Source organism: Amycolatopsis sp. NPDC034160 (assembly GCF_055575355.1).
The window spans coordinates 166,912-224,196 of the sequence record NZ_JBVISU010000006.1 but is presented as its reverse complement, the minus strand read 5'-3'; the positions used below and the strand labels follow the sequence as shown (position 1 = coordinate 224,196).

General features: G+C 68.8%; 51 protein-coding genes and 1 pseudogene (2 of these 52 cut by a window edge). 24 read left to right on the top strand and 28 right to left on the bottom strand.

Going from position 1 to position 57,285, the window contains the following annotated elements:
- Positions 1-249: the final stretch of a hypothetical protein gene (locus ACZ54P_RS16140; RefSeq protein WP_465462305.1), read on the top strand. It extends 780 nt beyond the left edge of the window; 249 of the gene's 1,029 nt are visible here — the last part of the coding sequence; the start codon falls outside the window, past its left edge; its stop codon occupies positions 247-249.
- Positions 250-467: 218 nt separating this feature from the next.
- Here ACZ54P_RS16140 and ACZ54P_RS16135 read toward each other — a convergent pair whose 3' ends face one another.
- Positions 468-1,253 carry a S1 family peptidase gene (locus ACZ54P_RS16135; protein WP_465462304.1) on the bottom strand — a complete coding sequence of 262 codons (786 nt, stop codon included), beginning with the start codon at positions 1,251-1,253 and terminating at the stop codon, positions 468-470.
- 351 nt (positions 1,254-1,604) lie between these two features.
- Here ACZ54P_RS16135 and ACZ54P_RS16130 point away from each other — a divergent pair, with 351 nt between their 5' ends.
- On the top strand, positions 1,605-3,062 hold the full coding sequence (locus ACZ54P_RS16130) for a cellulase family glycosylhydrolase (protein WP_465462303.1): 1,458 nt from the start codon (positions 1,605-1,607) through the stop codon (positions 3,060-3,062).
- 115 nt (positions 3,063-3,177) lie between these two features.
- Here ACZ54P_RS16130 and ACZ54P_RS16125 read toward each other — a convergent pair whose 3' ends face one another.
- The 3 genes from ACZ54P_RS16125 to ACZ54P_RS16115 are packed head-to-tail and all read right to left on the bottom strand — an operon-like array spanning position 3,178 to position 6,644.
- The gene (locus ACZ54P_RS16125; protein WP_465462302.1) at positions 3,178-5,115 is read right to left on the bottom strand and encodes an FtsX-like permease family protein; all 1,938 of its coding nucleotides are present in this window, start codon (positions 5,113-5,115) and stop codon (positions 3,178-3,180) included.
- Positions 5,116-5,118: 3 nt separating this feature from the next.
- Positions 5,119-5,847: an ABC transporter ATP-binding protein gene (locus tag ACZ54P_RS16120; RefSeq protein WP_465462301.1), complete on the bottom strand. Its 729-nt coding sequence runs from the start codon at positions 5,845-5,847 to the stop codon at positions 5,119-5,121.
- Complete coding sequence (locus tag ACZ54P_RS16115) at positions 5,844-6,644, bottom strand: CPBP family intramembrane glutamic endopeptidase (protein WP_465462300.1); 801 nt, start codon at positions 6,642-6,644, stop codon at positions 5,844-5,846. The genes ACZ54P_RS16120 and ACZ54P_RS16115 overlap by 4 nt, the downstream gene beginning before the upstream one ends.
- A 157-nt stretch (positions 6,645-6,801) precedes the next feature.
- Here ACZ54P_RS16115 and ACZ54P_RS16110 point away from each other — a divergent pair, with 157 nt between their 5' ends.
- From ACZ54P_RS16110 to ACZ54P_RS16090, 5 genes are all read left to right on the top strand, one after another.
- Positions 6,802-8,061, top strand: coding sequence for a sensor histidine kinase (locus ACZ54P_RS16110; protein ID WP_465462299.1), 1,260 nt, complete (start codon positions 6,802-6,804; stop codon positions 8,059-8,061).
- Positions 8,061-8,711, top strand: coding sequence for a response regulator (locus ACZ54P_RS16105; protein WP_465462353.1), 651 nt, complete (start codon positions 8,061-8,063; stop codon positions 8,709-8,711). The genes ACZ54P_RS16110 and ACZ54P_RS16105 overlap by 1 nt, the downstream gene beginning before the upstream one ends.
- A gap of 303 nt (positions 8,712-9,014) precedes the next feature.
- A complete protein-coding gene (locus ACZ54P_RS16100; protein ID WP_465462298.1) occupies positions 9,015-9,911 on the top strand; it encodes an SDR family oxidoreductase in 897 nt (298 codons plus the stop codon).
- A 133-nt stretch (positions 9,912-10,044) separates the two neighbouring features.
- Positions 10,045-14,151, top strand: coding sequence for a SpoIIE family protein phosphatase (locus ACZ54P_RS16095; protein ID WP_465462297.1), 4,107 nt, complete (start codon positions 10,045-10,047; stop codon positions 14,149-14,151).
- Positions 14,148-14,438, top strand: coding sequence for an STAS domain-containing protein (locus ACZ54P_RS16090; protein ID WP_465462296.1), 291 nt, complete (start codon positions 14,148-14,150; stop codon positions 14,436-14,438). Before ACZ54P_RS16095 ends, ACZ54P_RS16090 begins: the two co-directional genes overlap by 4 nt.
- 27 nt (positions 14,439-14,465) lie before the next feature.
- On the opposite strand, the gene ACZ54P_RS16085 is transcribed toward ACZ54P_RS16090, so the two are convergent.
- From ACZ54P_RS16085 to ligD, 3 genes are all read right to left on the bottom strand, one after another.
- Complete coding sequence (locus tag ACZ54P_RS16085) at positions 14,466-14,726, bottom strand: hypothetical protein (RefSeq protein ID WP_465462295.1); 261 nt, start codon at positions 14,724-14,726, stop codon at positions 14,466-14,468.
- Positions 14,727-14,908: 182 nt separating this feature from the next.
- Positions 14,909-15,652 (bottom strand): AraC family transcriptional regulator, encoded by a 744-nt coding sequence (locus ACZ54P_RS16080; protein ID WP_465462294.1) that lies wholly within the window; start codon positions 15,650-15,652, stop codon positions 14,909-14,911.
- A gap of 90 nt (positions 15,653-15,742) precedes the next feature.
- Positions 15,743-17,329, bottom strand: coding sequence for a non-homologous end-joining DNA ligase (ligD, locus tag ACZ54P_RS16075; RefSeq protein ID WP_465462352.1), 1,587 nt, complete (start codon positions 17,327-17,329; stop codon positions 15,743-15,745).
- Between the two features lie 396 nt (positions 17,330-17,725).
- On the opposite strand from ligD, the gene ACZ54P_RS16070 reads away from it, so the two are divergent.
- The 5 genes and pseudogenes from ACZ54P_RS16070 to ACZ54P_RS16050 all read left to right on the top strand — a co-directional run bounded on the left by ACZ54P_RS16070 (position 17,726) and on the right by ACZ54P_RS16050 (position 22,495).
- Positions 17,726-19,384 (top strand): RecQ family ATP-dependent DNA helicase, encoded by a 1,659-nt coding sequence (locus ACZ54P_RS16070; protein ID WP_465462293.1) that lies wholly within the window; start codon positions 17,726-17,728, stop codon positions 19,382-19,384.
- Between the two features lie 570 nt (positions 19,385-19,954).
- Positions 19,955-20,092, top strand: a pseudogene (locus ACZ54P_RS16065) (SGNH/GDSL hydrolase family protein); the annotation flags it as partial.
- Between the two features lie 143 nt (positions 20,093-20,235).
- On the top strand, positions 20,236-21,339 hold the full coding sequence (locus ACZ54P_RS16060) for an acyl-CoA dehydrogenase family protein (protein WP_465462292.1): 1,104 nt from the start codon (positions 20,236-20,238) through the stop codon (positions 21,337-21,339).
- The gene (locus ACZ54P_RS16055) at positions 21,327-21,740 is read left to right on the top strand and encodes a 2Fe-2S iron-sulfur cluster-binding protein (RefSeq protein ID WP_465462291.1); all 414 of its coding nucleotides are present in this window, start codon (positions 21,327-21,329) and stop codon (positions 21,738-21,740) included. Before ACZ54P_RS16060 ends, ACZ54P_RS16055 begins: the two co-directional genes overlap by 13 nt.
- Positions 21,737-22,495 carry an SGNH/GDSL hydrolase family protein gene (locus tag ACZ54P_RS16050; protein WP_465462290.1) on the top strand — a complete coding sequence of 253 codons (759 nt, stop codon included), beginning with the start codon at positions 21,737-21,739 and terminating at the stop codon, positions 22,493-22,495. The genes ACZ54P_RS16055 and ACZ54P_RS16050 overlap by 4 nt, the downstream gene beginning before the upstream one ends.
- Here ACZ54P_RS16050 and ACZ54P_RS16045 read toward each other — a convergent pair.
- The 3 genes from ACZ54P_RS16045 to ACZ54P_RS16035 form a co-directional block, all read right to left on the bottom strand.
- On the bottom strand, positions 22,486-23,058 hold the full coding sequence (locus ACZ54P_RS16045) for a TetR/AcrR family transcriptional regulator (protein WP_465462289.1): 573 nt from the start codon (positions 23,056-23,058) through the stop codon (positions 22,486-22,488). The two genes, ACZ54P_RS16050 and ACZ54P_RS16045, sit on opposite strands and share 10 nt — an antisense overlap.
- 118 nt (positions 23,059-23,176) lie before the next feature.
- On the bottom strand, positions 23,177-23,494 hold the full coding sequence (locus tag ACZ54P_RS16040) for a metalloregulator ArsR/SmtB family transcription factor (RefSeq protein WP_465462288.1): 318 nt from the start codon (positions 23,492-23,494) through the stop codon (positions 23,177-23,179).
- A 145-nt stretch (positions 23,495-23,639) separates the two neighbouring features.
- Entirely contained in the window at positions 23,640-28,007 is a 4,368-nt protein-coding gene (locus tag ACZ54P_RS16035) for an HAD-IC family P-type ATPase (protein WP_465462287.1), read from the bottom strand.
- A gap of 109 nt (positions 28,008-28,116) precedes the next feature.
- Between ACZ54P_RS16035 and ACZ54P_RS16030 the strand changes: the two genes are divergently transcribed.
- Entirely contained in the window at positions 28,117-28,614 is a 498-nt protein-coding gene (locus ACZ54P_RS16030) for a hypothetical protein (RefSeq protein ID WP_465462286.1), read from the top strand.
- Positions 28,615-28,717: 103 nt separating this feature from the next.
- On the opposite strand, the gene ACZ54P_RS16025 is transcribed toward ACZ54P_RS16030, so the two are convergent.
- The 6 genes from ACZ54P_RS16025 to ACZ54P_RS16000 form a co-directional block, all read right to left on the bottom strand.
- Positions 28,718-30,061 (bottom strand): SPFH domain-containing protein, encoded by a 1,344-nt coding sequence (locus tag ACZ54P_RS16025; RefSeq protein ID WP_465462351.1) that lies wholly within the window; start codon positions 30,059-30,061, stop codon positions 28,718-28,720.
- A 58-nt stretch (positions 30,062-30,119) separates the two neighbouring features.
- Positions 30,120-30,551 carry an NfeD family protein gene (locus tag ACZ54P_RS16020; RefSeq protein ID WP_465462285.1) on the bottom strand — a complete coding sequence of 144 codons (432 nt, stop codon included), beginning with the start codon at positions 30,549-30,551 and terminating at the stop codon, positions 30,120-30,122.
- Positions 30,552-30,646: 95 nt separating this feature from the next.
- Positions 30,647-31,462, bottom strand: a complete 816-nt coding sequence (locus ACZ54P_RS16015; protein WP_465462284.1) for a DUF3097 domain-containing protein — start codon at positions 31,460-31,462, stop codon at positions 30,647-30,649.
- Positions 31,463-31,559: 97 nt separating this feature from the next.
- A complete protein-coding gene (locus ACZ54P_RS16010) occupies positions 31,560-32,453 on the bottom strand; it encodes an aminoglycoside phosphotransferase family protein (RefSeq protein WP_465462283.1) in 894 nt (297 codons plus the stop codon).
- On the bottom strand, positions 32,438-33,241 hold the full coding sequence (locus ACZ54P_RS16005; protein WP_465462282.1) for an SCO1664 family protein: 804 nt from the start codon (positions 33,239-33,241) through the stop codon (positions 32,438-32,440). The genes ACZ54P_RS16010 and ACZ54P_RS16005 overlap by 16 nt, the downstream gene beginning before the upstream one ends.
- Complete coding sequence (locus ACZ54P_RS16000) at positions 33,225-33,800, bottom strand: DUF3090 domain-containing protein (protein ID WP_465462281.1); 576 nt, start codon at positions 33,798-33,800, stop codon at positions 33,225-33,227. The genes ACZ54P_RS16005 and ACZ54P_RS16000 overlap by 17 nt, the downstream gene beginning before the upstream one ends.
- Before the next feature lie 143 nt (positions 33,801-33,943).
- Between ACZ54P_RS16000 and ACZ54P_RS15995 the strand changes: the two genes are divergently transcribed.
- The 4 genes from ACZ54P_RS15995 to ACZ54P_RS15980 are packed head-to-tail and all read left to right on the top strand — an operon-like array spanning position 33,944 to position 37,863.
- On the top strand, positions 33,944-35,884 hold the full coding sequence (locus ACZ54P_RS15995) for a S9 family peptidase (protein ID WP_465462280.1): 1,941 nt from the start codon (positions 33,944-33,946) through the stop codon (positions 35,882-35,884).
- Positions 35,881-36,768, top strand: a complete 888-nt coding sequence (locus ACZ54P_RS15990; protein ID WP_465462279.1) for a S66 peptidase family protein — start codon at positions 35,881-35,883, stop codon at positions 36,766-36,768. The genes ACZ54P_RS15995 and ACZ54P_RS15990 overlap by 4 nt, the downstream gene beginning before the upstream one ends.
- Before the next feature lie 49 nt (positions 36,769-36,817).
- The gene (locus ACZ54P_RS15985; RefSeq protein WP_465462278.1) at positions 36,818-37,444 is read left to right on the top strand and encodes a class I SAM-dependent methyltransferase; all 627 of its coding nucleotides are present in this window, start codon (positions 36,818-36,820) and stop codon (positions 37,442-37,444) included.
- Positions 37,445-37,446: 2 nt separating this feature from the next.
- On the top strand, positions 37,447-37,863 hold the full coding sequence (locus ACZ54P_RS15980; protein WP_465462277.1) for a TIGR03668 family PPOX class F420-dependent oxidoreductase: 417 nt from the start codon (positions 37,447-37,449) through the stop codon (positions 37,861-37,863).
- A 339-nt stretch (positions 37,864-38,202) separates the two neighbouring features.
- Here the strand turns inward: ACZ54P_RS15980 and mptB are convergent, their stop codons facing one another.
- The 6 genes from mptB to ACZ54P_RS15950 form a co-directional block, all read right to left on the bottom strand.
- Positions 38,203-39,765: a polyprenol phosphomannose-dependent alpha 1,6 mannosyltransferase MptB gene (gene mptB / locus ACZ54P_RS15975; RefSeq protein WP_465462276.1), complete on the bottom strand. Its 1,563-nt coding sequence runs from the start codon at positions 39,763-39,765 to the stop codon at positions 38,203-38,205.
- A gap of 83 nt (positions 39,766-39,848) precedes the next feature.
- Complete coding sequence (nikE, locus tag ACZ54P_RS15970) at positions 39,849-41,498, bottom strand: nickel ABC transporter ATP-binding protein NikE (protein ID WP_465462275.1); 1,650 nt, start codon at positions 41,496-41,498, stop codon at positions 39,849-39,851.
- A complete protein-coding gene (locus ACZ54P_RS15965; protein WP_465462274.1) occupies positions 41,495-42,400 on the bottom strand; it encodes an ABC transporter permease in 906 nt (301 codons plus the stop codon). The genes nikE and ACZ54P_RS15965 overlap by 4 nt, the downstream gene beginning before the upstream one ends.
- Positions 42,397-43,428, bottom strand: a complete 1,032-nt coding sequence (locus ACZ54P_RS15960; protein ID WP_465462273.1) for an ABC transporter permease — start codon at positions 43,426-43,428, stop codon at positions 42,397-42,399. The genes ACZ54P_RS15965 and ACZ54P_RS15960 overlap by 4 nt, the downstream gene beginning before the upstream one ends.
- 9 nt (positions 43,429-43,437) lie before the next feature.
- Complete coding sequence (locus ACZ54P_RS15955; RefSeq protein WP_465462350.1) at positions 43,438-45,225, bottom strand: ABC transporter substrate-binding protein; 1,788 nt, start codon at positions 45,223-45,225, stop codon at positions 43,438-43,440.
- Between the two features lie 394 nt (positions 45,226-45,619).
- Complete coding sequence (locus tag ACZ54P_RS15950) at positions 45,620-47,410, bottom strand: hypothetical protein (RefSeq protein ID WP_465462272.1); 1,791 nt, start codon at positions 47,408-47,410, stop codon at positions 45,620-45,622.
- A 111-nt stretch (positions 47,411-47,521) separates the two neighbouring features.
- On the opposite strand from ACZ54P_RS15950, the gene ACZ54P_RS15945 reads away from it, so the two are divergent.
- Genes ACZ54P_RS15945 through ACZ54P_RS15935 form a run of 3 tightly spaced genes read left to right on the top strand, consistent with a single transcriptional unit; the run spans position 47,522 to position 49,247 of the window.
- Positions 47,522-47,884: a cupredoxin domain-containing protein gene (locus tag ACZ54P_RS15945; RefSeq protein WP_465462271.1), complete on the top strand. Its 363-nt coding sequence runs from the start codon at positions 47,522-47,524 to the stop codon at positions 47,882-47,884.
- Positions 47,881-49,104, top strand: coding sequence for a hypothetical protein (locus tag ACZ54P_RS15940; RefSeq protein WP_465462270.1), 1,224 nt, complete (start codon positions 47,881-47,883; stop codon positions 49,102-49,104). The genes ACZ54P_RS15945 and ACZ54P_RS15940 overlap by 4 nt, the downstream gene beginning before the upstream one ends.
- Positions 49,101-49,247, top strand: coding sequence for a hypothetical protein (locus ACZ54P_RS15935; RefSeq protein ID WP_465462269.1), 147 nt, complete (start codon positions 49,101-49,103; stop codon positions 49,245-49,247). The genes ACZ54P_RS15940 and ACZ54P_RS15935 overlap by 4 nt, the downstream gene beginning before the upstream one ends.
- Before the next feature lie 4 nt (positions 49,248-49,251).
- Here the strand turns inward: ACZ54P_RS15935 and ACZ54P_RS15930 are convergent, their stop codons facing one another.
- Both ACZ54P_RS15930 and ACZ54P_RS15925 read right to left on the bottom strand, forming a co-directional pair.
- Positions 49,252-49,686: a VOC family protein gene (locus ACZ54P_RS15930; RefSeq protein ID WP_465462268.1), complete on the bottom strand. Its 435-nt coding sequence runs from the start codon at positions 49,684-49,686 to the stop codon at positions 49,252-49,254.
- A gap of 24 nt (positions 49,687-49,710) precedes the next feature.
- Complete coding sequence (locus tag ACZ54P_RS15925; RefSeq protein ID WP_465462267.1) at positions 49,711-50,259, bottom strand: TetR/AcrR family transcriptional regulator; 549 nt, start codon at positions 50,257-50,259, stop codon at positions 49,711-49,713.
- 92 nt (positions 50,260-50,351) lie between these two features.
- Here ACZ54P_RS15925 and ACZ54P_RS15920 point away from each other — a divergent pair, with 92 nt between their 5' ends.
- Both ACZ54P_RS15920 and ACZ54P_RS15915 read left to right on the top strand, forming a co-directional pair.
- A complete protein-coding gene (locus ACZ54P_RS15920; protein ID WP_465462266.1) occupies positions 50,352-50,636 on the top strand; it encodes an antibiotic biosynthesis monooxygenase in 285 nt (94 codons plus the stop codon).
- Positions 50,633-51,211: a DUF2867 domain-containing protein gene (locus tag ACZ54P_RS15915; RefSeq protein WP_465462265.1), complete on the top strand. Its 579-nt coding sequence runs from the start codon at positions 50,633-50,635 to the stop codon at positions 51,209-51,211. The genes ACZ54P_RS15920 and ACZ54P_RS15915 overlap by 4 nt, the downstream gene beginning before the upstream one ends.
- Before the next feature lie 42 nt (positions 51,212-51,253).
- Here ACZ54P_RS15915 and ACZ54P_RS15910 read toward each other — a convergent pair whose 3' ends face one another.
- Positions 51,254-51,700, bottom strand: coding sequence for a winged helix-turn-helix transcriptional regulator (locus ACZ54P_RS15910; protein ID WP_465462264.1), 447 nt, complete (start codon positions 51,698-51,700; stop codon positions 51,254-51,256).
- An 88-nt stretch (positions 51,701-51,788) separates the two neighbouring features.
- Between ACZ54P_RS15910 and ACZ54P_RS15905 the strand changes: the two genes are divergently transcribed.
- Complete coding sequence (locus ACZ54P_RS15905) at positions 51,789-52,970, top strand: thiolase family protein (RefSeq protein WP_465462263.1); 1,182 nt, start codon at positions 51,789-51,791, stop codon at positions 52,968-52,970.
- Positions 52,971-53,079: 109 nt separating this feature from the next.
- The gene (locus ACZ54P_RS15900; protein WP_465462262.1) at positions 53,080-53,967 is read left to right on the top strand and encodes a sigma-70 family RNA polymerase sigma factor; all 888 of its coding nucleotides are present in this window, start codon (positions 53,080-53,082) and stop codon (positions 53,965-53,967) included.
- A 72-nt stretch (positions 53,968-54,039) separates the two neighbouring features.
- Here ACZ54P_RS15900 and ACZ54P_RS15895 read toward each other — a convergent pair whose 3' ends face one another.
- The 3 genes from ACZ54P_RS15895 to abc-f all read right to left on the bottom strand — a co-directional run.
- A complete protein-coding gene (locus ACZ54P_RS15895; RefSeq protein ID WP_465462261.1) occupies positions 54,040-55,119 on the bottom strand; it encodes a glycoside hydrolase family 5 protein in 1,080 nt (359 codons plus the stop codon).
- Positions 55,120-55,332: 213 nt separating this feature from the next.
- Positions 55,333-56,178: an LLM class flavin-dependent oxidoreductase gene (locus ACZ54P_RS15890; RefSeq protein ID WP_465462260.1), complete on the bottom strand. Its 846-nt coding sequence runs from the start codon at positions 56,176-56,178 to the stop codon at positions 55,333-55,335.
- 90 nt (positions 56,179-56,268) lie between these two features.
- Positions 56,269-57,285: the 3' portion of a ribosomal protection-like ABC-F family protein gene (gene abc-f, locus ACZ54P_RS15885; protein WP_465462259.1), read on the bottom strand. The gene runs 612 nt beyond the window's last position; only the last 1,017 of its 1,629 coding nucleotides appear in the window; its start codon lies off the right edge, out of view; its stop codon occupies positions 56,269-56,271.

Below are 57,285 nucleotides of genomic sequence, written 5' to 3'. Positions count from 1 at the left end.
TCGCTGATCAACGGATCGGGACTGATCGCCGGGGCGCTGACCTCCGAGCCGGGAGTGTCCTATGGCCACCCCGCGGTCTGGCAAGGCCCCGGCTCGGTAGCCAAACTCCCGCTGCCCGACGGTTTCAGGGTGGGAGCGGCCTACGCCATCGGTGACGACGGCGCGGTCGCCGGAATCGCCGCGAACGGGCCGCTCGACGAAGGCGGCGCGCCGGTCGTCTGGCACCGGACCGAGATCGGCCACGGCTGACCTGATGACGGAACGCCGCCGTGGGACTGAATCAGCACCCATGGCAGCGTTCCGTCGTCAGCCCGTCCAGGTGACACTGCGGAGGCGCCGCTACAACGCGCGACATGAGCAACAGCGGCCGCAGCTTCGACAGAACGCACCGCAGAGGTGTCGGCCACGACAACTTTGCCTTACCCCTCGATAACAGTCGTCGATCCGCTTTCGCGACACGCTCGACATCACGCCACGGTTGACGGGCGGCTCGTCTGCTCGGCGATCCAACCCCGGTAGACCGTCACATCGGTCCAGATGCCCAGGCCGCTGGCGCACTTCGGGTCCGCGTCACCATCGCGGCTGGTGGTACCGACCAGTTCCCACTCGCCCGGCCTGCCCTTGATCTGCGGCCCACCAGAGTCGCCGTAGCAGCCCATCGCGTCCGGCGTGTCGGTCCCGGTGCAGATTTCCTTACCTGTCGCCACATTGCGGCAATCCTCGGCCGGCATGACCTTGGTGTCCAACTCCTGGAGGATCTCCGGCGCGCCGCAGTTCTGCTCGACGCAGTGCTCGCCCCAGCCGAGGATCCGGGTCGCCGTTCCCGCACCGCCCAAGGCTTCGGCGATCTTGATCGGCTGCTCGGTCACCGGTTTGTCCAACCGCACCAGCGCGATGTCGCCGCCTGGCGGCTTCTGCCTGGCGAAGTCCGGGTGCACGATGATCCGGCTGACCCCGGTCTCGGTGCCTCCGCTGTTGTGCTGACGCGCCCCGATCCTCGTCCTGACCTGTTCCGGCCGCGAACCCTGTACGCAATGCGCCGCGGTCACCACCCAGTTCTCACTGATCAGCGAGCCGCCGCAGAAATGCTTCCCGTCCTGCTGCAACGAGACCATGAACGAGTAGTCCTCGGTGGCGTCGTGCCCGCCGATGACATAGGGCGTCGGCCCGTCAGCCGCCGCGGCGATCCCTGGCGCCAGCACCGCTCCCGCCACGGCCAATCCCACCATTAGTACGCCTGTTTTGCGAAGCATTATCGTGAACTCCCTGTGGACGACGAATTGCTGACAGTCGTCACGCTATGGGGTGATGATCACAGCTGGATCGGCTTATCGGCCGGGTGCATATCGGCCAAATGGCCGACCCAGCGTGATATCGCGCCACGAGAAGTGACCCTATGGGTGACTGGCCGTCCGCGGCCGGTCCGGCATCGTCCGCCCGCGCCGTGAACCGATTGACCCGCCCGGCTCAATCGCGGGTCGGCGGGTGGGTGAATTCCCGCCTGGAGCCGCGTCCGGAATTGACAGGGCATCCCCGATCGGTCAACGTCGTCACCCTGGGAGCGCTCCCAGGGTGATCGGCTTTACCGAGCACAAGGAGTGTCCATGCGTGTGAGAGCAAGAAAACTCCTCGTCGTGGCGAGCGCCTGCGCCGCCGTGGCGCTGTCGGCGGCGCCGGTCTCCGGAGCGAGTACCGAGGCCGCGACGTTCGCCTGCCGTGTGGACTACACCGCGAAGGACTGGGGCTCGGGCTTCGGCGTCTCCGTGACCATCGCGAACCTCGGCACCACGGTCGTCGACGGCTGGGCACTGACGTATTCCTACACCGGCAACCAGACTCTTCAGCAGGGCTGGCACGGCCTTTGGTCCCAGTCCGGCAAGCAGGTCACTGTGCGGAACGAGACGTGGAACGGCACCATCGCGGCCGGCGGCAGTGTCCGACCAGGCGCGAACTTCTCCTATAGCGGCAGCAACGGCACGCCGGCGGAGTTCGCGGTCAACGGCGCTGCCTGCACCGGTGTCCCGCCGACCGAGCCGCCGGCGGGCGGGCCCGCACCGGCGTTGAAGGTGTCCGGGAACCAGTTGACCGCCGACGGCAAGGCCTACCGGCTGCTGGGCGTCAACCGCGCCGGGGGCGAGTTCGCCTGTGTGCAGGGCAAGGGCATGTGGGACAGCGGCCCGGTCGACCAGGCGTCGGTCGACGCGATGAAGACCTGGCACATCCGCGCCGTGCGCATTCCGCTGAACGAGGACTGCTGGCTGGGCTTGTCCGGCTCGCCGAGCGGCCCCGCCTATCAGCAGGCGGTCAAGGACTACGTGAACCTGTTGGTGGCCAACGGCATCAACCCGATCCTCGACCTGCACTGGACACACGGGCAGTACACCGGGAACGTGTCGGCGTGTGCGGACGTCAACGCCACCTGCCAGAAACCGATGCCGAGCATGCAGCACACGCCGGCGTTCTGGGCTCAGGTCGCCACCGCGTTCAAGGGCAACGACGCCGTCGTGTTCGACCTGTTCAACGAGCCCTACCCGGACGCGGCCGACAACTGGGCGAACGCGGCCGACGAGTGGCGCTGCCTGCGCGACGGCGGCCGGTGCACCGGCATCGGCTATGAGGTGGCGGGGATGCAGGACCTGCTCGACGCGGTCCGCGCGACCGGCGCGACGAACGTCGTCATGTCCGCCGGGCTCACCTGGACCAACGACCTCTCCCAGTGGCTGACGTACCGGCCGATCGACCCGCTGAACAACGTGGTCGCGTCGTGGCACTCGTACAACTTCAACGCCTGCAAGACCTCCGCCTGCTGGGACGGCCAGATCGGCGCGGTCGCCGCGCAGGTCCCGGTGCACGCCGGGGAGATCGGCCAGGATTCGTGCGCGCACGACTACCTGGACCAGGTGACGGCGTGGCTGGACGCGCACCGCCTCGGCTACACGGCGTGGACGTGGAACCCGTGGGGCTGCGGCGGCGGCAACGTCCTCATCCAGGACTACGCCGGCACTCCGACCAGCACCTATGGCGAGGGTTTCAAGGCGCACCTGCTGAGCGTGACACCTTGATCCGTACAGTCGGGTGACCGCGGCTGGGCCGTCACCCGACGAAGCCGTCCGCGTCCAGTTGATCCATCACCACATCGACCACCACGACACCACCGACTGCCACCGCAGAACTTCGTCATTCGTGGGCCGCGATCAGTGACACAGGCCCTTCCCTGGTCGCCATGGTGGCGGTGATCCCACTCGTCAAGGCGACGACGACCACCGATCCGAAGGTCACGAAGGCCAGCAGGGTCCACGGGACGGACACCACCACCGTGCCCACCGCCTTGTTCGTGGCGCCACCGATTCCGGCGAGCGCGGCTCCTGCCACCAGGCAACCCAGCGTCAGGCCGATGATCGCCACGGCCACTGATTCGATCACCGCAGCCCGGACCACCTGCGGCCGGGTCAGGCCGGCCACCCGGGCCACCGCGAACTCCCTGCGCCGTTCGGCACCGGCGATGACCACCGAGTTGATCACGGCCATCAGGGCGTACAGACAGGCGAGACCCATCAGCACGGTGAGGACCTTGACGTTGCCGTCCTGCGCGTTCTCGGCCCTCGTCGTAGCCCAGTCGGACACTGTTCGGACCTGGGTGAAACCAGCGTCCTCGATACGGCGGGCCACCACAGCCGGGTCCTGCCCTTCCGCGACCCGCACCACCGTCTCGGTCGTCCCCTTCTCCAGGACCGCCGTGGGCAAGGTCTGCCGAGGGATGAGGAAGCTGTCGCCCGTCTCCAGGGTCTCCGGCATCCGGCTGACCACTGTGAGGAAGAGCGGCTGTCCGGCCGCGTCCACCACCATGACCGTGCCCACCGGGATCCGGTCGGCATGGCGGGCAGGACCGGTGACGATCGTGTCGCCGGAGAGTCCACTGAGGTCGACCTCCGCTGGCAGGTTGTGCGTGCGGGCGTAGGCGTCCGGGTCCACCGCGACGATGCCCGAGTGGACGTTCGTTTTGATGACCCGCTTGTTCTGGGTCTTCTCCACGGTGACGGTGATGTCCACAGTGGTCTGCGTCGAGGCCACCGCCACCCCGTCGATTTTCGCGATGCGGTCCGCGTCGGTCCCGGTGGAGATCACTACGAGCTGGGCGTTCACCGAACGCTTGGCCTCCTCGCCGCCCGCCGCGGCCAATGAGGCGAAGGTACCCGCCAACCCGAGCAGCAGCGAGACAAGCACGATCAGCGGTGCCGCGGTGGCCGCGCTGCGCCGCACCGCGTCCCGCAGGTTGGCCCGCACCAGCCCGGCGAGGGTGTTGCCGCGCAACACCGCGCCGAAGAGCCAAGCCATGAACGGGACCGCCAACGGGCTGAGCATGCTCATCGCCACCGCGCCGAACATGGAGATTCCGAGCGCCGCCAGCATGGCGCCGATGAGGTTTGCCCCCTGGGCCCACACCACCATGGCGACGGTGCAGGCCGCGAAGGCCAGCCCGATCAGCCAGCGGGAGCCGGTCATCACGGTGGACGCCGCGCCGGTCTCCCGCAGTGCTTCGAGGGGCTGGATCTTCGCCGCCCGCAGCGAAGCGACGAAAACGCCGGCCAGTGCCACGCCGGCACCCACCACACCGGCCACCAGCACGGCCCATGGCTGCCAGTCAGCGGTGAATTCGCCCGGCAGCAGGCCTATCTCGATCAACAGCCAGGTCTGCGCGGCTTTGGCGCCCACGCCGAACGGCACGCCCAAGGCCGCGCCCACCAGTCCCAGCAGCAGTGACTCGGACAACAGCAGCACGCGCAACTGGTGGCGGCTACCGCCGGTCAGCCGTAACAGCGCGAGCTCTCGGCGACGCTGAGCAACGGTGTAGGCGAACGTGGAACCGACGATGAACACCGCGAGGAACATGGCGAGGAAGGCGGTCATGCCCATGACCGTCGCGGCTCCCACGAACCCCTCGCGGACCTTGTCCGCGTCCTGGCGAGACAACCCCATCGGGATTCGTGCTTCCCCCGTGGCGACCAGCACCAGCATCGAAGCCTGCACCAGTGCCACACCGACGGCCACGCTGAGGATGGCGCCGAGGACCAGTTCCCAGCGTTCGCGGAATGTACTGAAGGACAGCCGCACCATGGCTCAGCTCTCCAACCGCGCGAGGCGCTCGGCGACCAGGTGCGTGGTCGGCCTGTCCACCCGGTCCACGATGTGGCCGTCCGCGAGAAAGACCACGGTGTCGGCGCCGGCCGCCACTGCCGGGTCGTGGGTCACCATGAGGATGCTCTGCCCGGCCTGCGCCACCATGGCGCGCAGCAGCTCCAGGACGATCTTCGTCGAGCCGGAGTCCAGCGCACCGGTGGGCTCGTCGGCGAACAGCACCGCGGGCCGGGAGATCATCGCGCGGGCGATGGCCACCCGCTGCTGCTGGCCGCCGGACAGTTCTCGCGGCTTGTGCCGGGCCCGGTCGCCGAGCCCGACATCGGCCAGCGCCTGGTGCACCTCGTCCTTGGACACCCGCACCCCGGCCGTCTTCAGCGGGAAGGCCACATTCTGTTCGGCGGTGAGCGAACCGATCAGGTTGAAGCTCTGGAATACGAAGCCGATCACGCGGCGGCGCAGGTGGGTGAGCACGTTGTCCGGTGCGGTGGTGATGTCCTGGCCGGCCAGCAGCACTCGGCCACTGGTGACCTTGTCCAGTCCGGCGGCGCAGTGCAGCAGGGTGGACTTACCGGAGCCGGAAGGCCCCATGATCGCGGTCCAGGTTCCCGGCGGGCAGGCGAGGTTCACGCTGTCCAACGCCGCGACGCCATTCGCTCTGGATCCGTACAGCCGGCTGACCTGCCGCAGCTCTACCGCAGGACTGTTCACGGTCGCAACCTCCCGGTGGCCAGCACCCAGGCGGCGAGCACCGCCAGCGGAATCGTCGTGAACACCGTGACGGCCGTGACGTCCGCCTCCGCCAGCAGGAAGCCGACCAGCAGGGCCAGCACCATGTTGTTCCCGGCGTGGGCGAGGCTCGCCGTCCACACACTGCCGCTGCGCACCCGCAGCCAGCTCAGCAGAATCTCCTGACACAGGAATGACAGCGTCCACACCGCGAGGCCCACCGCCACGTTCTCGAACTCGATGTATCCGACGAACGCGAGCGGGTAATGCCACACCGCCCAGATCAGCCCGGTCGCGCACGTCGCCGCCACTGGGCGGCCGGGGTACACCCGCTGGCGGAGGTAGCTGGTCCACCCGAACTCCTCACCCCAGTAGACCGGGGTGAGCAGCGGAACGACGAGCAGCAGTACCGCTAGCAGCGCCCAGCCGGGCAAACCGCCCACCTGGCCGTCCAGCGGGGACAGGCGTGCACCGAACAGCACGGCCACGGCAGCGGTGGCCGCGACGAGACCGGCCGGCCCCAGCCAGGCCACGAGGTACTGCGGCCACGCCTCGCGCAGCCGCAGCCGCAGCCCCGCGTCCGCGAATCCCTCACCGGTCACCCACCGCCGCACGACGAAGGCGGCCAGCGCCGGCGCGAACGCGAAAGGCAGCTGCACCAACGGGTTCACCAGTGAGAAGCCGAGCGCCCACGCGCCGATCATGCCCAGCCACGCCAGGCCGAACGCGAGGCCGAGGAACACCGCCAACCCGCTCACACGGGCCTTGACAACCATCATGTGCCAACAAGATCACCGGGATACGGGCGCGGTCACTGACAGCAAGGGGCCACTCGGAGGTAGTACTAGGCCTACCTCCGGACTATGGCGAAAGGGCGGGACGCGCTCCGCCGGATGGATTACGGTTGTTCGGGTGATCAGAGGGGAACCGCGAACGGTGCGTGAAGCGCTTACCACCAGGCGGTTCCTTTTCAGCGCCTGGCCGTGGCGCGCGTACGCCCACATGCTCGGTACGCCGACGATCGCGTTCGTGGCGCTGATGCCCTTGGCGGTACCCGCCGCGCCGTGGCTGCTGGCGGCGGTGGGCCGTCCGGCGCCGATGCCGTGGACGATGGTGCTACTGCTCTTGCTGATCGGCGGATTGCTGCTCACCGCGGCGTTGCCCTGGGTGGCCGCTCCGGTAGCCCGGCTGGAGCGACGCCGGCTACGGCTGGTGGACGGCCGACCGATGGGTGAGCCGCCGCGCGGACCACTCAAGTACGCCGACTCCGCGACCTGGCGAGCTGTCGCGTACCTGGTCCTGCTGGTCACCGTCGGTGCGCTGCTGTCGGCCGCCACCTGTGGTCTGCTGCTGTTCCTTGCCCTGCTGGTCGGGTCGCCTTACCTGGTGGACGGCACTTCGCCAGTGACACTCGGGTTCACCACCGTCACCACACAGGAAGCGGCGATCCCTTACGCCGTGGCCGCCGGCGTAGCCCTGCTGCTGTCCCCGTACCCGGTGGCCCTGCTGGCGTCGGCGCACGGTGCGGTGGCCCGTGTCCTCCTCCGCGATGACAGCGGGCCGCTGCGCGCCGAGCTGGTCGAGGTCGCACGATCAAGAGCCCGGCTGGTGGTCCTGTTCGAGACCGAACGCCGCCGCGTCGAGCGTGACCTGCACGACGGCGCGCAACAGCGACTCGTCGGCCTCACTCTCCGGCTCGGACTGGCCAAAATGGACCTTTCCCCCGATTCGCCCGCATACGCGGAAGTCACTGCCGCGCACGACGAGGCCAAGGAGCTGATGACCGAATTGCGCGAGCTGGTCCGCGGCATCCACCCCAGGGTCCTCACCGACCGCGGCATCCCGGCGGCCTTGGGAGAATTGGCCGACCGTGCGCCCATCCCGGTGAGCGTGCGCACCGATGTGCCCGACCGCCTGCCCGCCCCGGTCGAGGCGATCGGGTACTTCGTCGTGGCGGAGGCGTTGACCAACGTGGCCAAACACAGCGACGCGACCGCTGCCGGCGTCTCCGCATCCCATCAGGCCGGGACACTCGTTCTGGAGGTCAGCGACAACGGCGTCGGCGGCGCCGATCCGGCACGCGGCACCGGGTTGACCGGACTGGCGGACCGTACGGCCGTGGTAGGCGGGCGGATGCTGCTGTCCAGTCCCCAGGGTGGCCCGACCGTGGTGCGCGTGGAGTTGCCGTGCCACTGATCCGAGTCGTGCTCGCGGAGGACGGCGTGCTGCTGCGGGCCGGGCTGGCCGGGCTGTTGGAACGATTCGGATTCGAGGTACTCGCGCAGGTCGGCGACGCGGACGCGCTGACACTGGCGGTCGAGCGAACTCGGCCGAACCTCGTGGTCACGGACATCCGGATGCCGCCGGCGTTCACCGACGAGGGCCTGCGGGCCGCCGTGGCGCTGCGCCGGGCCGATCCGAGACTGGCGGTCGTCGCCCTGAGCCAGTACGTGGAGCGCAGCTACGCCGCCGAACTGTTGGACTCCGGCGACGGCGCGCGGGTCGGATATCTGCTCAAGGACCGGATCGTCGACGTGGAGGACTTCGTCGCGACACTGCGCCGAGTAATGGAGGGCGGCACGGTAGTCGACCCACAAGTGGTCCGCCAGCTACTGGTCCGTCGGCGTGACCCCTTGGCCCGGCTCTCGGCACGTGAGCACGAGGTGCTGACCCTGGTCGCCGAGGGCTGCTCGAACGCCGCGATCGCGGCCAGGCTGATCATCACCGAGGCAGCCGTGGGCAAGCACGTAGGCAACATTCTGGCCAAGCTCGACCTGCCACCGACCGAGGACACCAACCGGCGAGTGCTCGCCGTCCTGACCTACCTCCGAGCCACGACCTCCTGACAAGGGACGCCCACACCAGCGCGTCGGCGACGCGTTCGAAGACTGACCGCTGAACATCTCACTGCTCGACGGCGAGGATCAGGAAGTCGGTCTGGACCTGCTTGCAGTCCGGGCCGTTCCCGGAATTCGGCCCCTGCCGGGTTTTGTCATGGCGGACAAGTGGTATCAGGGCTGTGACCTCGAACCCTCGTCCACGGTACTGAGATCACTGATTCACCTACAGCGCAGTACTCGCCCTGATCGGACGGTGCGGGGCGAGCCTTCACCTGTCCACGCCGATGATGAGGACTTCAGGAGGCGAACATGACGGAAGACCAACACAGCCAGGAAACCGCGGAGCGGCATCCGAGCCCGGAAGAGCAATCTGGGCAACAGCAGCGACACCCCGGCTCGGGCGAAACCATGGATCCTCCACCGGACCACGGTGAGGAGTCCTATCGCGGCAGCGGGCGACTGCTGGACCGCAAGGCCGTGATCACCGGCGGCGACTCCGGTATCGGCCGGGCCGTGGCGATCGCTTTCGCCCGGGAGGGCGCGGATCTCGTGCTGTCCTATTTGGAGGAAGAGCAGGACGACGCCGAACGCACCGCCGAACTGGTACGCGAAGCCGGTAGGCAAGTCGAACTCGTACCCGGTGACATTCGCGACGAGCGACACTGTGGGCACATCATCGACACGGCGGTGTCCGCCCTCGGTGGCATCGACGTGCTGGTGAACAATGCCGCTTATCAGATGAGCAGCCAAGAAGGCCTGCTCGGAATCTCCACCGAGCAGTTCGACCGCGTACTGAAGACCAATCTCTACGCGATGTTCTGGCTGTGCAAGGCCGCCGTGCCGCATATGCCGCGAGGGTCGGCCATCATCAACACGTCCTCCATCCAGGCCTCGCAGCCGTCGCCGGAGTTGATGGACTACGCCACGACCAAGGCGGGGATCGCGAACTTCACCAAGGGGCTCGCACAGGATCTGGCCGACAAGGGCATCCGGGTGAACGCGGTCGCACCGGGTCCTATCTGGACACCGCTGATCCCGGCCACCATGCCGGAGGAACAGGTCGAATCCTTCGGGGAGCAGGTGCCGATGGGCCGGGCCGGTCAGCCCGCCGAACTGGCACCCGCCTACGTGTTCTTCGCTTCGCAGGAATCCAGTTATGTCACCGGCGAGATGCTGGGCGTCACCGGCGGCCAGCCCTTGACCTGAGAGGCGCGCCGAGCGGGCGAACTGACGCGCCGGATCCGTGAAGGTCACTCGATGAGTGGGATCGACGCGTGGATGAGATGCTGGCTCCCGTGACCGCGGGAGTCAGCGCGCGGTGGACCGGAAAGAGCGTTGCGTGCCTTCTGCCGATGATGAGATCGCCCGGATCGACGTGTTCGCCGCGAGTGGTGAGGTCGGTTCCGATCTGGCGGCGGTGGAGTGGGCGGCCACCCCGCTCGGCGAGCCGGCCCGGTGGCCGCTGAGCCTGCGGACGGCGGTCGGCATCCTGCTGTCGTCGCGGTTCTCCATGTGGATGGCGTGGGGTCCGGAGCTGACCTTTTTCTGCAACGCCGCTTACCGGCAGAACACCCTCGGGCGTAAGTACCCCTGGGCTCTCGGCCGACCGGCGAGCGAGGTGTGGGCGGAGATCTGGGACGACATAGGCCCGCGCATCGACACCGTGTTGTCCACCGGGCAGGCGACGTGGGACGAGGCACTGCTGCTGTTCCTCGAGCGTGCCGGCTATCCGGAGGAGAGCTATCACACCTTCTCCTACAGCCCGTTGCGCGACGATGCCGGTGCGGTCGTCGGCATGTTGTGCGTGGTCAGCGAGGACACCGACCGGATCATCGGAGAGCGCCGGATGGCGACGCTGCGGGATCTCGGCTCCGACCCCAGCGTGATCATCACCGAAGGGCAGGTGCTCGCTTTCGCCGGTCGCCAGCTCGGCCGGAACACGCGCGACCTGCCTTTCACCCTGACCTACCTTTTCGAGGCCGACGGCTCGGCCCGGCTGGCGGCTTCGACGGGCTTCGCCGACGACGTGCCAGTGCCTTCGCTGGACTTGCCGGTGGGACAGTTGTCCGAGGGCAGCGCGACGCTGATCAGCCTCGACAGCGCGGTCAGACTGCCCACCGGCGAGTTGCCCGAGCCGCCGACACAGGCGTTGGCCGTTCCGTTGCGGCAGCAGGGCGGCGTGCCGCACGGGTTCCTGGTGGCCGGGTTGAACCGGTACCGCGACCTCGACGACGGCTACCGCGGGTTCATCGAACTGGTGGCGGCCCATCTCGCGGCCGGTATCGCCAGTGCCCGCAGCTATCAGGCCCAGCAACGGCGCGCGGAGGAACTCGCGGAGTTGGACCGGGCGAAGACCGCCTTCTTCTCCAACATCAGTCACGAGTTCCGCACCCCGCTCACGCTGATCATGGGCCCGGTGCGGGATCTGCTCGGCCGGGAGTCCGGACTGGACGAGTCCGCCCGCGAGGAACTCGAGGTCGTCCATCGCAACGGGTCGCGGCTCAGCAAACTGGTCAGCACGCTGCTCGACTTCTCGCGGATCGAGGCGGGACGCATGCAGGCGCGCTTCGAGCCTGTCGATCTCCCGGCCGTGACCGCGGAGCTGGCGAGTGTGTTCCGGTCCGCCATCGAAAAGGCGGGCCTGCGCTTGACGGTTGGCTGCCCGCCGCTGGATCGACCGGTGTATCTGGACCGGGGCCTGTGGGAAAAGGTCGTCTTCAATCTCCTGAGCAACGCCGTGAAGTTCACTTTCGAGGGCTCCATCACGGTCACCGTGGCCGCCGGCGAGACGGACGCGGTGGTCGCCGTGACCGACACCGGCGTCGGTGTGCCTGCCGCGGAGATGCCGCGCCTGTTCGAGCGGTTCCACCGGATCGAGAACAGCCGTGCCCGCTCGCACGAAGGCAGTGGTATCGGCCTCGCGCTGGTGCGGGAACTGGTCGAGCTCCACGGCGGCGCCATCACCGCTGACAGTGTCGAAGGCGAAGGCACGACGTTCCGCGTCCGGCTCCCGTTCGGCTCCGGTCACCTGCCCGCCGATGCCCTGGCGGCACCCGGTGGGGAGGGTGGCGGCGCCCTCGCCGCCGAGCCGTACGTGCTGGAGGCGTCGCGCTGGTCGGCCGGTGCTTCCGCGGTGGAAGTCACTGAAACCGGATCAGCGCCGGAACAGCGGGAGGGCTATGCCGCCCGGGTGGTGGTCGCCGACGACAACGCCGACATGCGCGACTACCTGAGCCGGTTGCTCACCGGTGCGGGATACGAGGTCGAGGCCGTCGCCGACGGCACGGAAGTGATCGACGCGGTTCGCGTCAAAGCACCGGATCTCGTCATCAGCGACGTGATGATGCCCGGTCTCGACGGGCTGGCCTTGGTAGACAGGTTGCGCGGTGAGCCGCGCACCGCGACCGTGCCGGTCTTGCTGCTCTCGGCCCGGGCGGGCCAGGAAGCCTCCATCGAAGGCCTGCACGCCGGCGCCGACGACTATCTCGTCAAGCCGTTCGCCGCTCCCGAACTGCTCGCCCGTGTTCGGGCGCACGTCCAGCTCGCCCGTCTGCGCGCGCGTTCCGCTCGGTGGCGTGCCGCGTTGATCGACTCGCTGCAGGAGGCGTTCTTCATCGTCGACGAAGGCGGCGCGGTCGTCGAGATCAACAGCACGTTCACCGACATTCTCGGCTACGGGCCGGACGGATTGCCGTACCGGCCGACCCACCCATGGTGGCCGGACGCGGCAACCGAACCGGATGCCCACCACTTCGTCGCCGAGGAGCTCGGCACGGCGCTCCACGCTCCACGGGGCAATTCCACGCTTCCTGTCACTCATTGTGATGGCCATCGCCTGTGGGTCGCTGTCGCTTTCAACCAGGTCGAGGATCCCGACTCCGGGAAACGTGTCACGGTCGGCACCTTCCGCGACGTCACCGCCGAGCACTACGCCGTGCAGCGTCAAACCGCCCTGGCGGCGCTGAACCAGCAGCTCGTCCAGGCGGACTCCGCCGGTCAGGCTCTGGCAGGGGCGATGGACGAGTTTCGCCAGACCTGGAAGGCGAGCCGGGCCCTGGCCGTCCTCTTTCCCGGCCACGGAACCGATCCGGTGCCCCAGATCACCGGCGAACCGGTTTCGTGGGGTGATCTCGATCCCCAGGTGCGGCACGCCGTTTCCACCTTGCGCGATGCCCACCCGTTGAGCATCTTTCCCGGAGAGCCGGGTATGGCGGGCATCTCGCTGCAACATCCCGACGGTGTCCTGGTCGTGTGGCTCGAACTGGCCGAACGGCGACGGATCACACAGGAAGACGAAACATTGCTGACGGTGCTGGCCGGCCGGTTGGGACAAGGGCTGGCCCGGGTGCACCAACTCGATCAGCAGCGGGAGACCGCTCTGGCGCTTCAACACGCCATTCTCAGCCCGCAACAGCTGCCCAGCGGATTCACCGCCCGCTACCAGCCCGCGAACAGTCCGCTTCAGGTCGGGGGCGATTGGTATGACGTCGTCGATCTGGAGGACGGGCGCATCGCCTTGGTCGTGGGCGACTGCGTGGGACACGGCCTCGCCGCGGCCACCGTCATGGGGCAGTTGCGCAGCGCGTGCCGCGCCCTGCTCGTCGAGAACCCCAGCCCCGCGGCGGCCCTGGCCGGACTTGACCGCTTCGCCGCCCGGCTACCCGGGGCCGCGTGCACCACCGCGTTCTGCGCGGTCCTCACCCTGGAAACCGGTGAGATGAGCTATTCCGCCGCCGGACACCCACCGCCTGTGCTGGTCCACGCCGACCGCACCACCAGGTTGCTGGAAGACGGTCGTTCGATACCACTGGGTATACGCCCTCGGCAGCCGAGGCCCGAAGCCCATACCGTCATCCCCGCCCGTGCCACCTTGCTGCTCAGCAGCGACGGCCTGGTCGAACGGCGGCGCCGATCACTCGACGACGGCATCGCCCGCGCCGCCGCGCTGATCGCCGAAAACGGCAGCCGCGCCCTCGAAGAGCTCGCCGACCTGCTCATGTCCAGACTGGCCCCGGCAGACGGATACGAGGATGATGTGGCGTTGCTGCTCTATCGCCGTCCCGGCCCGCTGGCCCTGGAATTCCCCGCCGACGTCAACGAACTCGCGTCCGTGCGCCGGAAACTGCGCGCCTGGCTCAAGCTCTGCGGGCTCCACCTCGATCAGCTCCAGAACATCCTGGTCGCCACCGGCGAAGCCGTCGCCAATGCCGTCGAGCACGGCTATCGCGACAGCCCAGGCGGCCTCATCCGGCTGCGGGCCACCACCTTCGCCGACCGGATACACCTCGTCGTCACCGACAGCGGCTCCTGGAAAACGCCGCAATGGGCCGCCAACCCCGATCGCGGTCGAGGGCTGCTGCTCATCCGTGCGCTCATCGACGAGGTCACCGTCGAGCACGACGTCTCCGGTACCACCGTCCAGTTGAACGCGAGGGTCGTCCGATGAGCACTCCGCTCACCCTGAGCACGAATCGCCGCGACGACGGCACCGTCTTGCTCACCGTGGCAGGCGAGATCGATCTCAGCAATATCAGCACCTTCGCCCGCGCGCTCACCGAAGCCACGCGCAGTGGGGTGACCATCGTCGATCTGCGCGAGGTCGATTACCTCGACAGCGGCGCCATCAACGCGCTGTACACCCACGTCGACCACATCCGCATCCGCGCCAACCCCCTGCTGATCCCGGTCCTCACCATCAGCGGGCTCGCCGGCACGGTCCCTACCGAGCTGTGATCCGCAATCCCGCTTGTCCGGGGGATATCACGTCCAGTCGTTCAAGTACCGCATACCCACCACTACCGCGAGGCAGAACACCGTCCCGACGATGACCAGCACTCGATGCGGACCGTTCGCTTTGGTACCCCGGGCTTCCATTGACATGAAGTAGCCGACGAACGCGCCGAACACCACCCCGACGGCGCCCGTCACCACCGGATGCAACCAACCCACCTCAGCGTCTTCACCGGAGCCGAACCAGACACCCATCGCACCGAAAAACACTGCCAAGCCGACGCCGATCACTCCGCCATGCTTTGCCACCCAGCGCCTGCGCCGGTGTTGACGCTCCGACTGGACTGCCTGTTCATCGACTGGACCCGACATGCTCGCCTACTTCCCGAACCCGGCACCCCTCAAACCGGCACCGCCAGGGGGCCAGCCTCCCAAGCCTCAACGAGGTGTTGTTCGAGCAGGAGTCCACAGTTTCAGTAGCGCTGGGCGTACGAGGTAGGTGCTTCTCCGAACATCGCCTTGAAGTCCCGAGCGAAGTGGGCTTGGTCGGCGTAGCCGAGGTCGGCTGCCAACGGTGCCCAGTCGATCACCGCACCGGCCGCGAACCGCTCGGTCACCTCATGCAGGCGGTACCGGCGGATCACCCACTTCGGCCCGATGCCGACGTATTCGGCGAACAATCGCTGCAGCCGCCGGACGCTCATGTCGAGGTCCCGCGCCAACGTGGCCACCTTGGCGATATCCGGTCTCGCCGCGATCTGCGCGACGATGTTCGCGCATTGCTCCGTCTTGGGATCCGGCTCGGGTCGGTTCGTTCTGAGGAACTGTTCGACTGTCTCGACCTCGACCGGACCACGTGGTACGCGGTCGAACACCTCGCCCGCGTCGATCGACCGGTCAGTGATCGTCGAGACCGGTGCGCGCAGAAACGGCCGGAAGCAGCCGGGCCGGAACTTCACCCCGAACACGCGGCCGCTGCCCTGGAGCACCTTGACCTGACGCTCACTGGCGACACCGTTCACCAGCGCGATCCCCTCCCGGAATGTCAGATGCACATGCGGGGATGGGGCGATGAACTGCCGGTAGGGCTCGCCGTAATCCCAGGAGACCAGCCAATAGTGCTCGACGCACCAGGCCAGGTCCGGCGACGGGACCAGGTACGTGTGGTGCTGGAATTTCTTCCACGCTCCAGCCAACTCGCGGACATCCCGGGTCACCGCGCAAGTCTAGGTCCCGAGTCCATCCCGCACCCGCGACTGGAGGGCGTGGGTGAGCCTTGCCGTCGCTCAAGCTCCCCGTTCGACGAACTACCAGTCGGGGAGCTCCTGCTCCACGCCGAGCAAACCCGCGAACGGGTCGCCCCGCTCGGCCAGGCGACCGGGCACGTCCCGGATCGTCCACCGGGCGGACGTGAGCTCGGGATCATCCAGTTCCTCCCAGTCGAGCGGGACCGACACCGGCGCACCCGGCCGCGGCCGCACGCTGTACGGCGCCACCAGTGTCTTGTTGAGCGCGTTCTGCGTGTAGTCCAGCCGTGCGCGGCCGTCGCGTTTGTCCCTCGACCAGGCCCAGCTGACCAGGTCCGGAAGGACCCGGCCGATCGTCTTGGACACCGTCTCCGCCCACTGCCGGGTCTGCTCGAAGGTCGAGCGCGGGGTGATCGGCACCCAGACCTGGATCCCGCGCTGCCCGGTCACCTTCGGTCTGCCGATCAGGCCGAGATGGTCGAGGGCGGTGCGATGCAGCCGCGCCAGCTCCAGCACCTCTTCGAAGGTCGTCGCCGGACCCGGGTCGATGTCGAACAACACCCACGTCGGGTGATCGACGTCGTCGCCACGCGAGGTCCAGGCGTGCAGTTCCAGTGCGCCGTAGTTCGCCAGCCAGGCGAGTGAGGCGACGCTGTCCACCACGACATAGCGTTGGCTCTCCCCCTTCGCGGCACGTTCGTTGTGCCAGGTGCTCAGCCAATCCGGAGCGTGGGACGGGACCTCCTTCTGCCAGAAGCCGGCCTCGGTGACGCCCTGTGGGAAGCGATGGGTGTTCAGCGGCCGGTCCGCGAGATACGGCAGCATCGCCGGTCCGACCGTGACGTAATACCGCACGAGGTCCCGCTTCGTGATCGGTTTTCCGCCGTCTGCCGCGGGGAACAGCACCTTGTCGAGGTTGGTCAGGGTGAGTTCCCGCCCGGCGACCGACCATTTTCCCTTCGGGCCGAGGCCGTCGAGAGCCGCCAGTTCGTCTTGGGTCGCCGCTTCCCAGGTGGTGCTCACGGCGACCTCCGCCTCCGCGGCGGGCCGGTCACCATGCCACAGTGCTTCGGGGGCGGCCGCGACTTCGTCGTTGGTGCGGCCGCTTTTGACCGAACGCGGATGTTCTTCGGCGTTCCAGCCGGTGCGGGCGTGGTCGTCGCGTTTGTGGAGGAGGAACCACTGTTCCTTGTCTCCGTCACGGCTGGACCGCACCAGCACGAACCGCCCGGCCAGCTTCTCACCGTGGAGGTCGAAGTGGAGGGTCCCTTCTTCGATCGCCCGCGCCGGATCGTCTTCGACCGGATGCCAGACGCCGCGATCCCAGACGATGACGTCACCACCGCCGTACTCTCCGCGCGGGATCACGCCCTCGAAGTCGGCGTATTCGATCGGGTGGTCCTCGACGTGGACGGCGAGGCGCCGGGCCTTCGGGTCCAGCGTCGGCCCCTTCGGCACCGCCCAGCTCACCAGGACGCCGTCGAGTTCCAGCCGGAAGTCATAGTGCAGTCTGCGCGCCCGGTGCCGCTGGACCACGAACCGATGACCGCCCGGCCGCGCCGGGTCGCCTCCTGCCGGTTCCCCGGTGCGGGCGAAATCGCGCATCTCCTGGTAACGCCGCAACTTGCGGGCAGGTGCCGCCGTCATGGGGAGGGAATACCCGCTCCGCGGCCGGTCTAGCCTCGATCCGGCTCGGACCTGGGCGACCGGTCGCGGAGATGACCGCGCGTCGCGCTTCGCGATCAGGTCCTGCGCGATCGCGTTCAGGCCCGGCCGGGTGGACGGCTGCTGGCCGCGGCCAACCGTGATCCGGAGGTGTACGCAAGGCCGGGCGAACTCGACTTCACCCGCTCCGGCGGGCCGGAGCATCTGGCGTTCTCCAGCGGTACCCACTACTGCCTCGGTACCCGACTGGCGCGCATCGAAGGGGGAAGGCAATTCCATCCGAGGTCTTCGCCACTTCCCGGTCTCCGCCTGACGCGCCGTGCCGGTCGTCGACGATTCCCGCTGTTTCCCCGCGGCATGCCGGGGTATCAGCCGCTGGTGACGGCACACGGAAAACGCGATGAGTTGCAGCGGATCGCCGCGGAGGTCTTCGGCTGGCCCAAGCTCACCGGCGAACAACTTCAGGCGATGGAGTACGTCATGGCAGGTCATGACGTCTTGGTCGTCCTGCCAACCGGCGCGGGGAAGTCGGCGATCTACCAGGTGCCCGCCATGGAACTGGACGGCGTGACCCTCGTGGTGTCCCCGCTGATCGCCCTGCAGAACGATCAGCGGGAAAGCATCGAGGAAAGCCGGGCGCCGGACGCCGTCACGGTGAATTCTTCGCAGCGCGCGAGCGAGCGAGAAGACGCATGGAAGGCGATCGAGGCAGGTGACGCACGGTATGTCTTCCTCTCGCCGGAACAACTGTCCAAAGAAGACGTTCTCGACAGGCTGAACGAGCTGGAGCTCAGCCTGATCGTCGTCGACGAGGCACACTGCGTCTCGGCATGGGGCCACGACTTCCGCCCCGACTACCTGCGCCTGGCGCCGGTGATCGAACGACTCGGGCATCCACCGGTGCTCGCCCTCACCGCCACCGCGGCTCTTCCGGTGCGCGAGGACATCGTCGAGCGGCTCGGACTGCGTGACCACCGTGAGGTGATCGCCGGTTTCGACCGCCCCAACCTGCATCTGTCGGTGGAGCGGTTCGACGACGACGCCGACAAACGGCACACGCTGATCACGCTGGTGCGTTTTCTGATCGACGATCCGGCCACCGGCACCGGTCTGGTGTACGTCGCCAGCCGGAAGGACGCCGAGTACTTCTCCGACGAGCTCGCGCGGGCGGGTGTGCGCGCGGCGGCTTACCACGCCGGCATGAAGCGCCACAGCCGCGAACAGGTCCACGAACGGTTCCTCGACGGCGAGGTGGACGTCGTCGTCGCCACCTCGGCGTTCGGCATGGGCATCGACAAGCCGGACGTGCGGTTCGTTCTGCACGCGTCGGTCCCCGATTCGCTCGACACCTACTACCAGCAGATCGGCCGGGCCGGACGGGATGGCGAACCTGCCCGCATCACGCTGCTCTACCGGCCACAGGACCTGAATCTCCAGAAATTCCTCACCGCCGCCAAAGCCCCGGAAGAGCTTCTCGGCCAGGTGGCGAAGACCCTCGGCGAGCACGACTCGGCTGTCCGGCCGTCCGAGCTGAAGGACGAAGTGGACGCTTCGGCGGCCCAGCGCACCAAGGCGGTAAACCTTCTCGAAGAGGTCGGTGCCGTCGGCGCGACCGGCGACGGGTGTCTCGAGTACGTAGACCGCGACCTCCCACCGGACGAGGCGGCCCGGCAAGCCGTCGAAGCCGCCGAGAGGCATCAGCGGCTGGTCCGCTCCCGCATCGAAATGATCCGCGGCTACGCGGAGACCACGGAATGCCGACGGCGGTACCTGCTCGGTTATTTCGGGGAACAGCTCGTCGAATCCTGCGGCAATTGCGACACCTGCGACTTCGGCGCCGCCGGGCGGCAGCATGTGGAAACCGGCAAGTTCGCCGTCAACAGCACCGTCCGCCACGCCGAGTGGGGCGGGGGCACGGTGATGTCGGTGGAACCGGACCGGATCACGATCCTGTTCGACGACCTCGGGTACAAGACCCTGGACCTGTCCGCCGTCGAGGAAAACGACCTTCTCACCGTCGACGAAACGACCACCTGACCGCAACGTCGCGTTGGTCGGCACCTTCAGCGCGGTCGCGATACCGGGGGACGATTCACCGATCAACTCGACGCTTTTATTGAAGGGTTAGGCAAACGTGGCGTGTCCGTGAAGGCCTCCTTCCCTACTTTCAAAGTAGGGAAGGAGGCCTTCACGGACTTCCTGGCTTGAGGGTTCCGGTGAGGGGTGGGCTGGGTTGGTCGTGAGTGGCGATTCGGGTTCTAACCCGAATCGCCACTCACGACCACCTGGACCGACGGTTCACCGCCGCCCTCTCGCTTAAGTACAGGAAGGTGTAAAGGTCGAGTTTCCTCGGCTGAGCCGAGGGGAAGGGGCCTTCACGCGCTGCCGTGGCCCGGCCGCTGCCCGCTCTCGCCAACTCCACCACGCACGTTTGCCTCACCCCTCTATAAATCCCCGAAGGCGGCAATCGGCTACTACATCAGGCCCAGCGGCATGCTCGCCGCCCAGGAGGCTGATCGGGTAGGTCGAAACCGCCAGGCAGCACGATGCCACTCGAACGCGTAGAGGTGGACAGGCCAAGCACACTCGGCTGGGTAACATCGAGGCATGACCAACCGCTTAGTCTGTCTCGGCGATTCCTTCACCGAAGGGGTGGGCGACGAAGACCCGTCGTCCCCCAACGGCGTCCGAGGCTGGGCCGACCGCGTCGCCGGTCAGCTCGCGGGTAACCACACCGGCTTCCGCACGCTACGGGGATGATGATCACGGCTGGATCGGCTCATCGGCCGGGTCCGGATCGGCCGAATGGGCAGAAATGCTGGACAAAAGCTCTGCTCGCGCTCCTGTCGATGGCTCCGAAACCCGCGCTCACTGGGTAGCCTCGCAACATGATCGGCTCCCCCGCGGTAGTCGCACCGGCTGTTCGTGACCTGGTGGACACGGACGTGGCCGCTGCGGCCAAACGTGTCGACGAGGACGGTGTTCATCCCGCCGAGGTACTCGTCCGCCTCGGGCAGGCAGGTGCTTTCCGCGCTCACGTCGAAGGCAGGAAGCAGTCCGGTCTCGACGTCGCCATCGCGACGGCGGCGGCCATCTCGGAGGCCTGCTTGACGACCGGTTTCTGCACGTGGTGCCAGCATTCGGCGGCCTGGCTCCTGGTGCACAGCGACAACGTCGAGCTGCGCTCCCGGTTGCTGCCCGACGTTGCGAACGGCACCGTCATGGCCGGTGTCGGGCTCGCGAACCCGGTGAAGGCCATGAGCGGCACCGAACAGTTCAAGCTGCGTGCCGAACCGGTTTCAGGCGGTTATCTGGTCAGCGGCGCCCAGCCGTGGATATCCAACATGGATGAAGGGCACTGGTTCGCCACGGTCTTCGCCGACGTGACCGACCCGTCCCACCGGATCACGGCGATGGTGCGCTGCGGACAGCCGGGCGTGACGATCCGGCCGAACCTCCACATGACGTCGATGCGCGGTAGCGCGACGGTGACGGTCCTGTTCAAGCAGGCCTTCATCCCCGCCTGGCAGGTCCTGGCGGACCCGGCCGAAGACCTGCTGACCCGTGCCTACCCGGGAATCGTCCTGCTGCAGACCGGAATGGCGTTGGGGGTGATCGGGGCGAGCGTCGCTCTGATGCGCGAGTTCGACGCTGGGCAACTGGAGAGCAACCAGTACCTACCGCGCCATCCGGACGACTTCGCGGCCGACCGGGACGAGCTGCGGGACCGGATCACGCGGCTCACCGAAACGCCGCTCGACGACTCCCCCGGCTACCTCCGGTCGGTGTTCGAGACGCGGTTCAAGGCCAGTGAACTCACTCTGGAGGCCACGCGGATGGCCATGCTGCGGGCCGGACTACCGGCCTTCATGCAGGGATCTCCGGTAGACCGGAGAATGCGCGAGGGAAACTTCGTCGCGACGATCACGCCGTCAATGAGGTTCCTTGCCCGTGCTCTGGCGGCGACGGGTGGGACCCCGTGGCCGACCTGATCGTCGCCGCTTCCGGCGACGGCGAGAACGTTCTCGGCGGCACCGCGACCGACACGGTCATGGAGCGCGTGAGGCAGGCGGGTCTTCCAGTGCGCGGCGAGTGCGATGGCTCGATGTACTGCGGGACGTGCCACGTGATCGTCGACCCGGCGTGGACCGGGCGGCTCACGCCGCCCGGTGAGGAGGAAACCGACCTGCTCGACACGCTGCTCGACCGGCAGCAGACCTCCCGCCTCGGCTGTCAGATCACCATGACGGACGAACTCCACGGCCTTCGCGTGCGGCTCCCCGGAACGCTCGCCCGACCTCCGCGGCAACGGACCGCGGCCCCGAGCGGCCAACCAACCGACTGCCAGGGGCTGACGGCCGACCGCACTCGGCTGGGTAACATCGGAGTATGACCAACCGCTTAGTCTGTCTCGGCGATTCCTTCACCGAAGGGGTGGGCGACGAAGACCCGTCGTCCCCCAACGGCGTCCGAGGCTGGGCCGACCGCGTCGCCGGTCAGCTCGCGGGTAACCACACCGGCTTCCGCTACGCCAACCTCGCGATCCGTGGAAAGCTCCTCGGACAGGTCCTCACCGAGCAGCTCTCACCGGCGCTCGCGCTGAACCCGGACCTCGTGACGCTGTACGCCGGCGGCAACGACCTGATGCGGCCGAAGGTCGACATCGACGCTCTCTGCGACGACTACGACGTCGCGGTGGGCGAGATCGTCGCCTCCGGCGCGCGCGTCGTCCTCTTCACCGGCGTCGACGGGGTCGAAGACGCGCTGTTCCGCAGGATCCGGGGCCGCGTCGCGATCTACAACGAGCACGTCCGCGGCATCGCCTCGCGGCACGGGGCACTGCTGGTGGACATGTGGGCGATGCGCCGGCTGCGGGACCGGCGGCTGTGGGCACCCGACCGCCTGCACTTGAACTCGTTGGGGCACAACGAGATCGCTATCGCCGTGCTGGACGGGCTCGGCGAACCGCACAAGCTCACACCCGCGGAGCTCGGACCTCGGCCGTCGCTGAGCCCGCAGGCCCGGCGTACGGAGAACCTTCAGTGGGGCAAGGAACACGCTGTCCCGTGGATCAGGCGCCGCCTTCGCGGCGAGTCGTCCGGCGACGCTCTCGCACCGAAGCGCCCGACGTTGGATCCCTACGCCTGACGCGGCCGAAGTCCGTCGAAGAGCAGGCAGACCGTCCGATTTCGCAGGTCGGGACCGGCATACTCCGCGGCCTTCGCCGTCCCGATGATCACCGCGATCAGCTCTTCGACGATAAGGTCTTTGCGGACGGCGCCCGCGTCCTGCGCGCGGCCGAGCAGGACGCCGAGTGCGTCCTTCAGGCGGGCGCCGATCACCGCGCCCGTGGCCGGAACGGTGACCCCGGCCGCCGACAAGGCCTCGAAGTACGCGTTCTTGGCGCCGGACATCTCGATCCAGCCGGTCAGGAAGCCGAAGAACGCGATACCCGGGTCGGGCGAGTCCGCGGCCACCGTGGCCTCGGCTTCATCGGCGAAGCGGTGAAGACGTGCGAAGAGAACAGCCTCTAGCAGGGCTTCCTTCGTCGGGAAATGCCGGAACACCGTGCCGACCCCGACGCCCGCCTCGCGGGCGACCTCCTCTGTCGGCGCACTGGTGCCTTTGGCCGTGAAGACGCGCTCCGCGGCCTCCAGCACCCGGGTCCGGTTACGGCGGGCATCGGCTCGGAGCGGTTTCTCGTCCGTCACAAGCGGGGATCCTAGACCCGGTACCCAGGCCCGGTCAGGCGGACCGAATGCATTTAGAGGACTAAACGCGTGGGTGCCAGGAACTGGTCGACGTGGACGGCCGTCGGGTCCTCGCCGTTCAGAACTCCTCCTCCTCGAGCAGGTCGCGCAGACCGGCCGGCTTGTCACGCCAGTACCGCTCGTACGGTGAAAGCCAGTCGGAAACCTCTCGCAGTGGTGCGGCTTCCAGCGAGTAGACGCGGTTGCGGCCTCGCCGCTCTTCGCGGACGAGCCCGGCCTCCCGCAACACTCGAAGGTGTTCCGAAAGGCTCGGCCGTCGCATGTCGAAGCGTTCGGCGATGTCCCCTGCGGCTCGCGGGCCGTCGAGGAGGATGCCGAGCACCTCCCGCCGGACCGGGTGGGCGAGGGCGGCGAAGACGTCGTCGTTGACCGGCACTAGCGCGGCCGGTTTCCGTAGCCCGACGACTCCAGGAGTCCCATCACGCTGCCGTCCATGACGAACTGCTCGGAGACCGGCACGGTGAGAAACTGGATCCGGTTGACGTTCATGCCGCGACCATACGTAGGAGATTTCCTACATGTCAACACTGTGCTTTGGTGACGACACCGCCCCTCCCGACCAGCAACCCGGCGGCGCTCGCCGCACCGGCGCTGCCCAACGCGATCCCCCAGCCGATCGGCCCGAGCGGGGTGCAGCCGAAGAACTGGCTGACGCCGGGCGTCTGGATCAGGACGGCCAGCAGGGCCGCGGAACCCAGACCCGCGGCCAGCACCGTGCCGTCGCGCCGGCCGATCAGCAGCGTCTGCCCGAGCTGCGTGCCGATCAGCGAGGCGAGCGCGACGGTGCTCGCCCGCCGCCGCCTGCCGGTCAGCCGGGCCAGGGTCCACGCCGTGGTCGCCCCCAGCGTCGTGGTCACCGCCCGGGTGGTGATGTCGCGCCGGAGCGCGTCACCGAGCGAGGCACTGGGCCCTTCTCGGAGCAGTTCCGGCACCGCCTCACGGTCCGGCCTGCTCAACGCGATGGCGAGCGCGGGCGCCAGATCCGTGAGCAGGTTCATCAGCAGCAGCTGGCGGGCGGTGAGCGGAGACCGGCCGGTGACGGCGGACCCGAGCACGGTGAAGGCGATCTCCCCCAGGTTCCCGCCGAGCAGGATGCCGAGTGCTTCCCGCACCGACGCCCACATCGCCCGGCCTTCGATCAGCGCGGCGACGATCGTCTCCAGCCGGTCATCGGTGACCACGAGATCCGCGGCCGCCCTCGCCGCGGGGGTACCCCGTTGCCCGAGTGCGATCCCGACGTCGGCGAGCCGGATGGCGGGTGCGTCGTTCGCGCCGTCACCGGTCATCGCGACGACCCGGCCACCGCGCTGATACGCCTGGATGATCCGCACCTTCTGCGCCGGACTGCATCGGGCGATCACGTCGACGTCGGCGAGTTCGGCATCGAGTTCGGCGTCGCCGAGTTCTTCGATCCGGGCGCCGGTGAGCACCTTGGTGTCACCGTTGCGGCCGGTGATCTCTTCGGAGACGGCTTCGCCGGTGGCCGGATGGTCGCCGGTGATCATCACCGTGCGCACCCCGGCCTCGCGCAGCGTTTCCGCGGCGGGGGCGGCACTGTCGCGCACCGGATCCGCCAAGGCGACGAAGCCGAGCAAGTGGAGATCGGCGATGTCGTCCTCGGAGATGTCCTTTGTGGACACAGTTCGCTCGGCGACGGCGAGTACGCGATGTCCGGAGGCGGCCAGCCGCTCCATCCGCTTTTCCAGCCGTTTCCGGGTTCCGGCGCCGATCGGCTTGCCGCCGTGGCGGGCGCACCGTGGCACGACGACCTCGGGCGCGCCCTTGACACACAACAGGTTCCGGTCGCCGAGCTGGCCGTTGGTGGCGTGGAACCCGCGGGACGGCTCGAACGGGACAGCGTCCGTCTTCTCCCAGCCGCCGGCGTCCACACCTGCGGCAAGGCCGCCCTCGAGAACGGCCTGATCCGTGTGATGCGGCAGTTCCTCGGGGTTCTCCGCCCGGGGTGTCGCGCGCACGGCGGCGGTCAGCACCGCGCGATGGCTCTTCCCGAGCCGCGACACGGCGGCGCTGCTGTGCCCGTCGTCGATCCGGGTGACGCTGAGCCTGCCTTCGGTGAGCGTGCCGGTCTTGTCGAAGCAGAGGACGTCGACCCGCCCGAGCGCCTCGATGGTGCGGGGATTCCGGACGAGCGCGCCGTGGTCGGCGAGCCTGCGGGCAGCGGCGAGCTGTGCCGCGTTGACCAGGAAGGGCAGGCCTTCCGGCACCGACGCGACCGCGAGATTCACCGCGGCGCCGAGGCTTTCGCGCAGCGGCACACCCCGGATGAGGCCCGCACCCGCGACGGCGACAGCCGAGCCGACCGCGACGGGCAGCGCCTGCTTGGTAAGCGACGCGAGCCGTGTTTCGACGCCGGTCTCGGGGGCCGCGCCCCGTGCCGCGGCCAAGCCGCGCCCGACCTCGGTCTGGTCGCCGGTCGCGACGACCACGGCGGTCACCTTCCCCGCGGCGACCACGGTGCCCTCGTAGAGCATCGACGCCCGCTCGGCGATGTCCGCGGCCACCACCGGGGACGGATCCTTGGCCACCGGCAACGATTCGCCGGTCAGCGACGATTCGTCGAGTTCCGCACCGGTGGCTTCGAGCACCCGGCAGTCCGCGGGTACGACGTCACCGGAGCGCAGCGAGACGACGTCGCCGCGCACCAGATCGTCGGCGACGATCTGGTGCTCCGTGCCGTCCCGCACGACGGTGGTCACCGTGGCGGACCGCTCGAAGAGCCCGGCCAGCGCGCGTTCGGTGTGGACCTGCTGCGCGCTGCCGATCAACGCGGACACCCCGACGATCCCGGCGACCATCGCGGCGTCGACCGGGGAACCCACCGCGGCGGACACGGCCGCGCCACCCGCCAGCACCGGAGTCAACGGATTGGAAAGCTCGGAGAGGAACGCCTTGGCGATACTCGTGCCGGTACCGGCCGCTCCCCCGAGACGATTCGCGGGAGTGCGCCGTCGCACCTCGTCTTCGCCGAGACCGCGCGGGGCTGAGCCGAGCCGGTCGAGGACGAGGTCCGCCGGCATCAGATGCCACGGCGGTGCGACGCGGGCCGCCGGAGCCACCTTCCGCGTGCCGGTGAGGTTTCGTGCCCGCCAGATCCCGTCGCTGAAAGCCATGAGCGCGCCCGCGTTCACCGCGCGAAGGCCACTCGCGGCCGGTTTGCGCCGGGCGCTGAGGGCGGTCACTCCACCGATACCACTCGCCACGGTGGCGAACAGCGTGGAGTCGCGCACGACCGTCCGGGCCGCGGTGATCGCTTCGACGAGCAGGATGGCCGTCTCGATGTCCCGCTCGATCAGCACGTGTGCGCCCCATGGCGGCGGGGTTCCCTCGTCGTGGACGCCGATCCCGCAGTCGGCCGCGCCCAGGGCCCGCCGGTCACCGGAAACGAGCATGACCACGCGCCCGTCGGCCTGGAGTTCGCGGACGCCGTCGAGCAATCCTTCACCGCCGTCGTTCTGCACCACCCGCAAACCGGCCGACTTGGCCGCCGACGACAAGGCGTCGACCTCCGGTGAGAGTTCTTCGGCGACGGCCAGCAGCCCCTGCAGTTGCCCGTCACGGGCCAAGCCCAGCACGAGGGGCGCTCCCTGGTCCAGCAACCGCTGCCGTTCCTGGACTCCCTCGCGCCTATCGAGGTCAAGGTCGTCGACCGGGCCGAGGACCCAGTCGCCGTCGCGCCGGACCACCTGCGGCTTCTCCTCGTCGAACAAGGCGAAGGCGACGGCGGTCATCTCCACCGGCTCACTGCCCGGCAGGGGAACCAGATCGCTGAGCACGTTCACCCCGGCGCCGAGTGCCGCCGTGTCGATGACCAGCGTGTCGAGCAGGTCGAGCCTCCGCAGTACGGCGCGGTCCATCACCAGAGCACCCCGCCTGGCGAGGACTTGGCCCAGTTGGGCGGAAAAGGCGGCCGCGCCATTCGACGGCGCCTTCGGCAGGGCCGAGATCCCGACGGCGGCGGCCCGTCGCGGACCGGTGAACGGCAGGGCCGCCGCGGCCGCCGCGGCCCCGGCCGCGATGGACCGGCGCGCGTAACGATCCGCGGCCCCTTCCGGTAGCGGCCGCGGTCGTTCACCCACCACCGGATCCGCGCCGGCGTGATCGCGTTGCCGCACCAGCCGGGACTCGGCCTCGCACCAGGCACGCTTGTGCGCCTTGGCCTCTCGCCACTGGGTGCTCCGGACCATGATGTCCAGTACCGTGCCCTCGCTGCGGGCCGCCAAGCCGTGTGCCAGCGCCGCCCCGATCGACGTCGCCGAATCCGCCCGCTCATGCCCGCGAAGCTTCCGGTTCGCCAGCGCGCGAAGCCGCGGATGAAGATCGACGAGTGAGGCCAGTGCCGCGACCTCCGTCGGCAGCGGCGCCCACGGCATCAGTTTCGAAGCCGCCGAGAGCACCAGGCCGGCGGCGTCGGCGGCGATCATGGAGGGAAGCCGGGTCGCCCGTGCTCCGTCGGCCGGATGGTGGAGTTCCTCCTCCTCGATCCGCTCGGCCTCGCAGGACGGCTCCGACTCGGCCCGTTCGACCGCGCGAACCAGATCCACGCGCCGGGGCGCTGGCTCCCCGACCGCCACGACCACCCGCGAAGTCGGCGCGTTCACCTGCGCCCACCGCACCCCGGGGATCTCCGTCAGCGCCCGCTCGACCTGCCGGGCGACGCGGGCACCGTCCGGACCTTTGACGCCGTGGGTCTCGATGTAGAGCCTGCCGGGACACGCCCAGACCGCCCGCCGCGGGCCTCGGCCGGGGATCCCTTCGAACGGCGCGAGTGCCAGTCCGGCCAATCCCCGCGCGACCCGGCCCACCGTCCGCGTCGGCTTGGGAAAGGGGACGCCCAGCACGTCCACGGTCTCCGGATCCGTCCGCCGCATGCGGCATCCTCCTCGCGCCAGTGGTCATGTTGATCTCCCCGGGTACCCGGTCGCCGAAGCGTCCAACCGCTTACGGTTTCGGGCGACACGGATGGGGTACGCACCGGCCATGGGCACTACATCCGCTGACCCCGCGCTGCTCGGCATCTACCTCAACGACCATCTGGCAGGGGCGACCGCCGGTACCGAACTTGCGAAACGGCTCGCCGGGGCAGAACGCGGACAGCGCGGGGAGGCGGCCTTGAGCAGGCTCGCCAAGGAGATCGACGAGGACCGGGCCGCGCTGCTGGCCTTCATGGCCGCGCTCGATGTCCCGGTCCGGCGGTACAAGACGATCGCCGCGTGGGCCGGGGAAAAGGTGGGACGGCTCAAGCCGAACGGACGGCTCGTGTCCCGATCCCCGCTGAGCCGCGTCGAGGAACTCGAATTGATGCGCCTCGGCGTCGAGGGCAAGGCGGCGGGGTGGCGGACCCTGCGAGTCCGCGCCGACACCGATCCCCGCCTCGACGCCGGACGGCTCGACGACCTGATCGACCGGGCCCGGCGGCAGATCGACGAACTCGAAGAACTCCGCGTCCACGCCGTGGCGGAAGCCTTCAGCCGCTGATCCAGCGCCGCTGAAGGCCCAGCGCCGCCGAAGGCCATGCCGTCACAGCCAGCCCCACGAAAAAGGGCCGCCCCCGAATGGGACGGCCCTCTCTCGAATCAGCTCAACGCTGCGGCGGCCCGCCCTGCGGACCGCCGAACGGACCCTGCTGCGGGAACGGTCCGCCACCACCCGGCGCCTGTCCCGGAGGCCCCTGGTACGGGCCTCCCGGCGGAGCGGCGGGCGGCTGAGGCTGCGGCAGCTGCGAGGGCGGCGGCGCCTGCTGCTCCGGAGCGGCCTCCGGCTGCGGTGCGGGCGCAGCCTTGGGAATCGGCCGAGGAGCGGGCGGCTCCTGTCGCGGCGTCGCGACCCCCAGCGCCGGAACCTCCTTGCGTGCCACGGCTTCCGCGGCCGCGACGGCCTCGGCGACCTTCGGGTCGCTGGAGGTGTCGAACCAGCCCTGGACTTCTTCGTCCTCCAGGTCCGGCTTCTGGACGGGCTCTTCCTTCGGCGGCTCGTAGCGGAACACGCCGTCGTCGCCGGGGGCGCCGAGCGCGCGGGCGAAGCCTTCCAGTGCCTTGCCGTAGTCGCTCGGGATCATCCAGACCTTGTTCGCGTCGCCCTGCGCCAGCTGCGGCAGGGTCTGCAGGTACTGGTACGCGAGAACCTCGGGAGTGGGACGTCCGGCCTTGATCGCCGCGAAGACCTTTTCGATCGCCTTCGCCTGCCCCTGCGCCTGCAGGTACCGGGCGGCACGTTCACCCTGTGCCCGCAGGATCCGCGACTGCCGCTCGGCCTCCGCGCTCAGGATCGCGGCCTGCTTGGCACCCTCGGCCGCGAGGATCTGGCTCTGCTTCTGACCTTCGGCGGTCTTGATCGCCGATTCGCGCTGACCTTCGGCGGTCAGGATCATCGCGCGCTTCTCACGGTCGGCGCGCATCTGCTTCTCCATCGAGTCCTGGATGGAGGGCGGCGGGTCGATCGCCTTCAGTTCGACACGCGCGACACGGATGCCCCAGCGGCCGGTGGCCTCGTCGAGCACGCCGCGCAGCTGGCTGTTGATCGAGTCACGCGAGGTCAGCGTCTGCTCGAGGCTCATGCCACCGACGACGTTTCGCAGTGTCGTGGTGGTCAACTGCTCCACACCGACGATGTAGTTCGAGATCTCGTAGACCGCGGCCCGCGAGTCGGTCACCTGGAAGTACACGACCGTGTCGATGGACACGGTCAGGTTGTCCTCCGTGATCACCGGCTGGGGCGGGAACGAGACGACCTGCTCGCGGAGGTCGATCCGCGCCCGCACCTTGTCCAGGAAGGGCACCAGAAACGTCAGGCCGGGAGAAGCCACCGTCCGGAACCGGCCCAGCCGTTCGATCACAGCGGACTGCGCCTGAGGCACCACCATGATCGCCTTGACCACGACGACGACCACGAACAACGCGAGCAGTCCGACAACGATGAACACCACTGTCTCTGACAACTACCTTCCCCTTACGTAGAAACCCTTTGCTGTTCGGCCGTCCGGCTCACAGCTCGGCGGAGACGACCGCCGTGGCGCCCGAGATCTCGACGACGGTCACCGACGTCCCCGGGGCGATCGGTTCCCCTTCGGTCATCGACCGGGCCGACCAGACGTCACCCGCCAGCTTCACCTGCCCGGCTTCGACGTCCACTGTGGACACTACTACCGCTCGCGCGCCGATCAGCGCGTCGGTGTTGGTCTTGATGCCCGGTCCCGCGAGGAACCGGCGTTTGAGGGCGGGCCGGACGAGGGCGAGCATCCCGACCGAGGCGACGGCGAACACCGCGACGTCGATGAACGGGTTCCCGGTCAGCGCCGCGGAGCCGGCCCCGAACAGGGCTCCCGCGCCGACCATGAGCAGGAACAGGTCACCCGAGAGCAGCTCGGCGATGATCAAGAGGATCCCGGCGATCAGCCAGATGAGAGCGCCTGTCATGCGTTCATGCTCCCAGATCGCGCCGATTCATACCGGAGAAGCGAAAGCGACGTGACCGACGCGTGACCTTGAGTGACCTCGCGCGAATCGGTCATTCAGGACTCCTCGCCGGGGTCGGAGACGAAGTCGATGAGCCGTTCCACCGCTCCGATCAGCGGCGTTTCCAGATCTCGGTAGCTGCCGACCGCCGCCAGGACCCGCTGCCAGCCCTCCCACGGCTCACCCCAGCCGAGCGCGGCGCAGACGCCCTGTTTCCACTCCGTGCCCCGCGGGATCTCCGGCCAGGCGCGGATGCCGACGACCGACGGCTTCACGGCCTCCCAGATGTCGATGTACGGATGTCCGGTGATCAGCACGTTCTCGTCGCGGATCCCGTCGACGATGCGGGACTCCTTGCTGCCCGCGACCAGGTGATCGACCAGTACCCCGAGCCGACGGCCGGGTCCGGTGCCGAACTCGCCGATGCGATCCGACAGCACGTCCACCCCATCGAGTGGTTCCACCACGACGCCTTCGACCCGCAGGTCATGGCCCCAAACCCGCTCGACGAGTTCGGCGTCGTGCTTGCCCTCTACCCAGATCCGCGAATCGCGCGCGACCCGCGCCTTGAGTCCCTGGACCTGGACCGACCCGGACGCGGAGATCCGCCGGGCCGGGGTCTTCGGAGCGGCCTTCGCGGGCACGAGGGTGACGGGTTTGCCTTCGAGCAGGAAACCCGCGGGGTTCAGCGGGAACACGCGGTGCCTGCCGTGCCGGTCTTCCAGCACGACGTTGCCGTACTCGATCTTCACCACGGCGCCGCAGTACCCGCTGGCCGGGTCCTCGACCACGAGTCCCGGTTCGGCGGGCACCTCGGGGATCTTCCGCTTGCGCGGCCCGGACAGCACGTCGTCATACGAATGAGAGCGCACGGCGCACGACGCTATCGGCGCCCGGGGCCGACGTCGCCCCGCCACGCCGGTCAGGCGGCCATCCGTCGCCTGACCGGAGTCGATCGCGGACTCAGGTTCACGAACAGAATGACAGCATCGCTTCGACGAACGGAGTCCGCTCACCGCGCTCCAGCGGCCGCATCACGAACAGCGGAGACAGCGCCACGCACCACGCCCGGACCCGTTCGGCGTCGAACCCGGGCAGATGCGGCGCGATGGCGTCGAACCCGTCCTCGAGGGTGCCGCCTTCCTTCATCGGCAGGGTGACCCAATCAGGCAGGTCGAAGGCCGGGTCACCGACGCTCGGGCGCGGGTCGATGGCGACGGCACCACGGCCGGGCCCACCGTCGAGGACGTTGCCCGGATGCAGGTCGCCGTGCACGAGCGAGTTCCCTCCCCCGTCGTTCGCGAGCGCGAGTGCCCGCCGCCGGGCACGGTCGAGGGTTTCCAGCGACAACGTGGCTTCGGCGACGGACCCGCGCAGCCCTCGCTCGGCGAGGCCGTACATGAAGACGACACGGTCTTCGAGGGTCGAGAACCCGGCGGGCGGGATCACGGAGTGGATCTGCGTCATCAGGTCGCCGACCTCGGCCCACGGGACGTTCGCCCCGGCCTCCAGCAACTGCGTGCCGGGATCGATGCCCTCCAGCAGGATCGCGCCGTCGGCGAGTTCGGTGGCGAGCACCTGCACGACCCGCGAACAGCCGTGCCACGCGCGGAGCGCGGCGGCCTCGGACGCAGCGATCGCGCGATCCGGGGTCAGCTTGAGGACCTTCTTGGCACCGTCGTCTCCGGCGCAGATCAGGGTGCGGCCGGTGTTGCCCGGCTTCGCGTCGACGACAGTGAGCCCCCACTGTTCCGCCAGCTTCGCGACGAGAGCGGGCAGCTCGTCACACCACGTCCCGACGTCTTCACCGAATCGCGTGATCAGGCGCGCACGGGCCTGATCGTCCATCAGAACAGCGGCCACGGGATGGCGCGCCAGTCGTCACCGGGCTCCGGGAAGACACCCTCCGCCAGAAGCAGGTCGGCACGTTCGGCCAAGGCGCGGATCTCGAAACCGGTGAGGTGCTCGCTCAGCGCCTCACCGAGTTCGCCGTCGATCCGCTCGCGCAGACCGCGCAGCTTGCCGAGCTCGGTCTCGGTGAGCGGCTCGCCGATCCAGCCCCACAGCACCGTCCGCAGCTTCGGGTCGGTGTGCAGGCAGATCCCGTGATCCACCCCGTAGATCCGGCCGTCCGCGCCGGCGAGCACGTGCCCGCCCTTGCGATCGGTGTTGTTGACGACGATGTCGAGCACGGCCAGTTCCCGCATCCCCGGCCGATCCGCGTGCGCGAGCACCGCGGGCTCACCGTCGCGATCGTGCGCGTGCAGCACCACTCGCCAGTCCTCCGGCAGGCTCTCCGGCGACCGGACGTCGACCAGTTCCTCTTCGGTGGTCTCGATCCACAGCTGCACCATGCCCGGTCCGAACGGCCCGTCACGGAGCACCGTCGGCGGGATCGCGCCCAGCCCGGCGGCTTCGGAGATCATGGCCGTCGCGACCTCGCGGCCCGCGAGCGTCCCATCCGGGAAGTCCCACAGCGGCCGTTCACCCGACACCGGTTTGTACACGACGTTGCCGGTCAAGCCGTCGAGTTCGATCTTGCAGAAGAGCGTGACATTGGAGGCGTCGACCAGCCTGCCTTCGACGTCGATCTTGCCGCGCGTCACCAGCTCTCGCGAAGTCTCCGCCACCTGGTCAGTCCTCGAGGACATCGACGTCGCGCCGGTACCCGTTCTGCCGCGGGCAGATGTGCCCCGCCGGGTCGAGCGGCTCGGCGCACAGCGGACACGGTTTGCGGCCGGCGTTGACCACCCGGTCGGCGCGTTCGGCGAACGCCCGCGCCGCGCCAGGGGACAGGAAGACGCGGACCGCGTCGGGCCCCTCTTCGGTGTCGTCCAGAACGACCGTTTCGTCCACCTCTCCCTCCGTCATCGCGAGCAGCTCGATGACGACGGCGCTGCTCTCGGCGTCCCAGCCGAGGCCCATCGTGCCGACGCGGAACTCCTCCTCGACCGGAACGGTCAAGGGGTCGACGTCGACGAGTTCGTCGGGCGCGTCGTCCGGTACATCCGCGCCGAACCGGCTGGCGACCTCTTCCAGCAGCGAACCGAGCCTTTCGGCCAAGACCACGACCTGCTGTTTTTCGATCGTCACACTGATCGTGCGGACGTCCTCGGACGCCTGGAGGTAGAAGGTGCGGTCGCCGGGCTCACCGACGGTTCCTGCGACGAACCGGTCGGGCTGGCGGAAGACGTGGATTACGCGAGACATGGCACCTTTGACCCTAGGCCACGACCACCTGGTCGGCATCCGCCGCCCCACCGTTCAGCCGTGGGCGAACGGCGCGACGGATCGCCAGGTCGTGGGTGCGCCCCGGGCCACGGCGGGCAAAGGGGCGATCCTAGTCTTCAGCTGTGGTTGAGATCGCCCCTTACGGCACCTGGACATCTCCCCTGTCGGCCGCCGATGTCGCGGCCTCGGGAGTCAGCGCGCAATGGCTCGCGACGGTCGGCGACGAGGTCTGGTGGGCCGAACCGCGCACCGGCGACGGCGGCCGCGTCACCCTCGTGCGGGCACGCGCGGACGGCACGGTCGAAGACGTCCTACCCGCTCCGTGGAACGTCCGGAACCGCATGCACGAGTACGGCGGCCGACCCTGGCTGGTGGACGGCGACGTCCTCGTGTTCACCCACTGGGCGGATCAGCGGGTCTACCGCCGCGATCTCACCACCGGCGAGACCACTCCACTGACACCGGAACCCGCGACCCGGCACGGGATCCGCTACAGCGACCTCCGACCCGGCCGCCCCGGCGAGGTGTGGCTGGTCCGCGAACGCAGCACCGGCCCCCGGCGCGTCGACATCGCCAGGGACCTCATCGCGCTCCCCCTCGACGGCGGCCCGGAACGGGTTCTGTCCGCGAGCCATCACTTCCTCACCGCGCCGCAACTGTCGCCCGACGGCGCGCGGGCGGCGTGGATCGGCTGGAACCATCCGGCGATGCCGTGGGACGGCACGGAACTGTGCGTCGCCGAAGTCGGCGAGGACGGCACGTTCGGGCCCCACCGCGTCCTCGCCGGCGCGGCCGACGTCGCCGTCTGCCAGGTCGAATGGGAATCCGCCGACCACCTGCTGGCTCTGCTGGATCCGGACGGCTGGTGGAATCTGCACCGCGTCGGACTCGACGGCGGCATCGTGAATCTGGCGCCCGCCGAACAGGAGATCGGCGGCGCGATGTGGAAACTGGGCGCGCGCTGGTTCACCCCGCTCGGTGGCGGCCGGTTCGCCGTCCTCGCGTCGGGCAAGCTCGCCGTCCTCGACGAGGCGACGCGGGAAGTAACGCCGGTGGCGGCCGCCGCCGACCTGACCGCCTGGGCCACCAACGGCTTCGCGGTCCACCACGATGGCGTCGTCGGCGTCGCGGCCGGGCCGGACCGTGAAGGCGCCGTGGTGAAGGTCGATCTCCACCGCGGCACGGTGACCGAACTCGCGTCGGCGCCGGAACAGCCGTCGCCGGACTACCTGTCGAGGCCCGTGGAGCGGATCTTCAAGACCGGCGACGGCGACCGGGTCCCCGCCTTCGTCTATTTACCCGCGAACGCCGACTTCGCCGCACCGGACGGCGAACGACCCCCGCTGCTGGTCTATCCGCACGGCGGGCCGACCGGCCGTGACAGCGCGGTACTCGACTTCGAGATCGCCTACTTCACCAGCCGCGGCATCGCCGTCGTCACGGTGAACTACGGCGGCTCGACCGGTTACGGGCGCGCCTACCGCGAACGGCTTCGTGAACAGTGGGGCGTCGTCGACGTCGCGGATTGCGTCGCCGTCGCCGAAGCCCTCACCGCCGAAGGCACCGTCGACGGCGACAGGCTGGCGATCCGCGGCGGCAGCGCGGGCGGGTACACCTCCGCCGCCTCGCTGACCACCACGACCACCTACCGCGCGGGCACCGTGATGTACCCGATCCTCGACCTTTACCAGTGGACCGGTGACGGCGGCGAGACACACGACTTCGAGTCCCGGTACCTCGACGGGCTGATCGGACCGCTGCCGGAAACCGAGCAGCGCTACCGGGAACGCTCGCCCATCCACAACGCCGGCACGGTCGCCGGGCCGCTGCTGTTCCTGCAGGGCGTGGAGGACGAGATCTGCCCGCCGGAGCAGGCGGACCGGTTCGTCGCCGGACTGGCGGGCCGGGGCGTCGACCACGCCTACCTGAGGTTCGAGGGCGAGCAGCACGGTTTCCGGAAGGCGGAGACCATCGTGGCCGCGCTCGAAGCGGAGTTGTCGTTCTACGGGCAGGTCTTCGGCTTCGAAACCCCTGGCGTGCCGAAGCTCCGGCTGAGCCGGTGAGGCCGCCGAAGACGCGCCCGGGTGACACGATCGCCTTGGTCGCTCCCGCGGGTCCGGTCCCGGCGGACCTCGTCGAGAAAGCGTTGCCAGTGCTACGCGGCTGGGGTGTCGAGATCAGCGTCGGTGAGTGCGTGCGCGCCGTCCGCGACGGCTACCTCTCCGCCTCTGACGAGGCGCGCGCCGCCGAGTTCACGCGGGCGTGGCTGGATCCCGGGGTGACCTGTGTCCTCGCCGCCCGCGGCGGCTACGGTTCCCAGCGGATGCTCGACCTGGTCGACTGGGCCGCGCTGCGGGCGGCCGGGCCGAAGACGTTCGCCGGATCCAGTGACGTGACCGCGCTGCACCGGGCGGTGAACGTCCACTTGGGACTGGAGACGCTGTTCTCCCCCTTGCCCGCGACCACCCTGTTCGACGCGGTGGCCGCCGAACACCTGCGACTGTCGTTGTTCGAACCGGACGAGGTGCGGACCATCGCCTCGCCGACGGCGTCGCCGCTGGTGCCGGGCACCGCGACCGGCACGCTCATCGGCGGCAACCTCGCCCTGCTCGCCTCGGGCCTCGGCACTCCGGAGCAGGGCTCCGCGCGTGACGCGATCGTGCTGCTGGAGGACGTCACCGAACCGGCGTATCGGCTCGACCGGATGGTGACCCAGCTGCTGCGGTCCGGCTGGCTCGACGGCGTCCAGGGCTTCGTCCTGGGCTCATGGAAGGCGTGCGGCGATCCGGAGACGGTCCGAGGCCTGATGCTCGACCGCTTGGGTTCGCTCGGCGTGCCGGTGGTGTGGGACTTCGGCTTCGGCCATGTCCCGGCGTCGCCGACCATCCCCCTCGGTGCGCGGGCCACCCTCGACGCGGACGAGGGAACGCTGCGAATTTTGCCATAACAGCAACAGGACTGGCGGTTTCGGCGGGATAGCGGGCATCGTTCCGGACATGGATTCCACACAGCAGTTCTGGGAAGACTTCTACCGCGACAAGGACCAGGTCTGGAGCGGCAAGGCGAACCCGATCCTGGTGAACGAGGTCTCCCCGCTCACCCCGGGCACGGCGCTCGATCTCGGCTGCGGCGAAGGCGGCGACGCCATCTGGCTCGCTCAGCAAGGTTGGCGCGTCACCGCCGTCGACATCTCGGAGGTCGCGCTCGAACGTGCTGCCGGACACGCGGCCGGAGCCGGCGTCGAGGGCATCGTCTGGGAGCGTCACGACCTGGCGAAGTCGTTCCCGGAGGGGCGCTTCGACCTCGTCTCCGCGCAGTTCTTCCACTCCCCCGTCGAGGAAGACGGCGAACGGGACAAGGCACTCCGCCGCGCCGCCGAGGCCGTCGCCCCGGGCGGCACCCTGGTGGTCGCCGGCCACGCGGGCTGGCCGACGTGGATGGAAGAGCCGCCGCACAAGGACGTCCACTTCCCGACGACGGCCGAGGTCCTCGAAACGCTCGCGCTGGCCGACGGCGAATGGACCGTGGAGCGGCAAGACCTGATCACGCACGACCACCCGGGGCCGGAGGGACAACCGGGGACGCGTTCGGACAACGTGCTCCGGGTACGGCGTAGCGTCTAGGCATGCGGTTGTCCCCGGAGGAAGCCCGCGCCCGGTTCGAGGGCGAGCGGATCGCGCGGCTGGCGACGACGGGAGCGGACGGCGTGCCCCACCTGGTGCCGGTGACGTTCATCGTCGAAGGGGATTCGGTGTCGTTCGCGATCGATCACAAGCCGAAGAGCACGACAGCGCTACGGCGGCTGAAGAACATCGCCGAGAATTCCGTGGTCAGCTTCTTGACCGACCACTACGACGAGGACTGGGCCGGACTGTGGTGGGCACGGGCCGACGGGGTCGCCCGGGTGTTGACCGATCCCGAGGAGCAGGCACTGCCGGTGCGGCTGCTGCGGGAGAAGTATCCGCAGTACGAACAGCAGCCGCCCCCGCATGCGGTGGTGAGCACCCTCGTCCACTCCTGGCGAGGGTGGCGGGCTTCCTGAGCTTTCCTTGGCGTTGTTGCCGCTTGCGGCAACAACGCCAACGCCAAGTCGTATAGGTCGTTATACAGTTTGACGGCTGACTCAAGGTAGCGAGCGGGCTCGCACAAGCGGCGCCGTACTCGCGTGCTTGGAGCCGGATCTCACGTGCTTGGAGGCGTAACACCCGAGTGCGGGGTCCAGGCACGCGAGTTACGTCTCTGAGCACGCGCGTTACGCCTTCCGGCCTGCCCCTCACCCCGGCGAACAAGCCCGCCCACAACCACGACACGGTTGACTTTCTTCTCGATAGGACCCTCGTTAACACTCACGACCCCGCGCAGAATCGCATCTGTACTGGTATCAGGAGGAACGCGGGGCCTCGGCGGGCAGGAACTGCTCCACCGGCTTCCCCCGCCAGGCGGCGACGATCCCCAGCGGATCCGGCCGCAGCAGCGAAGCCGCGGCGTAGACACTCGCGGCGACGACGACGGCCATGAACCACCAGTCGTACAGCGCCTGCTCCCCTGTCGGGTAGTACACCAGCGTCACGAACACCGAGACCGCGACGACGACTGCGAGGTTCCGGCGGCGCCACTCGAAGGCCGACAGGACCACGAAACCCCAGGTCAGATACCACGGCAGCGAGGGCGGCGGGACGATCGCGCCGGCCAGCAGGACGATCGCCATCCGGTGGATCGCCGGGTTCCCGCCGTTGCGGGCGAGCCACCATTGGCGGCCGGCGAAGACGAACAGGCCGACCATCGCGATCGCCCGGAACACGGTGACGAACGGCGACACCTCGACGTCGATCACCAGGTTCACCAGCGAGTAGACGATCTCGCCGATCCCGGTCGGGAAGTTCATCCAGTTCGCGATCAGCGTCGGCGCCTTGAGGCCGGTGAGCCAGCCGAGGTTCACCGAACCGAGTGAGATCCAGGTTCCGGCGACGAACACCGGCAAGAAGATCCCGACCGACGCGGCGCCGGCACGGAAGAAGTTGACCACCTTCCGGTCACCGGGCAGGTGGTTCGCCCACACCCACACCAGGAACGGCAGCGCCCAGGCGGCGGTCGGCTTGATCAGCATGCCGATGGTGACCAGGACGATCGCGAGGACGTGCTTGCGTTCCAGCGCGGCCAGCACGCCGATGGTGAGGAAACCCAGCATCAGCAGGTCGTTGTGCGGACCACCGACGAGGTGAATGACCGTCATCGGGCTGGCGATGGCGAGCCACAGCGTGATCGGCAGCTTGCCGCCGAGATGCTTGACCAGCCGCGGCAGTGACCACAGCATGCCGATCAGGCCGATCATCAGCACGAGCCTGGTCGCGATGACCCCGGCGATCATGTCGTTGCCGGTGACCGAGACGATCCCCTTGGCGACCAGCAGGAACAGCGGGCCGTACGGCGCGGGCGTGGTCTGCCACAGCGGGTGGACGTTCTGCACGACGTCCGGCAGCACGGTCAGCTCGGCCGGGCCGTTGGCGTACGGGTCGAGCCCGTTCAGCAGCTGCGCGCCCTGCGCGAGGTAGGAGAAGACGTCGCGGGTGAACAGCGGCGGCGACACCAGCAGCGGCGCCATCCAGCAGGCCGCCGCGATCACGATCGGGCGGCTGCCGATCCGGCCGGCGAGCGCGTAGCGGCCCAGCCGGACCCAAGCCCAGATGATCAGCGCGAAGCCGGTGTAGAGCATCGCGTTGGCCAGGAGACGGCCGTGGCCGTAGCGGATCCACGACAAGGGTCCGTGCCCCAGGATCGGGTCACGCACGAGGATGCCGCCCGCGCCGAGCGCGGCCAGCATCAGCAGCGTGCTGCCCACGGTTCCCATCGCGATCGTGCGGTACGGGAAGCGGGAAGGCACCCGGAGCCGCTCGCCGAGCGAACCGGCCGAGGGCGTCTGCTGGGGGTCTGTCGTGGTCACCATTTCGAGATTGGAGGTTACACACCGCGCCTGTGCGTGTGCGCGGCAATGGGCATTTCCCGCGTCGGACACGGGATTCCCGTCGGTCAGCGGTCCGCCGCCGCCCGCTGAGCGGTACCTCCCGGCAACGCGGCGAGCAGCGACTTCGTGTACTCGTGCTTCGGGTCCAGCAGGACCTCCTCCACCGTACCGACCTCCACCAGTTCCCCGCGGTACATGACCGCGACCCGGTCGGCGATGTTCCACGCCAGCCCCAGGTCGTGGGTGATCACGAGCCCGGCGAGACCCAGCTCACGCCGCAGGCGCAGCAGCAGCGCGAGGATCTCCCCTCGCACCGACGCGTCGAGCGACGCCACCGGTTCGTCGGCCACGACCACGCCGGGGTTCAGCGCGAGCGCGCCCGCGATCACCACGCGCTGCCGCTGCCCGCCGGACAACTCGTGCGGGAGCCGGTCGAGGAACTTCTCGGCGGGCCGCAGTTCGGCCGCTTCGAGGGCCTTGGTGACGATCTCGTGCTCGTTCGCACCCATGCCGTGGATGCGCGGGCCTTCCGCGACGGCCTCGTACACCGTGTGGTTCGGGTTCAGCGCGCTGGTCGGATCCTGCAGGACCAACTGGACCTGCCGCCGGTACGCCTTGAGCCCGGCGCCGCCGAGCGGGACCGGTTTGCCGTCGTAGCGCACCGCCCCGGAGTCGGGTTTCTGCAGCCCGAGCAACGTCCGGGCGAGGGTCGTCTTGCCGGAGCCGGACTGGCCGACCAGCGCGACGATCTCGTCCTTCCGCACCTGAAGACTCACTCCGGCGACGGCGTTGATCCGCTTGCCGGTGCGATCGCGGAAACTGACGCGCAGATCCTCGGCCTCCAGTAAGGCGGGCTGGTCACCGACGCGTTCCGGTTCCGGTGGCAGTGGCGTGCTGGTGGCGGGCGCGAACCGCGAGGCCGGATCGCCGACGGTGGGGAACGCGGCCGCCAGCGCCCTGCTGTGTTCGTGCCGCGGCGCGTTCATCAACTCCGCGCTCGGCCGCTCTTCGACGATCTCACCGTCGTACATCACCGCGATCCGACGGCAGGTCGCGGCGAGCACCGACAGGTCGTGGCTGATCATGATCAGCCCGATCCCCTGCTCCGCGACCAGCGTGCCGAGCAGGGCGAGCACCTGGGCCTGGACGACGACGTCGAGTGCGGTGGTCGGCTCGTCCGCGATGATCAGCCGCGGCGAGCAGGCGAGCGCCATCGCGATCATGACGCGCTGCTTCTGGCCGCCGGACAGCTCGTGCGGGTACGCCCCGGCGCGGCCGGGCGGCAGATCGACCTGCTGGAGCAGTTCGGTGACCTTGGCCTGGACCTCGGCGTCCGAGGGCGCCTTGCCGCCGGGCGGGTGCAGGCGGATCGGCTCGGCGATCTGCTCGCCGATCTTGCGGACCGGGTTGAGCGCGTGCATCGCGCCCTGGAACACGACGGAGGCCTCGGCCCAGCGCACCGCGCGCAGCCTGCCCCATTTCATGGCCGTGACGTCTTCACCGTCCAGCAGGATCTCTCCGCTGATCTTCGCCGACCGCGGGAGTAGCCGCAGGACGCTCATCGCGACGGTCGACTTCCCCGATCCCGACTCCCCCGCCACCCCGAGGGTGTCGCCGGGTTCGAGGACCAGGTCGACACCCCGGACGGCCGCGACCTCGCCGCCGCCGGTCGTGTACGTGACACCGAGGTTCTTCAGTTCCAGCAAAGGACTCATGAGTGCTGTCCCTTCAGGCGCGGGTTCAGCACGGTCTCCAGCGCGCGTCCGACGAGGGTGAAGGCGAGGACGATCACGACGATCGCGATACCCGGCGGCAACAGGTTCCACCAGGCGCCCTTGCTGATCGCGCCGTTGTTCAGCGCGGCCTGCAGCATGGCGCCCCACGAGATGCTGTTCGGGTTGCCGACGCCGAGGAAGGCCAGCGTCGCGTCCGCGATGACCGCGTTGCCGACGACAAGGGTGGTGTTGGCCAGCACGAGCGGCATGACGCCCGGCAGGACGTGTTTGCCGACGATGTGCAGATGGCCGCCGCCGAGCGCCTTCGCGCGCTCGATGTACGGACGGCCCTCGATCGTCAGTGTCTGGGCCCGGACCAGCCGCGCGGTGCTCGGCCACGCCGTGACGCCGATGGCGACGATGACCGTCGCCGTGCCCTGCTCCAGCACCGAGGCCAGTGCCACGGCGAGGACAAGCGACGGCAGCACCAGGAAGAAGTCCGTGAACCGCAACAGCAGACCGGACAGCCAGCCGCCGAAATGCGCGGCGGCGATCCCGACGACGGTGCCGATCAGTACCGAGAGGAACGCCGCCGAGAAGCCGACGAGCAGCGAGATCCGCGCGCCCCACAACGTCATCAGCAGCACCGACCGGCCGTCGATCTCGGTACCGAGCCAGAACTCCGCGCTGGGCGGGGTCAGCGAACCGCCGGTGGCCTTGGTGACGTCGAGGCCGGACTCGTCCGAGATCACCGGGGCCAGGATGGCCAGCACCGTGATGATCGCGAGGAACGCGAGACCGAAGACGCCTGCCTTGTTGGTGGTGAACTCGTGCCAGTGCTTCGCCACGGCCGCGCGTCGGCGGCGCCAGACGATCGAACCGGGTTTTTCCGCTGTCGTCATGCCGTCCGCACCCTGGGGTCGAGCACGCGGTAGAGCAGTTCCGCGAGCAGGTTCATCAGCACCACCGCGCTGGCGAGCGTGACGAAGACGCCTTGCAGCACAGGAAGGTCAGGGCCGCGAAGCGCTTCGTAGAGCAGTTGCCCGAGACCCGGCCAGCTGAACACGGCCTCGACCGAGACCGCGCCCGAGACCACCATGCCGAACTGCATGAAGACCAGCGTCACCGTCGGGAGCAGGGCGTTGGGCACCGCGTGCCGCTTGCGCACGAGGTCGTCCCGCAGCCCTTTGGCCCGCGCGGTGGTGAGGTAGTCGGAATTCATCTCACCGATCAACGACGAGCGCATGACCAGCATGTACTGGGCGTAGAACACCACCAGCAGGGTCACGCACGGCAGCACCAGATGGTGGAGGACGTCGAGCCCTTCGCTGAAGAAGCCCGGCTCGACGTCCGGGGAATGCATGCCCCGGCTGGGAAAGAGGCCGTTCGTCGCCACGAGCAGCATGAGCCCGAGCCAGAACTGCGGTACCGACCACAGGGTCAGCGCGAGTCCTGTTTGGACCTTGTCGAACCTGCTCCCCCGGCGCCAGCCCGCGCGGATGCCGAGCCACAGGCCGAGCGCGATCGCGAGCACGGTCGCGCTGCCGACGAGCAGGATGGTCGGCCACAACCGCTCGCCGATCATGTCGAGCACGGGGCGTTTCAAGAGATAGGAATCGCCCATGGTGCCGTGGAACAGGCCGACGACGTAGTCCCAGAACTGCCGCAGCAGGGGCTTGTCCACGCCCATCTGCTCCCGCAGCTCCGCCATCTGCACCGGATCCGTCGGCCGGTCGCGGACCATGAACCGCACGGGATCGCCGGGGAGCGTCCGGAACAGGAAGAAGCCGAGGACGACGACGAGCGCGAGGCTCGCCAGCGCGCCGCCGATCTTGGTGAGGACGAACCGCGTGGTGCCGGTCCCGCCTCGGTGCTCGTCGGGGTCGACGAGCACCGAGGTCTGGTCGAGAGAACTGAGTGCCTCGCTCAACGCTGTCCTTTACTCCCGGTCTTCGGCGGACTTGCCGCGCCGTGCGAGCAGCACACCGCCGCCGACGAGCACCACGAGCACGACCGCGCCGATGCCGATCCACAGTCCGGTGTTGCTTCCGCTGTCCTCGCTGGTCGCGGCGGCGGCGTCGGCGGGGGTGGCGCCGTAGACGCCCCAGTAGCCGGACTGCTCGAGGATCGCGCCATCGGGCTGCGGCTGCTTGGTGAACGAGGCGAACTTGTCCGAGCGGTAGGCCTCGAGCACGTTGTCGTAGTCCAGGACGACGTCGACGTATTGCTTCGCCAGCACGGCCTGGGCCTGCTTGACGATCTCGGCGCGCTTGGCCGGGTCGAACTCGGTCAGCTGCTTCTTGTACAGCTCTTCGAACTGCGGGTCGCAGAAGAACGTGGCCGAGGTCCCACCGTTGCCCTGTGCGTTCGGGCGGGCGGCGCAGGTGTTGAGCGACAACGCGTAATCCGGGTCGGGCGAGGTGCCGTAACCGGAGATGGCGAGGTCGTAGTTGCCCGCGGTGGTGCGGTCGTCGAGTTCGTCGTCGGAGACGAGTTCCTGCTTGACGCCGATGCCGATGTCCTTGAGCCAACCGGAGACGAACTGGGCGGTCCGCTGGTCGAACGGGCGGTTCGCGTGGCCGGCGAGGCGGAACTCCAGCTTCGCGCCACCGGGGGCGACGCGGATGCCGTCGGCTCCCTTCGCGAAGCCCGCCTGGTCGAGTGTGGCGTTCGCGGCGGCGATGTCGAACTTGGTCTTCTCCGCGTCCGACGGTGTCCAGGTGTAGGCCTTGTAGATCGCGGGCACGACGCCGGTTCCGGGCTGGCCGTAGCCGCTCATCACCTTCTGGACGATCGACTCGGTGTCGATGGCCTGCGCGATCGCCTTGCGGACGCGGATGTCCTTCAGCAGCGGGTTGCCGTCACCGATCGGCTGGTCGAGGACGTTCTTCACCCCGAAGTTGATGATGAGCTCGTTGTACCGGCGGCCGGGTGCCTTGTTGGTGGTGATGTTCTTCTCGTTCTTGAGCGCGTCGAACTGCGTCGGCGTGAGCCGGTTGATGACGTCGACCTCGCCCTGCTTGAGCGCGTTCACCGCCGCCTCGGCGTCCTTGAACTGCAACAGCTGCAGTTCGTCGACCTTGGGCGCGCCACGCCAGTAGTCCTTGTTCGCCTTGAACTTCACGAACTCGTTCTTCTTGTACTCGGTCAGCAGGTACGGCCCGCTGCCGACGCCGACGACGGCCATCTCGTCCGTCGAAGGGGCGTTGAGGTCCTTGATCGGCTCCCAGATGTGCTTGGGCACGATCGGGACGTCGAGCGCGGTCATGCTCGCCTGCGGCGTCTTGGTCTTGATGACGAGCGTCTTGTCGTCCGGCGCCGACACCGACGCGAAGTTCGTGACGTAGCTGCCGTTCGCGGTGCGGGCGTTCTCGTCGTCGAGCATCCGCTGGAAGGTGTACGCGGGGTCCTGCGCGGTCACCGGTTTGCCGTCGGACCACTTCATCCCCTGGCGGATGGTGAAGGTCCAGGTGAGCTTGTCGTCGGACGTCGTCCATGACTCGGCGACGCCACCCGTCGGCTGCGTGTCCTCAGCCGACGGCAGGGTCAGGAACTCGTAGTTGAACCGGCCGACCTGCGTCGCCGCCGACAGTGTGGCGGTGAAGGGGTTCAGGTGGTCGATACCGGTCGTGAGCGCCACCCGCAGCACCTTGCCCTGCGGCTGTGCCGCCGCGACCGGCACGAAAGGCACCGTCGCGACCGCCGAAGCGGCAAGGACCGCGACCACGCGAAGACCGCGTCGTCGTCTGGGAAAACGCTCTGTGCGCACGAAGACCACCCCATCGAAATTCGCTGTGTGCCAACCCCCGAAGCGGAAAAGTAACCACATGTCGCGGTAACCGCGCAATGACTCGCCAATACCGATCGTGCACGGCGGATGTCGTCGCGTGGTCGACAGCTACTCAGTGTCCTACCTGAGTAGCTTTGAGTCACTGATTCGGCGCGTGAAGTGGGACCACGAGCAGTGTCCTGGGTATTCAAGGGAAGCCTGCTTGCAAAAGGCTTGCGCCCGATGATGCTCAATCGATACGTGGCGACCAAGTGCGAGCAAAGCGTTTCGTCCTCTGAATGCGGTAGTTGCGTGCGCAACTACCGCATTCAGAGGACGAAACGCGCGGGGTTCAGCCGACGGAGACCTCACGCCGCCGCGCGGTGGCGGCGGCCGCGTAGAGCCACGCGAACAGGGCCCACATCGCGGCGAAGATCAGCCCCACGACGGCGTAGGCGACCGTCCACAACACGGCGGGGGTCTCGGACTTCCGTTCCCGCTGCAGGAACTCGATCTCGGACATGAACGGGCGCGGACCGGACACCGCGTCGATCGACGGCGCGTTCGCGGCCGGGTCGGCGGGCGCGTAGATCGGGGCGAGCCCCATCATCCGGTTCGGAACGTGCACGCGGATCCCGGTCTTCCACTGGCCGAACACCGGCAGCGGCTGCGCCGTGCGGTACACGCCCTCGCCGATCTTCTCCAGTGGCGCGGTGAAGAAATCGCCGCCCTGCCAGGCGAAGCCGTTCAGCCAGACGGAGTCGTCGGCCAGGTCGGGCCGCGAGATCGTGACGGTCGCGGTTACCCATCGGGGCGTGCCGCCGCCGTGTGGATTGGAGATCGGCAACCCGGTGGTGGCCTCGGTCAGCCGGACGTCCGCGGTGAAGCCCGCTTCCGGGTCCTGCGGGACGGCGACCGACGACATCAGGGCGACCGCGCCCAGCGCTCCGACGAGCCCGATCGAGTGCCGGGGACCGGTCGCGGGCACCTGGGTCGCCGTCTCCTCCACCCGTTGGTACTGCCAGACACCGATGAACGCGCCCGCGAGCGCGGCGCCGGTCCCGAACAGCACGAACAACGGCAGATGGGCGGCGGGCCAGGGGTTCGGCATCAGCCACTGGGTGAACGCCGCCTCCGCGAGCATGCCGGCCGTCCCCACGAGCAGACCGGCGACGACGGCGAAGGAATAGCCCTGTCGGTTGCGCAGCACCAAGGCGACGACCTCGATGATCACCGCCTCGGCGAGGTAGGGCAGCAGCGACGCCACGTGCAGGTCGGCGAACAGCGGGATGACGGTGAACGACGCCCGCGAAGCAAGGAAGACCGCGACCACGATCAGCGCGCCACCGGGACCCCACGACAGCCGTCCGTAGGTCAGCGTCCAAGCGCCGATCAGCCCGACGAGCACGACCTGCGACAACATCGGGAATTGCGGCACGCCGAGGTCGAACTCCATCAGGAACGCCGACGCGCCCATCATCCAGGCGCCGGCGAGCACCGGCCCGAGCAGGCGCACGACCGGTCCGGTCGCCCCGACCTGGCGGGCCTCGCCGAGCAGCAACTGAAGACCGAGGACAACGCAGACGCCGCCCCCGATCATCAGCACGTGGGTGGGGCCCCATTCGGTGACGTCCTGACCGAACAGCCGGTGCCAGACGTCGTCGAGCGGGAAACCCGCGATGCCGACCAGACCGGTCGCCATCATCTGGATGGAGCCCATCGGGGCGCGCCAGTGCGGGCCGATACGGAAGGTGCGCTTCGGCAGGTCTTCGGTCGCCAGGGTCGCGCTGAGCACGCCGCTGGCGAAGATGCCCATCAGTCCGAAGTAGATCGGATAGTGCGACGGATTCGCGAGCGGGCCTTCGTCGCGGCCGAGTTCCATGTGGATCGGCACGTCCCAGTAGACGCCGATCAGCGCCGACATCCCGGAGAGGAACGCCACGACCATCGGCAGCGCGGCCCAGCGCGGCAGCCCGCTGAACTCACCCATCCAGTCGGCGACACGACCGGCGACGGTCCGCTTCCCCGCACGCTCGCGGAGAACGAAAAGGGCCAAGGGCAGGAAGACCGCGGTGAACATCAGGCCCGCGATGACGATCTGCCCGAATTGCGCTCCGCCGGCAGGCGGGCTCTCCTGAGCCATGAACACCGTGCTCGCCTTCCTGCTAACCTCAGTAACTGTTACCTTGGGGTAACACGATAGGGGCAAGGTTCCGGACAGGCAAGCCGGGGCGTACGACTTGGAGGGACCTCGATGCGGAGGATCGGCGGGATCTGCGGGATCACCGTGGCCGCACTGCTGGCCGTGACGGGCTGTTCGGGATCGGCCGAGAATCCGGCACAGGACACCGGCACCCGGACCGTGAAATTCTCGATCACCGAGGGCAAACGCACCGCGGGCCCGGAAGAGGTCGCGGTGCGCACCGGCGAAAACGTCGCACTGGAGGTCACCTCCGACCAGGTGGACGAACTGCACGTCCACGGCTACGACAAGGCCGCCCAGCTCTCCCCCGGCATTCCGGGGACCGTCGCCTTCACCGCGAACATCGACGGGATCTTCGAGGTGGAACTGCACAAGAGCGGCGCGGCGGTGACCAAGCTCCGGGTGAGCGGATGATCCTCGCGCACGGTCTCGGCGGCCGGTCCGATCTGCCGGTCCCGCTGTGGCTCGCGCTCTACGCGGGAGCGGCGGCCGTCGTGGTCTCCTTCTTCGCACTCACCGTGCTTTGGAAGGAGCCCAAACTTCGCGGCGCCGACGCCGGTCGCGCGCTTCCCCTTGGCCTGCAACGGTTCATCGACAGCGCGTTCCTCCGGGTGGCATCGCGGGCGCTCGGCGTGGTGCTGTTCGCGGGCTTTCTCACGATGGCGTGGGCCGGCCCCGCCAGTTCGGCCGACAACCCCGCCCCGGCCTGGTTCTACGTCTGGTTCTGGGTCGGCCTGGTGCCGCTTTCACTGGTGTGCGGCCCGGTTTGGCGGCGGCTCAATCCACTGAGGACGATCGCGTCGCTGATTCCCGTCCGGCAACGCGAACTTCCGTCCCGGTGGGGTTATCTCCCCGCGATCGTCGGCCTCTTGGCGTTTCTTTGGCTGGAACTGGTCTTTCCCCACTCCGACTCGCCGCGCGCGATCGCCTTGTTCGGCACCGTGTATGCCGTTATACATATTGCGCTCGGCGTGGTGTTCGGTCCGCGCTGGTTCGACCGCGGCGACGCTTTCGAGGTCTACGCGCGCCTCATCGCGGGTCTCTCCCCCTTCGGAAGGCGAGCCGACGGGCGGCTCGTGCTCCGGAATCCGCTGGACGGGTTGCTCACCCTCTCCCCCTCGCCCTGGCTGACCGCCCTGGTTCTCGTGGTGCTGGGCTCGACGGCGTTCGACGGTCTGACCCGGCTCCCCTTCTGGACGTCGCTGGACGCCGGCGTCCTCGGTGGTACTGCCGGGCTCGCGGCCTGTATCGCGCTCACCTACGGCGCCTACGCGGGCGCCATCAGCCTGACCAGGCCCTATCTGCGCCGCGGATTCGACCCGTATCCCGCGTTCGCGCCGTCCTTGATCCCGATCATGGTCGGGTACACGGTCGCGCATTACTTCTCGTTCGCGGTGTTCTCCGGGCAGCAGGGCTTCGGCCGCGCGATCGATTACACGGTCGTCTCGACGGGCGTGATCGCGCTGGTGCAGATCGCCGGAATCGTCGCCGGGCACGTGCTGGCCGTAACCTCGGCACATGATCGTTCCGTCGGCGTGCTGCGCGCGAACTACGTCAAGGTGGGCCAATACCCCATGCTGGCACTGATGATCGGCTACACCGCACTCGGGATCGCGCTGGTCTCCGGCTCATGACCATCGCGGCGCGGGTGATGATGATGCACCAGGGCGGCTGGGACGAGATCCTCATCTTCGTCGGCCCCGTGGCGATCATCGGGTTGCTCATCCACGTGGCGCGCAAACAGGTCCCGACGACTCCCGAAGAGGACGACGAGTAGCGAGTCAGTCGAGGCAGAACTCGTTGCCCTCGATGTCCTGCATCACGATGCACGATTCGTTCTCGTCATCCGCCAGCATCACCCGCTCGCGAACCGCGCCGAGCGCGATCAGCCGGTCGGCCTCGGCCTGAAGGGTGGCGAGGCGCTCGTCACCCACGAGCCCGGTGCCCGCCCGCACGCAGAGATGCACCCGGTTCTTGACGACCTTGCCTTCGGGCACCCGCTGGAAATACAGCCGCGGGCCCACCCCGGTGGGATCGCTGCAGACGAACGACTGGCCCTGTTCCTCGGACGGAAGGGTGCGCGTGAACTCGTCCCAGGTGGCGAAGCCCTCCGGCGGCGGTGGCACGACATAACCCAGCACCTCGCACCAGAAACGCGCGACCCGCTCGGGGTCCGCGCAGTCGAAGGTGACCTGAAACTGTTTGACCGACGGCATTCACCCACCCTAGTGGCGCGCGTACTAGTCCTTGAGCAGCAGGGTCCCGGCGAGTTCGGTGACCTCGTCGCGGCTGCGACCACGGTGATCGGCGGCCATGAAGTGCTTGCCGACGAGCAGCGAGAACGCCAGCAGGCAACGGGCTTCGACCTCGTCCTCGTCGGTGAAGATCTGGCGCATCAGGGAACGCAGGTAGTCCATCCGCTGGTTGTCGACCCGCCTGAGCCGTTCGGCGACGCCGGGATCGCGACGGGACCAGTCGCGGATGGCGAGGTCGACCGCCAGGACACGCTCGGTGACGAGCATGCCCGCCCGCCGGATCTTCGCCTTGGCGTCGCCGCCCTCGCGCTCGACGCTCGCGATCAGCTCGCCGGTGCTCATCCGTTCCCAGGTGGCGAGCATTTCCTCGATCAGCGCGCCGCGGTCGGCGAAATGCCCGTAGAAGCCGCCTTTGGTGACTCCCAGCGTCTTCGCGAGCGCCTCGACGCGGACGGCGCCAGGACCCCCGGCGGCTAGCGCGCGCAGCCCCGCGTCGATCCACGCTTGCGGCGGTGTCCGGGTCTCTGCGGCCATGCGATCACCGTATCTCCCATCACGCCGTCACCACCACAGCGATATATACGCTACCGTATAGATGGCGGAACGCACTGGGAGGAATCAAATACATGACTGTCGGCTTCGTAGCCACGCACTACCCGCACACCGACCATCACGACGCCTTCGTCTCGCGGGTCCAGCGGGTCGCCGAGGTGCTGCGCTCCACGCCGGGCTGCCTCGCCGCCGAATGCTGGGTCACCGCCGCCGGCGACGCCGTGGTGTCGATCGCGCGCTGGGAATCCGAAGCGGCACAGGCCGCTTCGATGCGAGCACTGGGAGCGGCCGATGTGGACGTCGCCTTCGACGACCGCGAGGTCAGCCCCCGCGAGATCGTCCAGCTGGTGTCGGCATGAAACTCGCGAACACGGCCCACACCACGCACGCTTGGCGAATCCACGAGATCGCCGGGGACTTCGAACTCGAGGACGTCTGGGCACTGGGCACCCCCGGCGGCCCCGACGACTTCCCCAAGCTGGTCAAGCAGTTCGCGTCGGGGAACTTCCCGGACGGCGCCCCGGCGATCGTCCGCGCGCTGTGGTCGCTGCGATGGAAGCTGGGCACGCTGTTCCGGCTGGACAAACGGGAATCCGGTCTCGACACCCGGGTCGGCTCACTCCGCGACCGGCTGCCGGAAGACCTCCGCGACACCCCCACCGGCCCCGACGAAGACTGGCTGCCGTTCACCCCGGTCTACCGGCTGGACGACGAATTCGCCGCGGAGATGGCGAACCGGACCATGCACGGCGTTCTGCATCTCGCGTGGGTCGAGGACGGGCCGGGGCGCTATCGCGGTCAGCTGGCGGTGCTCGTCAGACCCAACGGCCGGTTCGGCCGGGCGTACATGGGGTTCATCAAGCCGTTCCGCTACCTGTTCGTCTATCCCGCGCTGATGCGCATGATCGAACGGGAGTGGAAGGCTCGCTCCTAAAGCCTCGTGAGTGGTAATGACGGTTAGAACCGTCATTACCACTCACGAGGCCCGGACGCGCCGCGTACTCCGCACCAACGTCATGTCCTTCTCCCGCACCGGTTCGTGGCAGTGCGCGCACACCGTCTCCGGTGCGAGTTCCTCCCCGCACACGTGCCGCCACACCGTCGGCGGCGGCCCTTCCGTGACGTACTTGTCGCCCCACGCCATGAGGTTCAGCAGCACGTGGTTGAGCGCGTGCCCCGCCTCGGTGAGCACGTACTCGTACCGCGGCGGATGCTCCTCGTAGAGCCGTTTCTCGAGGATTCCCGTCTCGACGAGTTTGCGCAGCCGGACGGTCAGGATGTCCCGGCTCGCCCCGGTGTTGCGGACGATCTGGTCGAATTTCCGCGCCCCGAAGAACACTTCGCGCAGTGCGAGCAGGCTCCAGCGCTCCCCGATCACCTCCATCGCGTTGGCGATCGAGCAGTCCCTCGGTCCTTCGGTCATGCGGCCAGCGTAAACCCAGTGAGTCTTGATTTCCAACCCACTCGGTGCCACAGTGAGTTGGAAATCCCAACTCGCCAAGGAGGCAGCCGTGCACGACGCGGTCATCGTGGACGCCGTCCGCACCCCGATCGGCAAGGGCAAGCCCGGCGGTGCCCTGCACGAGATCCACCCCGTCCAATTGCTGGCTCACACCCTGCGAGCGCTCGTCGAACGCAACGGGCTCGATCCGACGCTGATCGACGACGTCATCGGCGGCGCGGTCGACCAGGTCGGCGAACAGGCCCAGAACGTCACGCGGTGGGCGGCGCTCGCCGCCGGGCTGCCCGAGACCGTGCCCGCGACCACCGTCGACCGGCAGTGCGGGAGCAGCCAGCAAGCCGTCCACTTCGCCGCGCAAGGCGTGCTGGCCGGCGCCTACGACGTCGTCATCGCCTGTGGTGTCGAGTCCATGAGCCGCGTCCCGATGTGGTCGAACGTGCTGCCCGGTACCGATCCTCTCGGCCCCGGCGTCGCCGAGCGCTATCCGGAAGGCCTGGTACCGCAAGGGATCAGCGCCGAACTCATCGCCGCGAAATGGTCACTCAGCCGCGAGGCGATGGACGAGTTCGCCGTGTCATCGCACCGGAAGGCGGCCCGCGCGCACGAGCTCGGCCGGTTCGCGAGTCAGCTCGTGCCGATCGAGACCCCGTCCGGCGTGGTCTCCACCGACGAGTCCGTCCGGCCCCGCACCGACCTGGAAACGCTCGCCAAGCTGGGACCGGCGTTCCATGATCCGGCCGTGGCCGCGCGGTTCCCGCAGATCGACTGGTCGGTGACCGCGGGCAACAGCAGCCCGATCAACGACGGCGCCTCCGCCGCCCTGATCACCTCCAGCGAGACCGCCGCCCGGCTGGGTCTGCGGCCCCGCGCCCGGCTCCACAGTTTCGCCGTCACCGGCTCCGATCCCCTGCTCATGCTCACCGGTGTCATCCCGGCGACGGAGAAGGTGCTGCGGCGCGCGGGCCTGCGCCTGGCGGACATCGACCTGTTCGAGATCAACGAGGCGTTCGCCAGCGTCGTATTGGCTTGGCAGCAGGAAACCGGGGCCGATCCGGCCAAGGTCAACGTCCATGGCGGCGCGATCGCCCTGGGCCATCCGCTCGGCGCGAGCGGCACCCGGCTGATGGGCACCCTGGTCAACGCCCTGCACCACCACGGCGCCCGCTACGGCCTGCAGGCGATGTGCGAAGGCGGCGGCCAGGCCAACGCGACCATCGTGGAGGCGTTGTGACCGACCGGCCTCCCCGGAATTCGGCCGGCACAATCCCGATGAGGCCCTGTCACATCCCCGGTCCCCCATCCGTCAGGGTTACGACGGACAGGCGAGAAGGATGGGGACCGTGGAAGAACACGACTGGCTGGCGCGGCGCTTCGAAGGGCACCGGACGCATCTGAGGGCGGTGGCGTACCGGATGCTCGGTTCGCTGAACGAAGCGGACGACGCCGTGCAGGAGGCCTGGTTGCGGCTCAGCCGGGACGGCGGCGAGGACGTCGACAACCTCGGCGGCTGGCTGACCACCGTAGTCGGCCGGATCTGCCTCGACATGCTGCGCTCGCGCAAGTCGCGGCACGAGGACCCGGTGGGCGCGCAGCTTCCCGACCCGATCATCGGCCGCGAGGGCGGGATCGACCCGGAACACGAGATCCTGCTGGCGGACTCGGTCGGGCTCGCACTCCTCGTCGTGCTCGACACCCTGGATCCGGCCGAACGTCTCGCGTTCGTGCTGCACGACATGTTCGCCCTGCCGTTCGACGAGATCGCGCCGATCGTCGGCCGGTCACCGGGCGCGACCAGACAGCTGGCCAGCCGCGCCCGCCGCCGTCTGCAGGGCTCGCCGACCGTCCCCGACTCGGACCTGAACCGTCAGCGGGAAGTCGTGGACGCGTTCTTCGCCGCCGCGCGCGACGGCGACTTCGATGCCCTGGTCTCCGTGCTCGACCCGGACGTCCTGCTCCGCGCGGAGGGTGGCGCGGCGCCGGCCGGGACTTCGCGTTCCCTGCGCGGGGCGGCCATGGTCGCGAACCAGGCGCTCATGTTCCGGCAGACGGGCATCGGCGCGGTTCCGCGGCCCGTGCTGGTCAACGGCGCGGCAGGCATGCTCGTCACCAAGGACGGCGTGCCGCAGACACTCTTCGCCTTCACCGTCGTGGACGGCAAGATCGCGGAGATCGACATCCTCGCCGACCCGGACCGGCTCGCTTCGCTCGACTTCGAGCCGCTCGGCTGAAGTGTCATGAGGGGTCCCCATCGGACACTTTTCGTCCGATGGGGACCCCTCATTACACGCGCGCTGCCGGGATCAGGAGGTCGGGAAGTTGTCCGCGGTGCGGATGCGGTCCCGGATCCAGACACCGGCGGGCTTCAGCGGAGCCGTGCCGGTGAACGAGGAGCCCGAGCAGGTGCCCGGCTTGAACACCGCGCCCGAACGGCTGTCGTCGGAGAAGTTCCAGTTGGTCCAGCTGATCTTCTTCGACGCCAGGAAGTCCAGGTACTTCTGGGAGTTGGTGAAGTCGTTGCCACCGTCACCGCTGGCGGTCTGGGTGCCGAATTCGGTCACGAACAGCGGGATCTTGCTCGCGGCGCGGGTCAGGGCGTTGAAGTACTCGGTTTTGTGCGACGCCGCGTAGAAGTGGAATGTGTACATGAAGTTGGTGGCGCGCACGGGGTTGTTGACGATGTCGGTCTCGTCGCGGCCGTCGGAGATGCCGAGCGAGCCCCAACCGTGGGTGCCCACGAGCACGACGCCGTCGGAGTCCTGCGCGCGGATGACCGGGATCATCTGCTCCGCGTAGCTGCGGACGCGGTCCCAGCTGACGTTGTTGGGCTCGTTGGCGATGTCGTAGATGATGTTGGTCTTGTCCTTGTGCCGCTGGGCGATCTCGGTGAAGAACGTCTTCGCGCGGCTGAGGTTGGCGTTCGGGTCACCGGGGGTGAGCTGGTGCCAGTCGACCAGGGCGTACATCCCGCGTTTGGTGGCTTCTTCGATGTAGGAGTGCACCATGTCGGTGAACTTGCGCGGGTTGGTCTCGTAGCCGCCTTCCTGGATGTACATCGAGATCCGGAGGACGTCGGCCTTCCAGTCGTTGGCCAGCGCGTCGAGCGACGCGGCCTTCACACATTGGCTGTACCACTGGATTCCGTGGGTGCTCATGCCACGCAGCTGGATCGGCTTGCCCGCGGAGTTGCAGAGCTGGAGGCCGCAGACCTTCAGCTGTCCGTTGACCGCGGCAGGGCTGCCCGGCGGCAGTGCGGCGGCTGCCTGCGTTGCGGGTTCTCCCGCGGTCTCGGTCGCCATCGACGTGCTCGCGGCGGCGACCGGGGCCAGCAGTCCGGCGGTCAGTGCGGCCGTCACCCGGAGACGGATCTTGTCCCAACGCATTCGGCTTCTCCTCTCGCGTCGGCGGCACCGGCGTTGGCGCACCGACGGTCAGGGCGGCGGAATTAGATAGGAAACCTTCCTTACTATTGGAAGGTAAAGGAGAGATTACCCACGCGATCGACGCACGGTCAAGACTTCACCACCGACGGTTTCAGCGTGCCGAGGGTTCACGGAGCCCGCGACACTCGGCGGACCATTAAGGACAGTGGGTGGTCACCACCGTGGCGGGCCGGCGTCCACGATCTTCTGCGAGAGCTCCAGCGGATCGAGGTGCATCAGCGATTCCATCCACCACGTCATCCCGGCCCGCGCCAGCGCGGGAAGGTCCACCTTGATCGGCTCCCCCCACGCGAGACTCGCGTTGCCGGCGACCGCGACGTCGAACGGCCGTCCCGGTTCCAGTCCGGCCATGCCGAGCGCGCGGTGGGTGTCGGCGATCTCTTCGGCCGTCGGCGTGTGGTCCTCGGGGTTGGGGAAGATCCCGTCGCACAGCGCCGCCCGCCGGACGACTCGCGGATTGTCGGTGGAGCTCGCCACCCAGATCGGGATCGGATGCGGCTCGGGCGGCGACTCGGCCAGCGCCACCTGATAGTGCGCACCGTCGTGGTCGAACCGCCTGCCGGACCAGATCGCGCGGATGACGTCGAGGCCTTCGTCGAACATCGCCGACCGGGTCAGCAGGTCGGTCTGCTCGCCGAACCGGCTGAAGTCGCCGGATTCGTCCGAACCGAGACCCGTGCCGAGGATCAGCCGCCCGCCCGAAAGCCTGCTGACCGTCGACGCGTGCCGCGCGACCACCCACGGACGGCGTCGCGCGGGCGGGGTGATCATCGGCCCGAACCGCAGCGTGGTGGTGGCGTGCGCGATCGCGCCGAGCGTCGTCCACGGATCAGCGATGGGCATCGTGTCCGCGACGACGTGGTCCCACAGAAAGAAGCCGTCCCAGCCCGCCGCCTCCGCGCGGACCGCGAGGTCCACGAGCACCGCGGGCTCGCCGAACGGGCCGAAAGGTGGCAAGTAGACGGCATGGCGAACCGTGCTGCCGGTCAAGTCGATCATCCCCCCAACGTCATCGCGTCGGGGAAGGTTACGCCGGGTGCTCGCCCCGGTGTTCACCGTCTCACTATGCGCGACACTTCCGCGGCCACATCAGACCGCGACCGATTCGGGGGCCAGCTCGAGTCGCCTGCCTTCGAACGTCCGCCGCATCCGCCGGTCGTGGGTGACGACGACGAGAGCGCCGGTGTACCGCTCGAGCGCCTGCTCCATCTCCTCCACCAGATCCGGGGCGAGGTGGTTGGTCGGCTCGTCGAGCAGCAGCAGGTCGGTACCGGCCGTCACCAGCCGTGCCAGCTCCAGCCTGCGCCGCTGCCCGACCGACAGGTCCCGGACCGGCTTCCGCAGATCCGGCGCCCGGAACAGGCCCAGTGACAGCAACGTCTCCGCGGCTTCTTCCTCGTCACCGTCCGCCGTGAACACCTGCAGCACTGTCCGCGCGTCACCCGCGAGGCCGCCGTTCTGCCGCAGGAACCCGATCCGGCCCGCGCGCTCCGCCGACCCGGTCGACGGCGTCAGCTCACCGGCGAGCACCCGCATGAGGGTGGTCTTGCCCGCCCCGTTGGGACCGGTCACGAGTACCCGTTCACCGGGCCGCACGCACAGCGACGTCCGCGGCAACCGGCCTGCCACCGACACGTCCTCCACCCTGACCACGGGCCGACCGGCCTCCACCTCCCCGGCGGCGATCCGCGCGGTGAACCGCAGTGGCCGCGGCGGACGCGGAACCGGATCGGCTTCGAGCCGCTGGATCCGCTCGCGGGCCGCCCGGATCCGGCTCATCGCCCCGTGTGCCCGGGAGCGGGCACGGAAGGCGCCTGCCCCGCTGAAGGCCGCCGGGGCCTTGCGCGGGATCGCCGAGAACCGGTCGATGTTGGCGTCCGCCAGCGCCTCGTGCCGGGCCTTCTCCAGCCGCCACTCCTCGTATTCCCGGACCCACCTTGCCCGCGCCGCCTCCTTCGCCGCGAGATAACCCGCGTAGCCGTCACCGTGCCGGTGCACGGTCCGGCGGTCGGCGTCGACCTCGAGGATCGTGGTGGTGACGCGGCTGAGGAACATCCGGTCGTGGGTGATCGCGACGAGTCTGCCGCGATGCCCGCGGAGGTGGTT

What these genes read in the sequence shown, in the direction of transcription:
- ACZ54P_RS15925 (WP_465462267.1), bottom strand. Translation starts at nt 50,259, where the DNA reads ATGGCCGCAGAGACCCGGACACCGCCGCAAGCGTGGATCGACGCGGGG.
- ACZ54P_RS15945 (WP_465462271.1), top strand. Translation starts at nt 47,522, where the DNA reads ATGCGGAGGATCGGCGGGATCTGCGGGATCACCGTGGCCGCACTGCTG.
- ACZ54P_RS16090 (WP_465462296.1), top strand. Translation starts at nt 14,148, where the DNA reads ATGAGCACTCCGCTCACCCTGAGCACGAATCGCCGCGACGACGGCACC.
- ACZ54P_RS16125 (WP_465462302.1), bottom strand. Translation starts at nt 5,115, where the DNA reads ATGGTGCGGCTGTCCTTCAGTACATTCCGCGAACGCTGGGAACTGGTC.
- ACZ54P_RS15915 (WP_465462265.1), top strand. Translation starts at nt 50,633, where the DNA reads ATGAAACTCGCGAACACGGCCCACACCACGCACGCTTGGCGAATCCAC.
- ACZ54P_RS16135 (WP_465462304.1), bottom strand. Translation starts at nt 1,253, where the DNA reads ATGCTTCGCAAAACAGGCGTACTAATGGTGGGATTGGCCGTGGCGGGA.
- ACZ54P_RS15940 (WP_465462270.1), top strand. Translation starts at nt 47,881, where the DNA reads ATGATCCTCGCGCACGGTCTCGGCGGCCGGTCCGATCTGCCGGTCCCG.
- ACZ54P_RS15985 (WP_465462278.1), top strand. Translation starts at nt 36,818, where the DNA reads ATGGATTCCACACAGCAGTTCTGGGAAGACTTCTACCGCGACAAGGAC.
- ACZ54P_RS16030 (WP_465462286.1), top strand. Translation starts at nt 28,117, where the DNA reads ATGGGCACTACATCCGCTGACCCCGCGCTGCTCGGCATCTACCTCAAC.
- ACZ54P_RS15930 (WP_465462268.1), bottom strand. Translation starts at nt 49,686, where the DNA reads ATGCCGTCGGTCAAACAGTTTCAGGTCACCTTCGACTGCGCGGACCCC.
- ACZ54P_RS16035 (WP_465462287.1), bottom strand. Translation starts at nt 28,007, where the DNA reads ATGCGGCGGACGGATCCGGAGACCGTGGACGTGCTGGGCGTCCCCTTT.
- ACZ54P_RS15950 (WP_465462272.1), bottom strand. Translation starts at nt 47,410, where the DNA reads ATGGCTCAGGAGAGCCCGCCTGCCGGCGGAGCGCAATTCGGGCAGATC.
- ACZ54P_RS15895 (WP_465462261.1), bottom strand. Translation starts at nt 55,119, where the DNA reads ATGCGTTGGGACAAGATCCGTCTCCGGGTGACGGCCGCACTGACCGCC.
- ACZ54P_RS15890 (WP_465462260.1), bottom strand. Translation starts at nt 56,178, where the DNA reads ATGATCGACTTGACCGGCAGCACGGTTCGCCATGCCGTCTACTTGCCA.
- ACZ54P_RS16000 (WP_465462281.1), bottom strand. Translation starts at nt 33,800, where the DNA reads ATGTCTCGCGTAATCCACGTCTTCCGCCAGCCCGACCGGTTCGTCGCA.
- ACZ54P_RS16100 (WP_465462298.1), top strand. Translation starts at nt 9,015, where the DNA reads ATGACGGAAGACCAACACAGCCAGGAAACCGCGGAGCGGCATCCGAGC.
- ACZ54P_RS16060 (WP_465462292.1), top strand. Translation starts at nt 20,236, where the DNA reads ATGATCGGCTCCCCCGCGGTAGTCGCACCGGCTGTTCGTGACCTGGTG.
- ACZ54P_RS15910 (WP_465462264.1), bottom strand. Translation starts at nt 51,700, where the DNA reads ATGACCGAAGGACCGAGGGACTGCTCGATCGCCAACGCGATGGAGGTG.
- ligD (WP_465462352.1), bottom strand. Translation starts at nt 17,329, where the DNA reads ATGACGGCGGCACCTGCCCGCAAGTTGCGGCGTTACCAGGAGATGCGC.
- ACZ54P_RS16020 (WP_465462285.1), bottom strand. Translation starts at nt 30,551, where the DNA reads ATGACAGGCGCTCTCATCTGGCTGATCGCCGGGATCCTCTTGATCATC.
- ACZ54P_RS16050 (WP_465462290.1), top strand. Translation starts at nt 21,737, where the DNA reads ATGACCAACCGCTTAGTCTGTCTCGGCGATTCCTTCACCGAAGGGGTG.
- ACZ54P_RS16115 (WP_465462300.1), bottom strand. Translation starts at nt 6,644, where the DNA reads ATGATGGTTGTCAAGGCCCGTGTGAGCGGGTTGGCGGTGTTCCTCGGC.
- ACZ54P_RS15980 (WP_465462277.1), top strand. Translation starts at nt 37,447, where the DNA reads ATGCGGTTGTCCCCGGAGGAAGCCCGCGCCCGGTTCGAGGGCGAGCGG.
- ACZ54P_RS15920 (WP_465462266.1), top strand. Translation starts at nt 50,352, where the DNA reads ATGACTGTCGGCTTCGTAGCCACGCACTACCCGCACACCGACCATCAC.
- ACZ54P_RS15965 (WP_465462274.1), bottom strand. Translation starts at nt 42,400, where the DNA reads ATGACGACAGCGGAAAAACCCGGTTCGATCGTCTGGCGCCGCCGACGC.
- nikE (WP_465462275.1), bottom strand. Translation starts at nt 41,498, where the DNA reads ATGAGTCCTTTGCTGGAACTGAAGAACCTCGGTGTCACGTACACGACC.
- mptB (WP_465462276.1), bottom strand. Translation starts at nt 39,765, where the DNA reads ATGGTGACCACGACAGACCCCCAGCAGACGCCCTCGGCCGGTTCGCTC.
- ACZ54P_RS16130 (WP_465462303.1), top strand. Translation starts at nt 1,605, where the DNA reads ATGCGTGTGAGAGCAAGAAAACTCCTCGTCGTGGCGAGCGCCTGCGCC.
- ACZ54P_RS15935 (WP_465462269.1), top strand. Translation starts at nt 49,101, where the DNA reads ATGACCATCGCGGCGCGGGTGATGATGATGCACCAGGGCGGCTGGGAC.
- ACZ54P_RS16005 (WP_465462282.1), bottom strand. Translation starts at nt 33,241, where the DNA reads ATGTCCTCGAGGACTGACCAGGTGGCGGAGACTTCGCGAGAGCTGGTG.